We start from the raw sequence: 55270 nt of genomic DNA on the forward strand, positions 1-55270 counted from the left end.
GGTGATGAGTACGTCGATGATCCACCGTAGCTGTATCCACCTCCGCTACTTGATCTGTGACTGGAGTGCGATCGGTGGCTCGAATGAGATCGATGTGACCGGTGGCCCGCAAGAGTAAAGACATGCTTGAGTTTCAGTCGTTCGAGAATTGTTGGAACGGAGTTCTTTTTCTCGACAAATTCACCAATTGGCATCGCTGTCGTTTTGGAAGGCAGAAAACCGGCCGCCAAAAGCGACGGGATCAAGAATATCCGCGATTTCATAATGGCCCCAGTGCAGCAAACCCCTGCCGATGATCATACCACTGAAAAAACCCACCACAAGTTCCGCGAGCATTACAACTATCGCAAAAATCAAGATACTTCCGTTTCCAATCGGAAATAGTCGACGGTGCATACCCACGGTAGCCATGAGGAACCGAGCAGGCTGGGAAGTTATAGAGCCAAGCCTGTATCCCTCTTGCCGCAGCAATATCGATCGCTCTGGCAAGGGGATCGAAATCAGTCGAAGTGTCTTTGAATGACGTCGTCCAATTCATCCGACCGTATCCGATCCGTTCAAGCTGCATCACAGCCCAGAAGGATACGGCACTCAATCTCGTCGAAACAAAATCGGCAAGAGCTGGCAGGTCATCCCAATTCTGCTGCAGAACAACTGTGCGAAGTTCTACTGAAGCACCTGCGCGAAGCAGAGTAGCGAGCCCACGTTCGAGAGATCTGAACGCTCCCTCTTTCCCAACGATTCGATCATGAACGTCGGCTGTGGCTGAATAGATCGGGACACCCCATAGAACGCGATCCCATCCGAGGTCGGAAAGCGTTTCGATATCTCCGCCATCGAGATGCTGAGCGTTGGTCAGAACGTGGAAGCGAATATCCGGCCGGGCTTTCGTGACGTGAGAAAGCATTCCAAACAGTCGGTGCTTATGCAAAAGAGGCTCGCCACCGGAAATGCCGATCGTAGCGCCTATCGGGGCAAGCAAAGCCGCGAGTGCAAAATGTTCAAACATGTCATGGTGATGCTTCTTGGGCGGCTGCGAACACATGACGCACAGCTGGTCACATTGCTCAGTGACAAGAAACGTGTTGTGCTCTGACTTAGCTCTTATCAGACGATGAGCGCTTCCTTGTCCTGGCAAAAGGAGAAGCACATCTCCGGCCATGGCTTCGCCGACGCCTGCGTAAACACCCAACGAGAACCCGTTGAAATCGTACTCCCGTCGCTCTCTCGTTACCTCAACTAAAAAAGCATCGTGCTGACCGTTAGCGTCGGAAGGATCATCGTTCAGCCTGACGACCAGGGGAACGTCGATTGGTAAGGGATCGACTTTGAGGCGCAACTCAATCATCGGTGAGACTTCGCAAGCGAGCGATCGAAGCGAGCAGATCCGGACCATATGGCAAGGGACTTTTGAACCATCGGATCGTCTGAATAGATCAGGGAAAAAATCTTATCGAACAGGTAGGTATGGCGTTGGCAAAAATCCGTGAGATGTTTCGGCAGATCGATCTGTCCGTATCGTGACAGGTCGTCTACCAGGTCAACACCACAAAAGGCCTGATAGGGACAGTGTACGCAATCCGGGTGGAAGTTGTTAATCGCCTCGCTGTTTAAAACCTCAATCTTATCTCGGTTCATGCCGTTGAAGACATCGCCCATGGATAGGTCCAGCTGCCCCACGCGGGTCACCATGCGCGCTTCATCAGTGGGATAAAATTTCCCGTCGTAGTCTATGACGACATAGCTTTGACCGATGATATTGGGGTTACGAAGATCTGCGTGGTGGTTATGGCCGGACCGCAGAACCCGTCTGAGACAGTGCGTGAAATAATACTCTTCAACGGGTTGGTCAGCATCCCAGTTGAAAGCAACCAATTCATCGATGAAGTCCGAGTGGTATTGATTCCACGCCGCTGCGCTGCTGCGAGCGTCAAACTTTTTGCGGGCAAAGCCCTGGTAGTTCACAGGGCGCAGATAGATGGAGCGGAACCCATAATGAATGAAAGACTCGATTAAGGCGCTCGGTGGCGGCGCTTTGCGTGGGTCAATGGTGGGGAGAGCTGAAACTTTCTCGGCACCCAGCTTTTCGATTGCGGTTTCGAGATTGGTGAAAAACGCTGTCGTTTTCTCGTCACTCATAGTTCTTTGTGCCTGATGGATTGCTCTCGTCGCATCGAGTGACGTGCTGATAAACACGTCGGGCTCTTTCAACATCGCCCAAGCTTCATCTGAAACTTCTTGCAGGTTTGTACAGATGACAAACTCACAGTGATCGAATTTGCATCGACAGAATTCCATCACATCCTTGATGACGTCGAGGCGTAGGAGCGGCTCGCCTCCCTGAAACTCGATCTTGATGGTGGTGGTCGACAGGCGGTCAAGGAAGCTGACGACACCGGCCAGGGTTTCAGCATCCCAGTCAAAGCCTCGCGCATTCTCGTTGACGCGTGATACTTGACAATAACCGCAGGCCAGGTTGCATCTCAGCGTTGGCACCAGAATGACGTAGTCTATCTCAGCCGGAAGGTAGAGGCGGCTGGCAAAACGTTGTTCAAAGCCGAGATAAGTGAGATCTCCCACCTCGCTGAATGCACTACCATTCGCATTCAAGAAGTCGAGATCTGACGACAGAAGCTCGTCGCGAGCATAGCGGTGCAGAAATTCTTCGCCTGCTTTGAAATAGCCACCGGCGTCATCCGCGAAAAGGACCTTACCGTCGTCGACAAAGCGGAATTTAAGAGGTGCGACCAGCATTGCCTGTCACTCCCTCGATTAGCATCTTGCGCATCGACAATGTCTGTTCGAAAATCTTCTGACGATAGAGACAGAACTGAAATTCCCGCTTCACGCGTGGATCACCTGCATTCGTCCCAGTGAAGCGAACAATGTCTCCATCAACGGTTAGCTCGATCTCCGGATACAGATACTGAAACCGCACCGACGCCTCCGGGAGCCAACGTCTAAGCGGCTCGTCGATGATCAATTGCGAACTACCGGGTAGATTTTCCATTTCAAGACCATTCACTAGACGCCAATCAGAGAGGTAAATGCAGGCTATCAAAAGTTGACAGCTGCGATAGAGAAAAGACTACCGCAGGTTAATTGAGAGGGACGTCGAGCATCCCTGACTGTCGCCAATTTCGTGTGTGAGAAGCTCGATCCACTCTCCGTCGTTAAAGCTGAAAAACTGGATTGCGCACTTTCCCGAGGCAGCGTCTGACCATTGCGCGGTCATGAGGCGGCTGGATAGCTCGTACTTCAGATCGAGATCGAGGTTATTTCGTCCGCCCACTGGCAACTTGAAAACCTCACCGGTGCGCACATTTCCGACATAGGCGTTCGAACAGCGAGTGCCGCAATCAATTTGGACGACCGCATATTCACCGGCGAAAGCAGGGCCTTCAGCCATCTGCCTTGCAATCCTGTCTTGATAAGAGCGCACCGTCGAATTTTGGCCGCTCAAATCGGGGAGATTTCTCGGTCCGGAATAGATACGGGCCACAGGCAATTGCGTGGATTTTATCCTCGATAGCAATATTTGTCTTTTGGGTTTATCAGTGGAACTGCTCATCGGTGTCCACGCGATAGGGCTATATCCAACATCCGCAATCGATACCGTCCCGCGAAGGCTCTTGAAATAAACCGTGTCGGATATTGCCATCGAATGAAGCTTGGCGACCGTCGCCATATGAGCATATGCATCCGCGCCATGTCGGCGTTTCAGGTCAAGAAGCTCCGCTCGCCCGATCTTTGTCACGAAAGTCGCTATCGTCTTCGAACCTGAAATCTCATAAAAGTTTGAGATTGTGACGCCACCATCAGGAGTGCTCAGGACAGATGAGCCGCCTGCAGGCAACAGACCAAGATTGCCGAAGCTCTTCTTGATATCTGCGAGAGTTGTTTGGCCGAACCTGAAGTCGGAAAAGTAGGCGAGCTGGCGCAAGCCTTTTCCATCCCATTTGGCCTCCAAGCGAACCAATTTCCCGGTCGACTGCTCGGAGGTCGCGGAGACTTCGACCCCATTTGCAGCCATGAATTTCCCGTCGACATAACCGCCAAAACTGTTCTGCCAGGCAACGCCATCCAGCTTGCCACGGTCCTCTCCGATCGAGTGCCCAGCGACGACTTGAGCTGCCGCCTCAGAGGGAGGATGCAAGACGACCATGCCAAGGGCAACGGACAGGCCGGACCATCGGAAGAAAGATCGCAGCTTTGGTGAAAACATTTCGTGCCGGCCCCCGCCCGCGTTCTATTAGAGCCATTGCACGTTATCAGGTTCGGCAAACTACGAAATCAATAATTGAACACAGTGAAGAAGTTTTCGCGCTTAGCGCGACTTATGCAAGCTCAGCCGAAATGCTCGCTGTCACCTTGCTTTGTCTATCTAGCAAGTCCGGCACTCGCCTACGGCAAACAAAGCTTGTGTGTTGGCGGTTGCGCGTCTGTGCCTGTCGAACGATGGTAGTTTAGGTAACCACCATCTACTCAAAGGGAAATGATGAGCGCGCGATTAACTACTGCGACTAGAATATCAGCGTCAGCGAAGGCGCTTCTTCACAAAATAAACAGCTTTTCTGACCGGGATATGATGGATCAGATAGATCTGACGGCCCATGTGGGCGTTGAGCCGATGCTCTTGGCGCTCGCGATGGAATTAGCCCTCAAAGCCTGGATTGTTTTCGATCATGACGATGGATCCGTCATAAAGTCGCATAACCTAACAAATCTATTTGGCCGCCTGACACCTGAAAGTCAGCAGATACTCGACGCTCAATTCAAGGAAACAATGGCGCCTTATCATCCCAGCGGGCTGCATATCGACTACGGGATCGAAGATCTCTTGTATCAACATCAAGACGCATTTGTAGACTGGCGATATCTGCATGAGAGGAGGAAATCTCTGAATTTTGATCAGGGGGCTTTCGAGGCGACACTCGAAATGGTCCTTCGAGAATTCGACAAGAGATATCGTGTCGAGCCGTTATAGCTTACTGAGGACAATGGTGACGTTGTAGCTCCACTGATGCGGATCGAAAGCATAGTTAAGACAATGCATTGGAGTGCTCGATCTTCACCGGGGTTGGTCGTCCGTCGGTTCGATTCCTTTCAAGAGCTTAACGTCGAGAATTAGGAGGTCGTAGAGCGCTCCCCTTTTCGTGAACAAGAAGCTCTCCGTGCCTTCATCAAGCATCTTCTTTGTTCGCAGCATTGAAGACTTACTCTCCTTCAAAGCCATGTTCCAACGTAAGTCCAAGCATGGCTCAGGTCGCCTGCCATGTGTGTCAAACTCAGCCGCCGGCGTCAAATTTGTCGACTGCAGGCGGCAGTTCGTTCAGATGATAGTGGCCGAAGAGAACCGGTTACGCACGGCGCTGGAGAAGGCGACCCGCAAAGAATTCAGTGCCTGTTTGCTTCCCTTCGTCGAGAGGTGGACAGCATCGATGCGAAAATGGACGATTGCATCCGCAAATCCCCTGTGTGGCGTGTACACAAGGCACGATTTTCACATCGGTGACCGGGGTGAAATTCAAACGCTAACGCGCAGTCTGAACCGGGCGAGGATATTGCCTTCACACCACATCGGAAAATTGGTGCCCCACTTGTTATTGTGCAAATTGAAGCGGATGCCTTGGGCGAAGCTCGGTCGTTGCCGGCAGAACGTCATGAAATCCCAGCTTGCGGGTGCGACGAGTGGCGTGTCCAGGGGCTCGATCGTGTATTGCCGCCCGTCTGACAATACTGCGCGAGCAGTGGTGACCGCCTGGAGCTGAGCGCCGCCGCTCTCGGCGGTATTCTCCGCCTTATGCCAGAGGTCCATCTTCTTGAGGTTCCAGGCGATATCACCCTTCGGGGTAAACGACAGGAAACTTGCCTCGGGCATGCGGTTGGCAGGTTTCTCATGCAGGACGAATGTCAGCAGCAATCCGTCCTCGTCCTGTGCCAGCCGCAGTGAGACGGTCGGTGGCGCGCCATATTCGGCCGTTGCAAGCGTCGGCAGGGAGAGGAGCAGGCTATCGCCTTCTGCGGCCAGCAGCTTCGGCAGGAAGGTCTTTGACAGACCGGTGGCGGCGGCGGCAAGGCCGGGCTTGTCATGGTCGAGAACCGCCCATTCCTGCCTGTGCGTAAGATAGGTATCCATATGACGGGTCACATCTTTGGCGTCGTAGCTTTCATAACGATAGCTGATGAGCGACCCGTCGCCGCCTTCGATGCGATGGCCTGATGGTGCGATGATGGTGACGATATCCCCGGTCGTAGGATCGATCTCGGCCGACCACGCGCCGGCCTTCAGATTGCCTTCCATGGCGCGTGGCGAGGGCATTGCAGGCGGTGCCACGGCAGCAGTGGCTGCCTCCGCCTCGGCCTGGTCTTTTTCATTCAACGCCGACATTGCCTGATCGAGATAGTTTCGCTGCTCCTGCCATGAGGCTTCGGAATAGATAAAGCGGTGGTCGATCGCGCGTGCCGCCTCGAAATCCTTGCGCGACCAGGCTTTGTCGTCGCGCAGATAGGATTTGATGTCGACGCCGCAGGTATGCTCTGCCACCATGGCAAGACCGCGGCCGAAGGCGAGGCGCGAAGTGGTGAGGCCGTCGGCTGCGAAACGATCATAAACGCGTTGCAGGGCGAGGAACCGCGATATCTTCTGCGGATCGGTGGCGCTGCCATGAATCCAGCTGTCGGCCAGCTCGAGATCGATGACAGGGAAGCGTTCGCGCTCCTGCCACATCAGCGCGCCGTAATCCTCAAGGGTGGCTGCCTGGATAACCGCCTCGGGTTCGCGGTGGTGCATTTCACGATAGGTTTCAGCCGTCTGCGGCACGCTCTGCGGGCCGATATTGTCGCTGGTATGGGCAAAACCGAGACCATCCGCCATGCCCTCGGGGAAACAGGTTTCGCCATAGGAGCGCTGATACATGACGACGATTTCCTCGCCGCCCGGCGCGCGCCAGCGGAAGATGTCGGGAACTTCCGGCGGGGGGGAGGCTGTGTTGACGCCAAGATGCAGGAAGCGAATGCCGGCTTCGGCCAGCAGCGGCACCATGCCGAGCGTGTGGCCGGGAACGTCGGTCATCTTCGCTGCAATTGTTTTGGTTGCGAAGCGGCGATCCAGTTCCTGCGAATAGGAAAGCCCGGCGCGGAAGAGATGGGGCGACATCAGTTCCGTATGGGTGGTGAAGGGCAGGCCGTGCCAGCGGATCAGGCCGCGTTCGATCGCTTTTTCAAGCTTTGCGACATCCGAGGCGGGGCGGGTATTGAGATAGTCCCAGATCAGCCATGCACCCGTCGTCCAGATGAACTTTGGCGCCTCGGGATTTTCCGCATAAAAATGCGCCCCGGTTTCGATAGCCTGCGGGATGAAACGTTCGTGGTATTGCTTGCGGACCTTTTCCGCGTGGTCAGTGAAGCCAATGTCGAGATGGGTCTTGAAGACCAGATGCACGCGCTTTTTTGTCATATCTTTTCCGTTTAGCCCACGGTGCCGCGCACGACGAGACGCGTGCCGAGCGTTTCGACCATGGGGTCCGCGTCGGGGGTTTTGAGCCGCCTCAGGATGAGGCGGACGAGGGCGCGGACGCGATCTTCGAGATCGATCCGGACTGTGGTGAGGTTGTAGCTTTTCCAGTGGGCCTGCGGGATGTCGTCGAAGCCGACGACCTTCACGTCGCCAGGAACTGAAAGGCCGAGATCGTGGCGAAGCGCATCGATCGCGCCGAAGGCACCAACGTCATTGGCGGCAAAGATGGCATCCGCACCGTCACCGACGCGGAAGAGGTCGAGCGTCGCGCGGTAGGCGGTATCATAGGTATAGTCACCGGCAACGACGATCGGTGGCTCCATGCCCCGTTCGGCGAGAATTTCGGTAATCATGCGCTCGCGCTCGTTGTTTGCGAGCGATTGTTGCTTTCCACCCAGATAGGCAACACGGCGTGCGCCATAACCCTGCAATAATGCAACCGCCTGCTCGATGCCTTCTCTCTGGCGCACCAGCAGGCGGTCGTAGATACTTGAGGCAGGTTTGCCGGAAAACTCTGTGGCATCGTCATAGATGACGTAGATCGGCACTGCGCGGTCGAGAAAGCCGGTCAGCACGTCAGGCGCAATATTTTCCGTGAACGCGATTACCGAATCCGGGTTGAAGCCGCGCATATAGGTCAGCAGGGTCTGGTCCATGCTGAAATCGGCCTTGGCCTTGAAAAGCAATGTGGCAAAACCCTCTGCCTGCAATGCCGTCGTCAGCGCGTCAATTTCCTGGCTTTCCCAAGGGCTGCACACATCAGGCACGATCATGCCAACAAGGTGCGAGCGGCGCGTGACCAGCGACCGTGCGGCCATGTCGGGTGTGTAATTCAATTCGCGCGCCACTTGCAGGATGCGGTCGCGCTTCTCCGGCTTCAGCGAGGCATTCGGATTGAATGCACGCGATACAGCGACCCGGGAAACATTGGCTTCGCGCGCCACGAGGTCGGCGGTCGCGCGGGCTGCTTTTTTGCTGTTCAGTTCATCCATAGGTCGAACTCGGCACTGAAGTGAAAACGTGTTCATTGATGAATTGCCTTTTTGGCGATGTCCGTCAAGCTTGATGTGGCAAAATTGCGATAAATATGGCCATATCCTTCGTTTTATGGTTCGTACTCGGGTCTGTAATTTTTTCTGGTAGAGGCCCTGTTGACAAAAATGAAAGCGTGTTCATTCTTGATGTCGGGATGAGGCGGGGACCGGAGGAGTTCTAGCTTGCCGGATCCTTGCAAAGCGCGCGCCGTCGCGCCGAACTATATTTGGGAGGACTTTCAATGCGCAGGAGCATCAAAACTCTGTTGTTGGGTGCAACAGCAGCAATCGCGCTGTCGGGCCCGGTCTTGGCCGCGACGGAACTCAACATTACCTGCCGCTGCGTGATCGGCGGTGTTAATTCCGGCATGGCGGAATGGATTCAGAAGGCCGTTATTCCCGCCTTCACGGAAAAAATGAAGGCCGATGGCAAGGATGTCACGGTCAAGCTGACCCAGTTTGGCGGCGAGGACGAGCAGCTGACGCAGCAGCTCGCGCTTGATTTCTCCACTGGTGCAGGCCCGGATATTTCCAGTTTCGACGGCTTCATGATCCCGAGCTTTGTGCAGGGAGGCCTTTTGAAGTCGCTCGAGGAGCTTGCCGGCCCCGCGGCGGCATCCTGGGAGGGCTGGAAGCATATATCGGAAGGTTCTCAGGCCTTGATGAGCTACCAGGGCAAACCCTATGGCATTGCGCTTGGCACCGATGCACGCATGATTTTCGTGCGCAAGGATGTATTCAATAAGGCTGGCATTGATGCCGACGGCTGGCAGCCGAAGTCCTGGGACGAACTCCTCGAAGCCGCCCGCAAGATCAAGGCTTCCGATCCTGAAAGCTTCCCGCTACAGCTGAATGCTGGCGTTTCCATGGGCGAAGCCACGACGATGCAAGGCTACTGGATGGCGCTGCTTGGAACCGGTGAGCAAGTCACGGATGAAAACGGCAAATACATCGTTTCCAGTCAGGGTATCCTCGATACGCTGAAGCTCTACAAGACAATCTATCTGGACGAGAAACTTGGGGACCAGCGGGCTCAGCTGCTGGCCGATGGCCGTAACCGCAGCTTTGCCAATTTCCGCAATGGCAAAACCGCCATGTTGGTCGAAGGCGATTGGTTCTATCGCTCCGTCACCAAGCCGGGCGCGGAATTTGAAGTCGCTGACCGTGACAATGTCATGACCTGGAAGAAGATGCCGTCCGAAAAGCCCGGCCGTGGCCTGCGTGGTCAGGATTTTGTCACCATGTCCGGCGGCACCGGTTTTGTCATCAACCCCAATACGGATACGCCGCAGGAAGCCTGGGAGCTGCTCTCTTTCATGAACAGCAAGGAACAGCTTGATGCCTTTCAGGCGATCCAGCCCGCGATCCGCATCCGGAATGACGTACCGATCCCGAATTCAACCTTCCTGACGGAAACCGCCAAGACATTGCTGCCGATCACCACCGCGCGCCCGAATGACGCGAACTACAACAAGGTTTCCGCTGAAATTCAGCGCATGACCGAACGCGTGGTTTCCGGCGAACTCTCGCCAGAGGATGCAATGGCTCAGTTCAAGACCGCAGTGATCGGTATCGTCGGTGCAGAAAATACGGTTAGCCGCCTCTGAGGCATAACAGACTGCGTCTGACCGATCACCGGTCAGACGCAATTTGCGACGGATCGGTGTGATCCGCCATGAGGTAAAAAAGCATGAAAAACTTCTCGCTGCTTTCCACGCGGGCAGGCGCTGTCTTTTTGGCTCCTGCCGCCGCGCTGGTCGGCATTTTCGTTATGGTCCCGTTTTTCTGGGTGATCTTCGTTTCCTTCACGAACCGAACGCTCATAGGGCGCACGGCAGTCGATCCGGATTTTGTCGGCCTGCAAAATTATTTTGCCCTCTTTAATCCTGATACGTTCTTCACCCGCGGCCAGTTCGGTTTTTCCTTCATCCTGACGCTGCAATTCGTGCTGCTTTCCGCGCTTGCAGGCCAGGCGCTGATCGGCCTGTTGCTCGCCTGGCTCAGCCAGGCAGTATCGCCGGCATTGAAGTCGTTCCTCCAGACGGCGGTGATTGCCGCGTGGATATTGCCGGAAGTGGTCATCGGTTTCGCGTGGTTCGCCTTTCTCGACTATGACAATGGCACGCTGAACATGATCATGCGCGGCCTCGGCCTGCCACCCGGCGACTGGCTTCTGCAGCAGCCTTTCTGGGTGATCGTGTTCTTCAACACCTGGCGTGGCGCAGCCTTCTCGATGATGCTGTTCAATTCTGCCTTTCAGTCCATCCCGCCGAGCTATTTCCAGGCAGCCGACGTGGCGGGTGCAACCTCCTGGCAGAAACTTCGCGACATCGCTCTGCCGCTCATCCGCGGCCATGTCGTCACCGACCTCATCCTCATCACAATGTGGACTTTCAACGTGTTTACGCCATTCCTGCTCACCAATGGCGGGCCGTCATACCGAACGGAACTGCTGTCGATCTATACCTATCGTATCGCATTCAAGGACTTTGAGTTCGGCAAGGGTGCGGCGGTCGGTGTCATCATCATGCTCGTCAACCTCGCCTTTGCGCTTGTCTATCTACGTATCGCGCGCAAGAAAACGGCGGAGGCTGAGTGATGCAGGTCTCTGGAAACGTCTTTAAACGCCGCATTCTTTTTTCCGTGGCAGCATCCCTGCTCGGCGTGGCCTTTGCCCTGCCGCTCGTCTGGTTCATCTTCGCACCGTTCAACGCCCGCGCCGAACTCGGACTTGCAATTCCCGAAGCGTTCACTCTTTCGAATTTCATGACGGTTTTCGAGAACACCTTTGCAATGCGAGCCCTTTTGAACAGCCTGATCCAGTCTTTCGGCGGGGTCATTCTGATCGGCGCGGCAGCAACGCTTGCTGCTTATGCGCTGTCTCGCTCGTCAATTCCCGGAAAAGGAGCAGTCACCTATACGCTTCTGCTGTTTTCTTCCGTCGTGTCGGGTTCGGCGGCGATGGTGCCGATCTTCCTGATCATTTCTGCGGCCGGTCTCATCAATACCCACATCGCCGTCATTCTCGTTTTTGCGGGTGGGCTGCTGCCGACGGCAATGTTCATTCTTCGTGATTTCATCGATGCCATCCCGCGTTCCTACGAGGAAAGCGCCATGGTGGCCGGTGCCTCACCGCTGCAGGCTTTCTTCGACGTGGCATTGCCGGTCATCCGGCCGGGCATCGTGGTCGTCGTGGTCTGGGCATTCGTCAATATCTGGGGTTCATTCCTCATCCCCTTCATCCTGCTGCGCAGTGATAGCCTGATGCCAGCCTCGGTCGCGATCTACTCCTTCTATTCGGAGGCGGGCACACCGATCGTCACGCTGCTTGCTGCCTATTCGCTCATCTATTCGCTCCCCGTCATCGTGCTTTACCTCTTCGTGAACTGGAAGTTTGGTTTCCGGTTCTTTGGTGGCATCAAGTCGTAATCGGAAATCAGTTTCATGGCCTCTGTCGAATTCCAGAATGTCTCCAAGAGCTTCGGTCACTTTCATGCGGTGCCCGACATCAGCTTTCAAATTTCGGACGGCGAGTTCGTCTGCCTGCTCGGCCCCTCCGGCTGCGGCAAGACGACGAGCCTGCGCATGATCGCCGGCCTCGAAACGCCGACCTCGGGCAAGGTGCTGATCGGCGGCAAGGACGTCACCTTTCTGCACCCCAAGGACCGGCAGATATCAATGGTCTTTCAGGACTATGCGCTTTATCCGCACATGAACCTTGCCGACAACATCGCCTATCCGCTCAAAGTGCGCGGCGAGAGCGAGGAAAAGCGCCACGCGCGCGCCAAGCAAGTGGCTGACGTGCTTAAGATCGGTGATCTGATGAAGCGCCTGCCGAGCCAGATTTCCGGCGGACAGCAGCAGCGTACATCGCTGGCACGTGCGCTTGTTTATCCCAGCCAAGTCTATCTTTTTGACGAGCCGCTTTCCAACCTCGATGCCAAGCTACGTCTTGAAGCGCGCGGTTTTCTCAACCACCTTCAGCGCGACATGGGCATGACGGCGGTCTATGTCACCCACGACCAGGCGGAGGCCATGGCGCTTGCAACCCGCATCGCAGTCATGGACAAGGGCCGCATCGTTCAGTTCGCACCGCCCATCGAGATTTACCGGCGTCCGGCCACGACCTTCGTTGCCAATTTCGTGGGCAACCCGCCAATGAACCTCGTGTCGGCCGATGCCATGGTTGCCGATGACAAGCTGCAATTGCGTGCCGATGGCCTGACACTGCCGGGCCTGCCTGTCTCCGACGCCATTGCGGCGGCCGCGGGTAGCGGCCGGATGACGCTTGGCGTCCGGCCCGAACATTTGCGGATCGCCCAGGCCGGTGATGAAAACACCATCACGGGCAAGCTTTTCGCCAATGAAAACATGGGCCCGGAAAGCCTTGTCACGATGGAGCGCGAGGATGCTGGCCGGGTAACCGCCCGCATTTTCACGGACGATGAGATACGGGTGAACGACGTCGTGACGCTCGCCTTCGATATCCGCCATGTGACCTTGTTCGATGATGCCGGCGCTCGTATTCCGGCTGTCGATGAGTAAGAGGCCATCCCTCAATGACTGAGATCAAGTTTCACGTTGCTCGCACCGACCAATCGGCCGATCCATATTTCTATGTCCCCTTCGAAGTGTCGCAGGATGTAACGCGTATCGATGTGACGATGGTCTATCCAAAGGCCGAGGACTGCGTCATCGATCTCGGCGTGCTGGACTCCCGGGCGACTGACTATCCATCGTCTGCAGGTTTCCGTGGCTGGAGCGGCAGCGCACGCGATGGCTTCTTTGTCGCGACGGACGATGCAACGCCCGGTTACATCCACGGCGAAATACCAGCCGGCACATGGAAAATCATGCTTGGCCTTTATAAACTGCCTGAAAACGGCGCGGATGTCGTCGTGACTATCCGGTGCGACAGCGCGCCTCGCCAACTGGAGCCGCAGCCGGAACGGCGCTTCCCTCGGCGGGAAGGGGCGGGTTGGTATCGGGGTGACCTGCATTGCCATACATTCCATTCCGATGCGCTGGGCTCTCCGGAGCTGCTCCATCAGGCTGCCTTGCAGGCCGGTCTTGATTTTCTAGCTATTGCTGATCACAACACAATCACGCAACGCCGTTATTTCCATCCGCAATCCTCGCCGGACCTTGTCTTCATCCGGGCGATGGAGATAACGACCGCAAACGGCCACGCCAATGTCTATGGTGTCGATGAATGGATCGATTTTCGTATGACGAAACCGGAGCATGCCCATACTCTTTCCCGGCTTGTGCATGAGCGCGGCGGGCTTTTGTCCATCAATCACGATAAACCGACAATCCAATGGGACTACGATCTGCCCCAGATCGATTGCATGGAAGTCTGGCAATCTCACTGGATGGCCTGGAACTGGGTTTCGCTAGATCGCTATCAGCAGCGCCTTGCTTCAGGATTGAAAATTTCCGCCATTGGAGGCAGCGATTTTCATCAGCCAGTGCGGCTCATGCCCGAGGGTCCATTGGTGCTTGCCCGCCCGACGACGGTGTTCTGGCTGGAGGAACTGTCGGAAGATGCAATCCTCGCTGCGATCAAGGCGGGTTGCGGTTATGTGACGGAGAGCCCGACCGGACCACATCTTGTGCTGACGGTGAACGGCGAGCCCATGGGTTCGACGGTTACCGGACGTGTCACGGCTGAAGCCGATGTGAAGGGCGCCGCGGGCGATCTGCTTGTCTGGATCGACGCAAGTGGCACCCTATCCACACAGACGATCGAGACGAATGCATGGACAGGTACTTTTAATGGCGAGGCAAAGACCTTCCTCCGCGCGGAGATTGTTGCGGAGGAGAGCTGCGACAAACTGGTTGCCGACTTCTTCAAGGCGCAGGGAGGCCGCTCGCTTCCCTGGCAGCTGAAGGGCGTCGACGTGCAATGCCAGCGGATCCGCCGTGCGGTCAGCAATCCGGTGTACATACTTTCCTAGGATCGGGCACCACAACCGACATCCTCCGCGAATATCCGCAACGAAGACTGAATGCGCTGCTGGAATGCTTTCGGCCCGAGTATTCGATGTGAACGATTGAGCAATCAATCAATTATTAACAGTTCATGGCACGCCCGCTCCGCTGCTGATGCCGAACATCATCTATGCGCTCGGTATCTATCATGCCTGCTCTGCGCTCGGCTTGATCGGCACGGAGGCGTGGCCTCGTGATCCGACCCGATCAGTTCGAGCAGGTAGCGATTGATGAATCTGTGGAGGTCGTTAGCCAGCCGGCTCGCAGCCTCCTCGCCGAGGCACGAGAGAGTTTCGACATGATTGCGCGTGCGAAATTCGACCGTGTGCCAAAGCAGGGCCTTTTTGATCCCGATGGCGGTAATATCGAGACATCGCAGTTCGGCCCGCGTTCCGGTGTGGAGCTCGACGGAGCCCGCGGTCGCCGTGGGTAGCCGGAGCTTCCACCTGCCGGAAGGAAGTAGACGAGCGAAAAGGCCGGGCCGATAGGTGGCGTAGCGATTGAAAATCACGGGTCGGCCATCGCGTGAATTGTCATCTCAATTGGCTTCGCGCGATCATGAACGCTTTTCTCAGCCAACGGCATTGGCCTTGTCTTGGATTTTCGCGCATCGAGCGAGGAGTTCTTCGAAGGTCTCGGCCTTATCGAGAAGAAGACCGTCTTCCAGCATGCGGGCGTAGTCCTGTTCGAGAGCCGCCCTTCCTTCGCCGGAAGGCGTCAGCTGCAGTCCTCCGCCCACGGCCGCTTCATAGTCGATCGGCGTTCTGTCAGCCGCTTTTTCGGCAAAAAACATCGATTTATGTTGTACCACCGACTTGGCCAGGTCGCGATCAGCGATTGCGCTGTCGGCGATGCCTATATCGTCAAGACGAACGATATCATGCCAGTGGCGTGAAAAGCGCTCTCCGCGGAGCCGTTCCTGCAGGCAGAAGACGTGGATTGCCGTCGCCTTTTCCCAGAATGTGCGTTCGGCATGCATGACCCGCGGTTTCGCGGTGGGAAACTTGATGCCATCCACAAGGCCCGCAGCGTCGCATGAAATGTCGCGAACGCTTGCCGGTTCTCCGGTCGACCGAGCCCCGAACTCCAACATGACGCTCGGCGCGACATAGCTGGATCCTCCGACAACTGCTTCGTAGTCGATGAAGAGCTTGTCGGCTTCGATGCGGACGGTGGCTGGAAGCGACTGGGCGTCGATCGCATCGACAATCAGCGGGCTCACGGTCTCCGATACCCAGGCCGGCAAACGCTTGCGGACCTCGCTCGAGCAGCGCTTTTCCTCGCTTCTGGTTTCCGGCAACGCCTGCTCGTTCTCGCCGACGAGATCGTGAGCAAGTTCGCGGATATCGTAGGTTAGGTCGACATCTTCCGAAAATCTGCGGATAGCGTTGTAGGCTTTAGAGAGGGACGTGCCGCCTTTGAAGACGAGATGGTCACCGAGCGCCGTTCCCTAAAGGGTCTGCAGTGCCCAGACGACCCATGTGTCCTTTTCCAGAAGATGAATCGGCCGCCCGGCTTTCTCCGCGGCGATTGCAAGAACGTCCCTTCGATCGTCCCGAGACAGCTGCAAAAACTGTTCAGCCATAAGCGGCCTTTCCAACACTGCGGGCAAGCCAGCTGGGAAACTGAGGGGCGGCTGCAACGAGTTCGCCGAACGCTTCGGCGGAAAGCTTCCGCTTGATGCTCGGAAGTGCCTCTTCTGCCTTTTCCGGACCAAGCCATGCTAGCGCGCGCACAGCCAAGCCGGCAGGCTTATTCGCCAAGGCGAGCTGCCAGCGCGGCACGTGCTTCAACTCGACCGTCTGGCTACCGACAGTCATGGTTCGGCTGCGGCCGGATGTGAAAAAGACGGACCGGATCGGTACCTGAGTGGACAGCCCCAACGCGTTTGCAGCCGCAGCACCATTCGAAACGATCACTTCGCCACGCTGTTGCGCAACGGCTTCAACGGCCTGCTCGACCGTCGGTGGCCGGCTTCCAAAGCGACTCTTGATTGCCTTGAGATAGATCCCCCGACCGGCTCGAACGAGCTCGCCGCGTTCATAAAGACGCGACAAAGCCTTGTCTACCGCCGCTCGGTTTCCCAAATGCAGAAAGGCCTTCGCGGATAGCGCCGTTCCCTCGGGCAGCTGTTTGGCATAGGCCATGATCTGTGTCGTCAGTCGTTGCATATTAGTTCTCCTGTCAGAAATACATGCACGTTTCTGACAGTTTGCAATGTGGTGGGCCCTGTCAAACCACGGTCGTTAACCCAAGGCCAGTTCTCCATCAGCTAAATTCGACCCGGCTGGCACGCACGCATTCCGGCTTATTCGTCGGGCTCATCTTCAAAATCCTCATGTGAGCGCAAGAACTACAAATCGTCGTTATTGCATGGCCGAAAAACGGGTCGTCAGTTCTGATCCTCGGCCAAAACCAGGCGGTTGTGCGATCCCGGCAGCCGTTGCATAACCGCCGTCAGGACTTCGCTACCTGCTGCAGTTTGTTTATGTGCTCGCGGCAGAGTGCCTCGATAAGGTCGTGAAGTTCTGCGGTTCGCTCCTGAAGCCAGGCGAGTGCCTCTTCGGAAATTTCGAAACGCTTCGAATAGCGCGCTTTGACGTAGGCCTCATTGAGAATGTTGTACCATGCGGTAAACCGCTGATGGTCCCTCGGCCATATGTCGACAAGGCGGCGATCCCGATCCTCCGAAAGCCCGCGCAGGAATTTAAGGTTGTGAGACGCAGGCGAATAGTTGGTCAGTGTCAGGAGATAGCAGTTGTAGGCAGTTTCCACCGCCTGGTGAAGCAAGAAAGCTGCGTGATTTGGTTGATCATCCGCTATCGCGTAACGTGCTAACTGAAGGAAGTAGTTGGCACTGCCGAATTGCTTTTCAAAATGCTCCTCGGCGACTCTCAGTGCATCGGCAGGGCTGAGCGGTTTCGCTTCAGCCAACGGCCGGTCATCGAATTCGTAGAGCACGACACCTTCACGGGCGAGATCGACGAAGAAGGCCTGGCCGTCATGCAAGAAGTTGCTGATCTCGCGGGCGCCGTGCATTATCAGACCAACGGGTGTTTCGATCTCCTTGTCCCACATCAGCCTGTCGGTCGCCTTGTCCCAGTATTTCGGGTCAGCCAATTCCTTGTTGCTGACGATGACAAGAATATCGAAATCCGATCGATAACCTTTCGATGTGTGCGGCTCGTCCACCCAGGTGCCACGAGCGTAAGAACCGAACAGGATGATTTTATAAATCCGCCCGTCTTTCTTGGCTTCGGACTTCGAGCGCTCCACAATGCCGGCGAACTCTTCATGGATGATCCGGACGACCCTTTCCAGTTCGCGCTGCTTCGTCTGCGGAAGATGTCCGATATCCGATTTCATGGCCTCACCATCGATTCTTCTGAACAGCTATCCTAACCGTGATCGGCTGGCTATTGCTACTCCACATTGTTGTAGGGGTTGAGGGGCTAGGACGCCATTTTTCGGTTTAGGATCGAGGTCTGTCGGAATAAGAATACATGAACTACCTCCTGGTGGTCCAAGTTTCGTCCGCATCCCACCCCGCCAGAACCGTCAATATTCCATGCCGAAACACAGACATGTCGATATTCGACCAATGACAGAGCAAGAAATGAGCGATTTCACACGCAGCGCAGCCATCCCCTCACGGACAATTCACCCCCCACAGTCCATTAGCGTCGAAGCGCAAGCGTCACTGTCGCGTCTGGTCGACAAGGACGGCAGTCCCATCAATGCGCAGTATGAAATGCCCTCTCCGGAGGACTTTTCCGGCTGGATGAATATAAAAGCCGCAGTAGATGCGCATTACGCCGCCGCGGCAAAAGATCTTGCCGGGAGTTTGCAGTCCACAGTCGAGACAATCGTAGTCGAACAAGCAACGATCCATGTCGCGACGCCGCACGGGCAATTTGATGCTCGTGGCGCACTGATCGACCTGCATGGTGGCGCATTGGTGTTTGGAGGCGGTGAGGCCTGCCGCGTCAGTGCGCGTCGCCAGGCGCACCAGCATGTCGTTCGATGCTATGGCGTCGATTACCGGATGCCGCCTGAGCATCCATATCCGGCCGCTCTTGATGACTGCTTGGCCACGTATCGCCATGTCTTGACTGGTCATTCCCCCGACAAGGTGGTCATCTTGGGTCGATCGGCAGGCGGCAATCTGGCGACCGCCATGCTGCTGCGGGCGAAAGATGAAGGCATGCCAATGCCCGGCAGATTAGTCTTGCTCTCGCCACAGGTTGACCTCACCGAATCGGGCGACAGTTTCCAAACAAACCAGATAATTGATCTCGTTCTGCCGCGCCCGCTCAGATCAAACAACCTGCTCTACGCTGGTGGTGCTGATCTTTCCAATCCCTATTTATCGCCGCTCTTCGGCGATTTGGCGGGCCTTCCGCCGACATTTTTGCAGACCGGCACGCGTGACCTGTTCCTATCGAACACGGTGAGGATGCATCGAGCCTTGCGAAAAGCTGGCGTGGAAACAGAATTGCACGTCTTTGAAGCCATGCCCCATGGTGGCTTCATGGGTGGGACACCGGAAGACCAGGAACTCGAAGCGGAGATCCACCGGTTCGTCATGGCAAACTGGAACTAAGGCCGGAAACCCACACAGGTTTGGCGCCGCCCCTCTGTTGTCCTGCTACATCCCTGGCCACATTCCTCCGTCAAGTCGGAGGTTTGCTCCTGTGATATAGCCGGCACGGGGGCTCGAGAGAAACGCAATCGCATCCGCAATCTCCTCGAGGGTTCCGACCCTTCCAAGGGGCACCTGAGCAAACATTGGCAGGATTTCTCTCTCTATGTCATTCCAGGGGGCGTCGATGGACATCCCCCTCTCAATGGCTTTCTTACGGAATGCGGTATCCAAACTGATGCTATGCACCGTTCCAGGCGAAACGGTGTTTGCGGTGATGCCGTATGCAGCAACGTCTTTTGCGAGCGACGCCGTCATCGCGATCATGGCTGCTTTGGCGGCAGAGTAGTCCGGTCGACTTGCAGGCGGCATCAGGGCCGCCAGGCTTGAGATGTTTATGATCCGACCCCACCGCGACGCTTTCATTGCGGGCAGAACGAGCGAGATGATCCTCACAGATGCGAGCACGTTCCTGTCATAGACAGCGGCCCACGTTTCAGAGCTTGTCGAGGTCCAATCCTCCGCCGGGGCAGATCCGCCGGCATTGTTGACCAGGATGTCGATCGAGCCTGCTGCAGCCTTTGAATCACGAACCAGACGATCAACCTGATCCGGCACTGTCAGATCGCCAAATACCGCGAAAGCATGACCTCCAGAGGATATGATATCATGGGCGACCTCCTCTGTTTTCATTCTGTCGCGACCGTGGACAAGAACGGTTGCCCCTTCCTTTGCGAGGCCTCTGGCCACGCCCTCGCCAATCCCCTTACTGCTTCCCGTGACCAGTGCAACCTTGTTTTGGAGTTGTAAGTCCATGATATTCCATCCGTGTTATCGTCTCCTGCAGATATGAGGTTCGTTGATGAAACAGGCAATTACGCACTTTAAAGTGCCTGTCGAGGACAGGGCGACATGCCTCGGAGCCGACGGATCTGTCTCTCATGTCAGTAGGGTGCTTCGGATGATCACAGGACGTTGGAAACTGCCGATCCTTTTCCGATTGTTCGCCGAACCATCATTGCGGGCATCGCAGTTCATGAGAGACATACCCGGGATATCCCAGAAGATGCTAACGCAACATCTCAGGGAACTGGAAAATGACGGCCTCATAAGCCGACACGACTTTCAAGAGCAGCCACCTCGAGTCGAATACTCGCTGAGTTCAGCAGGCCACGGGCTTATGCCGATTTTGATGGCGGTCAGGGAATTCTCTCGGGATTATCCCGTCGATCGGCGTCTATAACTAACTTGGGTGCCGAACGCTTGGCGCAACATTCCGAAAATATCGCTTGTATTATGGACTGAATGGTTCCATATTGACTCCATGGTCAAGCGCACTCAAATATCCGCGTCCGTTGGTCGCCCTCGAGAATTTGAACTCGATGAAGCAGTTCGAAAAGCAATGCAGGTATTTTGGGATCGTGGATATCACGATGCATCACTTCCCGACCTGCTTGAGGGCATGGAGCTTTCCAGGGGCAGCTTTTATAAGGCTTTCGTCGACAAGCGAGGCGTCTATCTGCGTGCCCTCGACGCATACATCGAGGACGCCGTTCGCTCGGTCGGTGAAACGCTGCATTCCAATCCGTCGCCCAAAGCCGCAATTCGAGACGCTTTTTCTCAACAAGTGGATCAAGCATCGGGAACGGAAGGTCTGCGTGGATGCTTTGTCGTCTTTGCAGCTGTCGAAATGCTGCCAGAGGATAAAGAGGTCGCACCACGTATTTCCCGGCTGTTCAGACGGTTGCAAGATCTTTATGCGGCGGCGATCATAAGGGCCCAGGCCTTGGGCGAAATCGATCCAGGGCTGGATGAACGAACGCTCGCCAGGTTCCTCGTGTGTCAGATTCAGGGCATGCGGGTCCTCGCCAAGGCAGGAGCGGATCGCGCTGAGACTAGGGCCATGGTCGAACTGGCACTGAAGGCACTTGGCTGAACCAAATTTGGAACCAAATAGTTCCAAATACTTAACATTGCAAACCGTCGATCGATTTTTTGGTCGATGTGGAGACACTTATGAGAGACACCAGCAATCCCGATGACAAACTCGATCCACGTCGATGGATGGCACTGGTTATCCTTTTGACCGGCGCCTTTTTGCCACCGCTCGACTTCTTCATCGTCAATGTGGCGCTGCCCTCGATCCGGGAGGATTTCAGGGCCTCTGCGTCAACGATGCAGCTGATTATCTCCGGTTACGCCACCACCTATGCTGTGATGCTGATCACTGGGGGCAGGCTTGGAGATCTCTATGGTCGACGAAATGTCTTTCTGGCTGGAATGGTCGGGTTTGCAGCCGCATCTGCCTTATGCGGGTTTGCCTGGTCTCCAGCCGCGTTGGTCGCCGGCCGTATCCTTCAGGGATTTGCAGCGGCAATCATGGCACCGCAAGCCTTGGCTTCCATCAATGCGATTTTCCCAGACCACGAAAAATCAAAAGCCCTCAGCTTTTATGCCCTGACATTCGGGGTGGCATCGATGGTTGGTCTGTTTCTCGGTGGTGCGTTGATTGCGCTTGATATCCTTGGACTTGGATGGAGAGCCATCTTCCTCATCAACCTGCCGGTTATCGCGGTCGCTGCGCCGTCGGCCTTCATCATGTTGCGGGAAACCCGATCTGAGCGCCCAAGCAAACTGGATCTTGGCGGAGCATTGTTGATCGCGATTGCGCTATCTGCGCTGATTGCGCCGCTGATCGAGGGGCGGGAGCAGGGGTGGCCGACCTGGCTAATCCTGATGCTTGCCATGTCCCTCCCGTTTTTCCTCCTGTTCTGGCGGCATGAGAAACACCTGGAGTCGACGGGGAGAGATCCGATTCTTGCACCTAGCCTGCTGCAAAACCGTGGACTAATGCGCGGGCTACTGGCTGCATTGTTCTTCTACTCGCTTGCGGCCTTCTGGCTGATATTCTCGGTCTATCAGCAGGGTGGCCTTGGTCTGACCCCTTTCGAGGCCGGGCTGGCGATCCTTCCTGCGGCCGTCGGCTTCGTCCTTGGTCCTTTTGCAAGTGAGCGCATCCTCCGCGTCTTCGGAAGATTTTCCGCAGGCGCCGGCATGGTGCTGCAAGCTGCAGGGTTGTTTGGAACGGCGGCCTTGATTTCGAATGGCCTTCCGCAATTCCTCTTTGCTGCGCTTTTTCTTATCGGTGCGGGGCAGGGGATCGCCCTTCCAAACCTGGTGAAGAGCATCGTGCAAAGGGTGGACCGGACGCAGTCAGGATTGGCCTCTGGTCTGGTCAATTCGATGTTTCAGATTGGCGGTGCGTTGGCAGCCGCAATCGTTGGCGGATTGTTCTTCTCGATCCTGGGGTCGGCCACAGACGTTCAATCCATTGGCCGAGCATACAGCGTTGCAGCCGTTGCAATTGCCATTTGTCTTCTCGTCGCGGGATGGCTTTCCGTCAGCCTGACATCGACACAACCGTTGCGTCGATGAGCGGCCCCATAGCAGCGCATCATCAGCCGATCGCGCGGAAACGGCGTGAAACTCCCGAGCAAAACAGAGACATTCAGAGGTACTCTCCATGAACAACATCTCCACACTACCTCTTTCCGGCAAGCGCGCTCTGGTCACCGGTGCGGCACGCGGTATCGGTGCGGCAATTGCGCTAAAACTGGCCGAGGATGGTGCCGACGTTGCGATCACCTATGAGAAGTCGGTCGAGAAAGCGGAAGCTCTCGTTGCCAAGATCCGCGCCATGGGTCGAAATGCGATCGCCATCCATGCCGATGCCGCGAACATAGCAGCCGCGATGGCTACTGTCGAACAAACTGTCGCTGAGCTCGGCGGCCTTGATATTCTGGTCAATAATGCCGGTGTCCTTTTCGCAAGTGATTTCTCCACGCAGCCACTTGAGGAGATTGATCTTCAGCTGAACGTCAATGTTCGCGGCGTCTTTCTGATCACCCAGGCAGCGCTGAAATACATCCCCAACGGAGGTCGCATCATCAGTACCGGCAGCAATGCGGGTCTGGCTGTCCCGTTCGCGGGGATCGCGGTCTACGCCGCGACCAAGTCTGCGCTGGAAAGCTTCACGCGCGGTCTCGCACGTGAGCTGGGCTCTCGGGAAATTACCGTCAATCTGGTTCGACCAGGTCCGATTGATACTGACATGAACCCTGCCGATGGCGCGCTTGCAGCCGCCATTCTGCCAAACCTGTCGATTGCTCGATATGGTAAAACCAGAGAAGTCGCTGAGGCGGTCGCCTTTCTTGCGGGCCCCGGTGCAGCGTACATCACCGGCTCAGGCATTCTCGTCGATGGTGGCATCAGTGCCTGAGCATTGATACGAGGCGGTGCCTCGCCGCTCTGTCCTGCAGGTGATAACGGGGAATTTGGGCGCGCATGGGCTGCGGAGTTCCCTCCGCTGCACTGTGCGCGTAAATTTGGCGAAGCGGGCGGCGGCCATCATCCAGGAATTTCTCCACTCCGTTGGTGGTGGTTTTCCTGAGTTGCAATCGTACCAAGGTAGCAAATATGGGTGGCCTGGTTTCTGCGCAAGCGCCCGTTGCGCGGTAACAGACCTAACGTATGAACATGGAGAAACTTTTGAAGACCATCGGCATACTTGGCGGAATGTCCGCGACGTCAACCCAGATTTATTACCGAGAACTCTGCAGGCTTACCCGCGAGAGCCTGGGAGGACTTCATTCTCCCGAGCTTCTCATACGGTCTGTCGACTTCGACGAAATCGAGAAGTTGCAGGCATCCTCTGACTGGGACGCCGCGGGCCGAATCCTCAATGAACACGCTATCGCGCTGCAGCGCGGAGGTGCCGACCTCCTCATCCTGGCGACAAACACCATGCACAAGGTGGCGGACAAGATCGTGGGCGGGGTGTCGATCCCGTTTGTGCACATCGCGGACGCAACTGCAACCGCTATCGTCGACCGCGGTTTCCGGAGACCGGGTTTGATGGCAACGGCCTTCACCATGGAGCAGACCTTCTACACCGACCGCCTCATCGCTCAGGGGCTGTCGCCAACGATCCCTGAAGCTGATGATCGAGCTGAAACCCATCGTATTATCTATGGAGAGCTGTGCCGCGACATCGTTCGCGAGGAGAGCCGCTTGACCTATGAACGGATTGCGCAGCGTCTGGTCGACAAAGGCTGCGACTGTCTTATCCTCGGCTGTACCGAGGTGGGTATGCTGTTGAACGAGGATAACGTAGACGTTCCCGTCTTCGACACGACCCTCATTCATTGCAAAGCCGCCCTTCAAGCTGCTTTACAATGACATGTTGTGTTCTGACGGTCGATCGATTGTGAGAACGATGAGGGGCAATGGTCAAACCTGTTCGCCCAGGTGATGCCGGACCCACTTCGCTTCTTCCGATGCGGTACGCCCGAAATGCCGTTTGAAATCACGGCTGAATTGCGCCGGGCTGACATAGCCCACTGACGCCGCCACCTCTGCAATTGTTCCAGTCTGGCGGGCGATCATCAGTCTCGCTTCATGGAGCCGCATCGCCTTCACATATTGCATGGGACTTGAGCCTGTCAGCTCCTTGAAATGGACATGGTAGGAAGGAACGCTCATGCCCACCCCTCTGGCCAGGTCCGCGACGGTGATTTCAGAGCCGTAGTTTTTGCGCAGCCATGCCAGGCTCTCGACCAGTTTTCCCGACGTCCCTTTCCGCTGCAGGGCGGCGATCACTGCGCCGCCTTGCGGCCCTGACATGACCCGGTAATGCAACTCACGCAGGATGGAGCCGCCAAGGACGGCGACCTCAACCGGACTGCCAAGCACCGTCAGCAAGCGCAGCAGGACGTCTTCGATACTGCTATCCATCCTGCTCGAGAAGAGCCCTTTTGGCTTGACGCTTGCAGGACCGGCGAGATTTTCGAGCTGCGTGGCGATCTCGGCCGCCATCTGCATATCGAACTCTAAATAGACCGCGAGCAGTGGCCGCCGTGCACTGGCTGTAGATGTCATCCGGAAGGGGACGGGCACCGAAACGGCAAGATAGTGGTCTTCGTCGTAGAGGTAGATTTCCCCGTCCAGAATGCCGTGTTTGCTCCCCTGCAATACGAACACGGCACCCGGCTTATAAAGAACCGGAATGTCATTCAGCACTGCTTCCGTGCGTAGGATACGAATACAACCGAGCCCGGTCTGGTTGTAGCCAAGACGAGGAGCGAGTTGTCCGGCCAAGGCGGCACACTGGTCATGTGTAGAGGGCGGCATTTTACAGTTCATAGGAATTGGCAAAACTCTAAGAGGATTCGCAATCGAACCCGCGTTGTCTCCAGATTATCTGTCACATCAACGGGTAATCAAGGAGTTTCAGAAATGTCGAGCAAAACGTTTTTCATAACAGGGGCGAACTCGGGCTTTGGATTGGCGATCGCCACTGCCGCAATCGAAGCCGGTCACACCGTCATCGGGACCGTCCGCTCCGAAGCCTCGCGCGAAGCGCTGGCAAAGACCCTCCCGGAACTGCGCCCGGTCCTCTGCGACGTCACCGAATTCGTTCGCATCCCTGACGTCGTTCAGCAAGCGGAGGGCGAACACGGTCCGGTCGATGTGCTGATCAACAACGCGGGATACGGGCACGAGGGTGTGCTTGAGGAATCGCCGATCGAGGAGATGCGCCGCCAGTTCGACGTGAACGTGTTTGGCGCCGTTGCAGTCGCCAAGGCGTTTCTCCCAAGGTTCCGTGAGCGCCGAAGCGGCTTTATCGTCAACGTCACGTCGATGGGCGGCATGATCACCATGCCCGGCATCGCCTATTACTGCGGCAGCAAGTTCGCGTTGCAGGGTATTTCAGAGGTCATGCGGTCGGAAATGGCGCCGTTCGGTGTGCACGTAACAACCCTTTGCCCCGGCTCGTTTCGGACGGACTGGGCAGGCCGTTCCATGGTCCGTACAGAGCGTTCCATTGCTGACTATGATACCCTGTTTGATCCGATCCGCGAGGCGCGTCAGGCAGTGAGCGGCAAGCAGCTCGGAAATCCGCAAAAGCTCGCCGACGCGGTGCTGACCCTCATCGAATCTGACAATCCCCCGCCGCAACTTCTCCTTGGCAGCGATGCGCTTAAACATGTAACGGCGCGGATCGAACGCCTGACCCAGGAAATCGGAGCTTGGAAGGGCGTGACTGTCTCCACGGACGGCTAACGCAAACCCAAAATTTGCTGTTGACGATCTGCCTACTAGAAGGTAGACAGGCTGCATGAGCAATCTTTCGACCACCTCGGACGACATTCTGGCGTCCACCCGACACCTTCTGATAAGCGGCGGCTACAATGGCTTCAGCTACGCCGATATCTCGGAGATTGTCGGTATCCGCAAAGCAAGCATTCATCATCATTTTCCCAGCAAGGTCGATCTGGTGCGTGAGCTGGTCAAGCGTTATCGGGAGGATGGCCAGGCAAGCGTGGCAGTCCTTGAGCAGAAGGTTCCGAATGCTCTGGACATCCTCAAGGCTTATGCAAACCACTGGGCTGCATGCATTGAGGATGCCAGCAGACCCTACTGTGTCTGTGCTATGCTTGCCAGTGAACTGCCATCCCTCCCCACGGAAGTCGCAACCGAGGTGACGAACTTTTTTCGCTTCATCTCCTCGTGGCTGGCATCGGTCATGGAGCGAGGTTCCAAGCAGGGCGAACTGACCCTTACCAGTCTGCCGCATGTCGAAGCCGAAACATTTCTGGCAACCGTCTACGGGGCAATGCTTTCGGCGAGAGCCAATGGGAAGCCGGAAGTGTTCTCAATGATACTCGAACCTGCCCTCAATCGTCTCACGCCGACGGTTTCTCACTAATCCTGCGTGGCAAGGCTACTCGGGTCAATCGCGTCCATCGAAACTACCAACTAGTAGGAAGATAAAAATGAGAAATACTTTCCCAGCCTTGGCCCTCGGGCTGACCAGCATCCTTTCTGTAACTGTCCTTTCGGCACCCGCGTCTGCCGAAGATAAGAAAGCCGCGCCGATCCATGTCCGCGGCAGCATCGTCGACTACCAGGCGTCAACGCTCAAGGTGAAGACCCGCGAAGGCGAGACCGTCGACGTCGCCCTTGCCAACGACTGGAAAGTCGCCAGCGTTGCCAACGCAAAGGTCACCGACATCAAGCCGGGCGATTTTGTGGGTATCGCATCATTGCCAAAGGCCGACGGCGGCGATGGTGCGCTTGAGGTCCTCATTTTTCCGCCGGCAATGAAAGGCACAGGCGAGGGGAGCTACGGTTGGGATCTGAAGCCCGACAGCAGCATGACCAATGCGACGGTCGCGGATGCCGTTAAAGGCGTCGATGGCCGGACTGTCACCGTGACCTATCATGGCAAGGAAAAGAAGATCGCCATTCCGGATGGGACACCGGTCGTGACCATCGCCGCGGCCACCAAGGATGATCTCGTTCCTGGCGCCGTTGTCTTCATCACCGCCGAAAAGACTGCAACAGGCCCCATCGCCCATCAGGTGGTCGTCGGCAAGAATGGCGTGGTTCCACCCATGTGAAGACCAAGCCGTCACTGGCCGGAGCAGCCGCCTTACTGCTTCGGCCCGTGACTACAGATCGACGCTGCTTGGTGTGCAGCCGCTAATGCACAGATGAAAGACGCTGAGATGAGCGCAGACGCTTCCAATGACAATGTTCAATACCCTCGGACGATCTTTATCCGCCGCCACTCCGTTGTGACTCGGCTTACGCACTGGCTGAACGTGCTTTGCCTGGGCTTCCTTCTTTTGAGCGGGCTTCAGATCTTCAATGCCCACCCGGAGCTTTATTGGGGTCATTATGGCGCGAACGGCGATCCCGCCATCCTGACAATCGGCTCAGATGATGGCGGTGGTCAGCCGCGCGGTTTCGTTCGTATTGCCGGGCTGGAGATCCCCACGACGGGCGTGCTTGGCGTTTCTCAGGCTGACGGCGAACAAGTCTCACGCGCTTTTCCCTCCTGGGCAACCATCCCTTCATTCCAGGATCTTGCGGCCGGACGTCGCTGGCATTTCTTCTTCGCCTGGCTGTTTGTGATCAACGGCATTGTCTATCTCTGCTTCAGCGTGCTGAGCGGACATTTCCGCAAAGATCTCGCGCCAAAGCCCCATGAGATCTCGCCGCGCCACCTCGGCCGCGAAATCCTCGACCACGCTCGGCTCCGCTTTCCGGAAGGGGAGGAGGCCAAACACTACAACGCGCTTCAAAAGCTCACCTATCTGGCGGTCATTGTCGTTCTGCTGCCGCTGATGGTGCTGACAGGTTTGACAATGTCGCCGGGCGTCGATGCCGCTCTGCCGTCCCTTGTCGATATTTTCGGCGGACGCCAGTCCGCGCGCACGATCCATTTCATCACAGCGTCGGCGCTTGTCATCTTCGTCATCGTGCACGTGGCAATGGTGGTCCTTTCCGGGACTTGGAACAACATCCGCTCGATGATCACCGGACGCTATGCGATCCAGGAGAAAGGCCAGAAATCATGAGCAAGCTTTTCACCCGACGCCGCTTTCTCATCGGCGGCACGCTCGGGGCCAGCGCCCTTACTCTCTCGGGTTGCGACCTCTTGGACCAGAACGCAGACGTCGCAAACGTCCTTCGCTCAGCTGAGCATCTGACCATGAAAGCCCAGAGACTGCTTCAGGGGCGCGATTCACTGGCGCGCGAGTTTGACGAAAAGGACATTTCCCCCTCCTTCCGTGTCAATGGAACGAGTGCTCCCGACAGCGATGAATATGCGGAACTGTTGGAAGGTCACTTCACAAACTGGCGACTGAAGATCGACGGTCTTGTTGATCGGCCTCGAGAGATTTCGCTCATAGATCTGAAGGCGCTTCCTTCCCGCACCCAGATCACCCGCCATGACTGCGTCGAAGGCTGGAGCGCCATCGCCAAGTGGAGAGGCGTTCCGCTCGCCCATCTGTTGCGCCTTACCGGCGTCAAGCCGACGGCGCGATATGTCGTCCTGCATTGTGCCGACGAGCTCGAAAAGACGCTCGACGGAAGCGGCCGCTATTACGAGAGCATCGATCTCATCGACGCGGTTCATCCGCAAACCATCCTCGCCTACGAGATGAACGGCGAGGACCTTAGCGTCGGTCACGGGGCGCCCTTGCGTCTCAGGGTCGAGCGGCAACTGGGGTACAAACAGGCCAAGTACATCATGCGCATCGAACTGGTCGACAGCTTCGCCGGCCTGTGGGGCGGGAACGGCGGCTATTGGGAAGATCGCGGCTACGAATGGTACGCCGGCATCTAAGGCCAACAAATGGCGAACCACAGGAAAACAATCCATGAGCCGACGCAAAGTCCAGAAAGTGATGCCGATTTCAGCAATTGCACCTTCACGACAGGTCGAAATCAACCAAACCAGTTCGATCCTTTCGGACCCTGACAGCCGATGGGCGGCGAGGCGCCAAGAGGCGATCAGCGATGCCTTCGAGAAAAGTATGCGCATCAAGGGTTCCCACGGCGGCGGGGCAAAGGTTTCCTCTCAACGCGGCTCGCATGACCTCGATAGTTCCGAGAGGTCAGCCGGGAAACTCTCCGGCGAAGGCCATCGGATCGGCCGTACTGAATGGGACGAGAACACCCTCTTCGGCAAGCATGTCGTCTTCATCTGACGACGCTAGCGCGAACCATCAATCAACCAGTTCACAAAGTGAAAGAAAACAATGTCGAACAACCAGACCTCCCGTGCCCCGCGCGGCAACGACCAGTGGCTCAAGCAATATTACTTTACCAGAGCGGCCTTCTCAGTGCTGTGGGTCGCGGCTGCGTTGACTGCCGGACGGCATTCCTTTGCGGTGGCTGCCGCACTGCTGACCATCTATCCCGCTTGGGATGCAATCGCGAACGTTATCGATGCCGCAAGGAGCGGTGGTCTTGCCGCCAACCGGAGCCAAGCGATCAACGTCGCAGCGAGCTCGGTTATGACGATAGCCGTGATCCTGGCGTTGACAATGAACATGAACTGGGTTCTCGGCGCTTTCGGTCTATGGGCGATTTTTTCGGGGCTGTTGCAGCTTGGAACTGCCGTGCGGCGTTGGAGAACGAGTGGAGGTCAGTGGGCGATGATTTTGAGCGGTGGCCAATCCTCTTTGGTCGGCGCACTCTTCATCTTTCAAGCGCAAATGCCGCAGGAACCTTCTATCTCAACGGTTGCGGGCTACGCTGCCGTCGGGGCATTCTACTTTCTGGTTTCGGCAATTTGGCTGTCGATCGCCCTGTCGCGCCGCAGTACGCAACCCATCTCGTAAGCGCTACCTCGCGCCAATGAAACCGCTTGGAAGATATTCAAATGATGACAGATGATGCGGCAGGGCAACTTGCTTCCTATCGGAGGACCATCGACAACCTGGATTCAGCTCTCCTCTATATCCTGGCCGAACGCTTTCGCTGTACCGAGCAAGTCGGCCACTTGAAAGCTAAGCAGGAGTTGCCGGCAATCGACAATGAGCGAGAGCGACGCCAATTGGATCGACTGATGAGCATCGCTAATGATGTTGGCCTCAGTGGGCACTTTGTCGAAGGGCTGATGACAATGATCGTGGGTGCTGTGGTGGAGCGGCATAGGGAGATTGCGGCCAAGAAGTAAGTTGTCTGTCGCGCCTGTGCTACCGCAACCGTGGATCGGCGGGGAAAATCGATCTTCTTCGGGCGGCTTACCATGCAGCGGTATTTGTGAGGTGGTCCGAGACGGTCGCGATAAACGCCCGAAGACGCTGAAGACGTCGCAGGTCCCGGTGATATCCCATCCAGATGTCTCGCGCCGGCGGGGGCTTAGGTAGTTCCAGTCTGCGGATACCCGGGATCTGATTGCCCACGACGCGGGGCAGGACGGCGATCCCAACGCCCTGCTTGCACATTCGTGCCTGGACGTTTCGGTTGTTTGATCGCAGCACGGGTCTCGCGTTCGGGAAACTCTCGGTGAGCCAGGCTATGTCGGGGAATTGCCCTGTCGAAGTATCGTGGGTGATCAGCCGGAAACCTGTCCCGTCGCCATATTTAGGGTCAGGCGACTCCTCGGCGATGTAGACGTCGTATTCGAGCCTGAAGAGCCGCCGTTGAATGACATCTGCAGTGTCGAACGGAACGATGCGAAAGGCGACGTCGGCCTCTCTTTGGGCGAGGTTGAACAGGCGAGTGCCGGTCAGGATTTCGACGTCTACATTGGGGTAGGCTTTCGAGAAATCTGCCAAAATGGGAGGCAGCACATAAGCCCCGAACCAGTCTGCTGATGAGATGCGCAGATTGCCTTTGAGATTTTGCTCCTGCCCGGCGAGCCGGCGCTCCATGGCAAGCGCGCCTTCTTCCATCTGCTCGGCCAGGGCGATGATCCCATGGCCCTCCTCGGTCAGCACGAGACCGTCCGCGGTCCGCTGGAAGAGCGTGTGGCCGATCGCCTCCTCAAGGGCACGCAGCCGTCTGCCGACGGTGGGATGGCTTGTATGAAGAGCACGTGCAGCGCTGCCGAGCGTTCCGGATCGCGCAATCGCAAGGAAGATTTTTACGTCACTCCATTCCACGGCCAAGCCCTTACAAAAATGAACATTGAAAATACAAAACTGTCACTTCAAGTACAAATCTAAACATATAGATTCAAGTCATATTTCGAAAACAAGCGGAGAAACGTCATGAGAACTTGGTTCATCACAGGCTGCTCGAGCGGCTTTGGACAACGGCTCGCGATCGCTGCAGCACAGCGGGGCGATCAGGTTATCGCTACTGCCCGAAACGTCAACTCGATCGAAGAAATGGCTCGGCCATTCGACGGCCGAATGATCACCTTGCCGCTCGACGTGACAGATGCGACGGCGGCCAATACCGCGGTCGCAAAGGCCGTCGAGACATTTGGGGGTTTTGACGTGCTGGTGAACAATGCCGGCTACGGACTGTTTGGGGCGCTCGAGGAGGGCACGCCCGAAGAATATCGACCGATGTTCGAGGTGAACGTTTTCGGTCTTATCGAAACCACCAGGGCAGCCTTGCCTGCACTGCGACGTTCGGGCGGAGTGATCGTCAACATGTCTTCTGGCGCAGGGATCGCGGGCAGTGGCGGCGCAGCATATTACAATGCAGCCAAGTTTGCGGTTGAAGGGGTTTCCGAAGCACTCTCCGGCGAGCTGAAGCCGTTCGGCATCCGAGTGCTGATCGTCGAGCCTGGGCCATTTCGGACCGACTTCCTTGGACGTTCGATCACGATGGCGGCCAAAGAGATGCCGGAATACGCCGCAAGTTCGCGCAGGCATTATCGCGAAACCAATAACGGCAACCAGGCAGGCGATCCCGACAAGGCGGTTGCAGCGATCCTGAAGGCGGTCGATGCGGATGAGGCTCCGCTTCATCTGCCGCTCGGCCCGGTAGCGCATTCGATCGCTGAGCGGAAGTTGGCTTCGTTTCGCCGTGATGTCGAAACCTGGCGCGACATCTCGATCGCGACCGATTTCGATCAGCCCTGAGCTGATCGTTCTTTAACATCAACATCGACGGGAAAGAGTTATGATCCCAACATTGGAAGGGTTTGCCCAGCAGCTGGTGCCGGTCAATGGCATCAAGATCAATGCCGTAACGGGAGGCTCCGGCCCGCCGATCCTCCTGCTTCACGGTTGGCCGGAAACCTGGTGGGAATGGCACCACGTCATGCCGCTGCTGGTCGAACATTTTAGCGTGGTGGCGATAGATCTGCGCGGTGCGGGTTTTTCCGACTGCCCGCTTGACGGCTATGACAAGGCGACGATGGCGCGCGACGCGCACGAAGTAATGCTCGCCCTTGGGCATAATCGCTATGCCGTGTGTGGCCATGACATTGGCGGAATGGTCGCATTGCCGCAGGCCGCTATCTATCGAGATTCGGTTACTCACCTTGCTGTCCTCGATGTTCCGCTTCCTGGCTGGAGCCAGTGGGAGGCGACGACGGCAAAGATCTGGCACTTCGCGTTCCATGCTCATCGAGATCTGCCGGAACGCCTGATTTATGGCCGCGAATATGATTATGTTTCGGCCTTCATGGCGGAGCGGTTTTACGATCACAGCACCTTCAATCCAGAAGACATCGAGATCTACGCGAAAGCAATGGCCCTCCCTGGCCGCACGCGCGGTGGCATGGAATGGTACCGCACACTGACCGCCGACCATGCGGCCGCGCTGGAATACAAGAAGCGACCGCTCCGGATTCCGGTTTTAGGTCTCGGCGGGGAGCAGCGTTTCGGTGCTCATATGGTCCCGATGCTCAATGAGTTCGCCACAGATGTTACGGGCGGCTCGATTGCCCGCTGTAGTCACTATGTGGCGGACGAGCGCCCGGGTGAAGTGGCCGCTGCTCTCATCGATTTCCTCAAGGCCAAGTGAACTCTGCGATCCGGGCACATTGAGCCCGATCGCGTTCATCGATTCAACGAGAAAGGAAAACTGTCATGACTGCACCTCAAATTCGCGGCGTCAATCACATCGGCATCACAGTGCCCGATATCGAGGCAGCAAAATCGTTCCTGGTGGAAGCTTTTGGCGGCCAGGTGATCTACCAATCGTTCGGGCCGCAGGATCCGGCCAGGCAGGGACCCGAGTTCGAGCGGGCCACTGGTGCTTACCCCGGAACGGTCGTGCGTGCGCAGGCGATGGTCAAGATCGGTACCGGGCCTGACATCGAGCTCTTCGAAATGCACGGTCCCAAGCAAGCGCAACCGGTTACACCGAGCGACTTCGGCATTACGCATTTTGGTGTCTATACCGACGACATCGACGCATCGGTAGAGCGCTTTGAGAAGGCCGGCGGAACCCCCCTTACGGCGCCACGCGCTATTCCGTACGCAACCGAAAAAGGGGACGGAAACAAGGTCTGCTATTGCCGCACGCCGTGGGGCACGATGATTGAGTTTATCACAACGCCCGATCGCATGGCCTATCATGACCAAACGGATCTGCGCAGGTGGCAGGACGAGAAATGAGCGTGAGCTTCGATACCACGTTATCCCGCCGCAGCCTCCTGTCGCTTTCGGCGATGGCTGCGGCCTCCGCTCTGGCGGGGTGCGCCTCCACCGCTGGCACCGGTTGGATGGTGGGGCGACAGTCGACGCCGCTCCCGGATCCGATCGGCCCTGTCCACATCGCAGCTGTACCGACAGATGCCGAATTGGCTGTCATGTACGGTCCTATCGAGGATGGCGGCTTTCTGATCCCGGCGGTTCCCTACAAACAGATTGATTCGCGCTACTATCGCCAGCAGGTCCTCGACCCAACTGGCGAGGCGCCCGGCACCATCGTCGTCGACACCCCCTCCCGCTTCCTCTATCTCGTCCAGCCGGGTGGGACCGCGATGCGCTATGGTGTTGGCATCGGCCGCGAGGGCTTTGCCTGGCAGGGCAACGGCGTCATTAAGTGGCGTCAGAAATGGCCCCGCTGGAAGCCGCCGAACGAGATGGTCGCGCGTCAGCCGGAACTGGCGAAGTATTCGATCGAGAATGGTGGCATGGAGCCGGGCCTGAAAAATCCGCTCGGTGCGCGAGCGCTCTACATCTTCGCCGGCGGCCGGGACACGCTCTATCGTCTGCACGGCAATCCGCAATGGCGCTCGATTGGCAAGGCCGTTTCGTCAGGCTGTGTGCGCCTGCTCAACCAGGACATTATCGACCTCTATGAGCGTGTGCCGATCAAGGCGCCAATTGTCGTCAAGCAGTAAGCGCAAGCTATCACCACCGTCTCTCCCTGGATAGAGGAGAGACATGTCCTTCAGGCGATTTCAAAGCCTCAGTTAATCCACGCACAAAACTCAAGGAACTACCGACCATGTCGAACTTCAGTAAAGTGGCCGTTTGCCTCGTTGCCGCGCTTTTGTCTTCCGTAGCCGTAACAGCCCCAGCCTTAGCGGACGCGCGCAACATCGTCCTTGTCCATGGCGCGCTCGTGGATGGTTCGGGCTGGCGCGGCGTTTATGACATCCTGACCCGCGACGGCTACAATGTCAGCATTGTCCAGCAGCCACTGACAAGCCTCGACCAGGACATTGCAGCCACGATGCGCGTGGTCGATCAGCAGGACGGAGATGTCGTTCTCGTCGGTCACAGCTACGGAGGCACGATCATCACGGCAGCAGGTGATGATCCTAAGGTCAAGGCACTTGTTTATGTCGCAGCGCTCCAACCTGAAAAAGGTGAAAGCACAGCACAATTGCTCCAGTCTATGCCGTCACCCACCAAGGATATTAAGCCGTCGAAGGATGGGTTCCTTCTTATAGACCGGTCAAAGTTCGCTGCGGATTTCGGGGCAGATCTGCCCAAGGATCAAGCCGAGTTCATGGCCCGGTCGCAAATGCCTGTCGCCGTCGTCGCCACCGATACACCGGTTGCGGCCGCAGCTTGGCACGAGAAGCCCAGCTACGCAATTGTAGCGAAGGACGATATGACGATAAACCCCGACCTGGAGCGCTGGATGTACAAGCGTGCCGGTTCAACGGTGACAGAGGTAGAGGGCAGCCACGCTATCTACATCTCTCAGGCGGCTGCAGTCGCAAAGGTTATCGAGGAAGCAGCCAAAGCTGCCAAATAGCGGCGGCATGCATTATGCAAAAGGCGCGTGTCTCGATCAACTTGCTAGCTGCGTCACGTCCGGGACGTGATGCAGCATTTTTGAGACACGTACCGGCGCCCGGGAAAGAGCCGTGCCGGCGGGCGAAGTCAAGGACTGTCCGACATCGCTGGCGTTTGTACTTTTTCATCCAACGGTGCTTAAAACTTCGCGACGCTTGTATCAGTGCCGCTAGCAACCAGCAAAGATTGCGAGGACCACTATGGATCGAGAGATCATTATACCCGACGAGATGCAGGAGATCGTCAGCCGAGCCGGCTATGCTCCCGCGGTTAAAGTCGGAGACACAATCTACGTCGTCGGCCAAGTTGGGCGGACCAAGGATCTCAATATTATTCGCGATCCTTCAGAGCAATTCAGAGCTATGTGGGACAATTTACGAATTGTCCTCGAAGCCGCTCAATGCACGTTCGATGACATCGTGGAAATGACAAGCTATCACGTCGAAATGTCCAAGCACATGGACGTGTTCCGGACTGTCAAAAACGAGGTGTTTCCGAAGGGAACCTATGCGTGGACCCGGATAGGTGTCTCTGAGCTCGCGCACCAGGGGCTCCTCGCTGAGGTGAAATGTGTTGCCGTAAAGCGATGATGGAACCTATTTGTCGCGAACGAACCCCTCCACGCTGAGCATATAAGCACAAGCAAAGACTGGTCGATACTCGAATGCGAGCGATTATGTCCGGGACCTGATCCGCAGAGACCAAGCGCGTACGGACAAGATTGCCGAGATGCAGCGATTTGTCGACGACGGGATCAGAAGCGGAGTTGGTAGCCGTTCAACGGAAGAGTTGTTTGCTTTAGCCACTTCTCGAGCTGACATCAGCCGCGGACGCGCTTAATGCCATTTAGCCTATCTGTCCAAGCGGAAGAGGATATTATTTCCATTGCAGAAGAAGGCATCCGCATCTTCGGAGCACTGGTCGCCAGACAATATCACGATGAGCTTTTTGCCTTGCTCGAACTCATCGCCACCAACCCAAGAATGGCACGCGAAAGCCATGAGATTTCTCCTCCTGTCAGGATCCATCCTTTCAAGGCTCACCTTGTCGTGTACCGCGTCATTGAAGACGGGAGCGTATTCGTCATCCGCATACGTCACGGCCATGAAGATTGGGCGGGAGATTCTTTCTAACCAACCACTTCGCCGAATTTATAACATATTGGTCGTAAGTGCGAATCTCATCAAGGCGACAGCATTACAAGCTGCGAAGGCTTAGGCAGCTATGCGCGCCCCATTTCGGTCGTTCCTGCCAATAGCCCTGGCTCCAACCAGCGCACGTTGCTCGGCTAGATCGAGAGGTATCCTGAGCGTAGCCCGAGATTAAGGCCCCCCCATTTCAGAGCGTTGCAGCCTCCCAGTCTGGAGCAAAAGGTGGATCAACGTAGCGTACGTCCTTCGGCAGAGCCGCGATAGCCGCGCGGTCCTCCTCGTCGAGGTGAATGTTGAGCGCATCGAGATTGGCTCGCTGGCTGGAGGAGCGAGCGGCTTTGGGGATAGCGATGACGTTTTCCTGATCCAGAAGCCAGGCTATGGCGATCTGGGCTGCGGTGGCGCTGTGCTTCTCACCGATCCTAGCGAGAACGGGATCCTTTGCCGCCCGGCCTTGCGCAAGCGGCGCATAGGCGGTCATCGGAATACCCCTGCGGCGAAGGTAATCCAGCATCGGCGTCTGCGACAGGAACGGATGATATTCCACTTGATGAACGGCGATGGGGGCGCCGATTTCCTCGATCGCATAACGGATCATGGGCAGGTTGAAGTTGCAGACGCCGATGGCGCGCGCCAGTCCTTCCTCCTTCAGTTTGGTGATCGCGTTGAGCGTTGCGCTCATGTTCATCTTCGCTGATGGCCAATGCACGAGGAAGAGATCGATATGGTCGAGGCGAAGCTTGCCGAGGCTCGTGTCGAAGGACCGTCGCAGGGCATCGGGGGAGAGCTTGTCGTGCCAGACCTTGGTGGTGACGAAGAGGTCAGCGCGGTTTATGCCGGAGGCCGTGAGCGCCGCGCCGACGGAGGCTTCATTGTCGTACATGGCGGCGGTATCGATGTGGCGAAAGCCGAGTTCAAGCGCACTTTCGATCACCGGTCGGGCGGCATCGCCCGGCATCCTGAAAGTCCCCAGTCCTAACCGGGGGATAGCGACACCGTGAGTCTCAATCGTTTCCATGAACAAACCTTTCGAGTTGCGAGGGACGCGACGGCAGAGGCAGAAGCCGTCCACCGCCCGTTCTCCCGGCGCGTTCACGCGGTCTCGCTCGCCGCTGCTTGCCGGACCAGCGCTTCGATCACCTGCGCAAGCGACGTCTTGCCCCTGACACGGTTTCCGCCGGCGGCTTTGAAGTCGATCCAGCCTTCGTTGAAACCGTCGAGCATACGCATGCGCGGCTGCGGGTGACGCGTACCCTGGGCACGGAATAGGCCGTCCCAGCGTTCCCGCGGGACGATCTCCACCCGTACCGGATGCCCGAGCACTATCGCGAAGGCATTGGCGAGATCGTTGGGGGAGACCCTTGCCGGGCCTTCCAGTTCCACCACCCGCTTGCCGATCCATTGCTCGCGGATAAGATCTGCAGCAAGCCGGCCGATATCCTGCGTCGACACCATGGCGAAGGTCTTGTCGGCAGGCTGGAGGAAGCTGTGGAGCACGCCTTCGTCGCGCGCCGCGACCACGTCCCAGACCGCATTTTCCATGAACCAGCCAGGCCGCAGGAAGGTGACGTGAAGATCGAGGTCGCCGAGGGCTTTTTCCAGCATCGTCCGCTGGCTCAACAGATTGTCGACTTCCGCGTCGGCGCCGATGGTCGAGAGGCAGACGACCCTTTCCGGGCGGGCAGCAAGGAGAGCGGTCGTCAGCGCCTCATTCTGCTTTGCCGCATCCGGATAGCCGGGCGCCGGATCGAAGTCCGGCGGTAGGATGAAGACGCCCTTGGCGCCCTTGAACGCATTGGCGAGCTTTGTTGCGTCGCCCATGTCGGCAAAGGCGATTTCGCAACCGCGCTTGCACCAGATTTCCGCCTTGGCGGGATCGCGCAGCACCGCGCGGACCGGTTCTCCGGCTTCGATCAGGGCGCTCGCCAGCGCGCCGCCGACCTTGCCGGTAATTCCTGTAATCGCATACATGATATGTCTCCTGGTTTTGAGGTTGGGAATGGATCAGGCGAGGCCGTCGTAGAGACCGCGCTCGAATGTGCCGTAGAGCTGCACGACCTTTTCGTCGTAGAATGGGAGAAGCTGGGTGAAGATGGCGCCGGTCACCTGCCGGGCCGGGTCGAGCCAGAAATAGCAGTTGAGCAGGCCAGCCCAGGAAATGCTGCCGACCGACCGACCGTTCGGACCGGGCAGCGTATTGATGTCGAACGAGTATCCCCATTTGTGGGGTTCACCGGGAAACTGGTCGAAGCTCTGCGAATAGGCGGGTTGGGCCGTCGTCATGGCGCGCACGTCGAGGTCGCCGATTTGGTTTCGCATCATCGACGCGACCGTTTCCGGCTTCAGCACGCGCACGCCCTTATGGGAGCCGCCGTTCAACAGCATCCGCAGGAAGGCCATGTAGTCGCGTGGCGTGCTGAAGGCGCCGCCGCCGCCCATGAAGAATTCCGGCCGTTGTGGCATCTCGAAGGGCGCGGGCGTCAGTCCGCCGTCCGCGTTCCTGTTGTGGAAGGTGGCGACCCTGGCCTTCTGCTTGCTGCCGATCAGGAAGCCTGAATCGGTCATGCCGAGCGGATCGAAGATGTTTTCGCGGAAATAGACCTCCAGCGACTGGTCGCTGACCGCCTCCACCAGCTTTCCGATCCAATCCATGCTGATGCCGTATTGCCAGCGATCGCCAGGATCGAACTCAAGCGGTGCCAGGAAAGCACCGTTTTTGCAGGTCGCTATGTCCGGCATTCCTGTAACCTGCTGATAGCGGGTCAGCGCATCGCTCCAGATCGAATAGGTATAGCCGGAGGTGTGGGTGAGCAGGTGCCGCACCTTGATGGCCCGCTTGGCCGGGCGTAGGCGCGGCTGGCCATCGCCGTCGAAACCCTCCAACACCATGGGATTGGCGAGTTCCGGCAAATGTTTCGCCGCATCGTCCTCGGGATCAATCTTACCCTGCTCGATGATTTGCATGCAGGCCGTGGCGGTGAAGGCCTTCGTCATCGACAACAGCCAGAACACCGTATCGGCGCGCATTGTCGCTCCGGTCACTGTATTGGCCTTTCCGAAGGTCCCTTCGTAGATCATGCCGTCCGGTCCCGCGGCTGAGGCAACGATCCCTGCCACTGTTCCGTCCCGAACGGCCTGCTCCATCGCCATGTCGATCGTTTTGAAATTTCCGGACCGCGCTTGCGGTTTGGCTGCCAGCGCATGAGCCGGCGTATTTGCAGCGGCGGTGCCGGCTGCCAGAAAGAGGCCGCCGCGCGCCAACAGGTTTCTGCGTGAGATCGCATTCATGCATGAAGTCCTTCTCTGCAAGGCCGGAGATTTCCACGGTTCCGGCATGCCGCTGGCGCCGCCCGGGCGCTAGGTAACTATTTACGGGATGAAGAAAGATGATTCACGCGCATTAAAATCAAGGATAAGATGACTTCTAATCATCATGAGAAGACGGTCGGCGAAGACCGACCTTGCGGCGGAGAGGTGCATGAGTTTCGACACGCGGCTGCTGACCGGGGTCGGTGTTTTCGGGGCGGTGATGGAGGCGGGCAATTTCGTGCGGGCCGCGGATGTTCTCGGCCTCACGCCATCGGGGGTCAGTCGTGCGGTAGCGCGACTCGAGCAACGCGTCGGCGTCAGGTTGTTCGACCGCAGCCCGCGTAAGGTTACGCTGACGGAAGAGGGCGCCCGCTTCCATGCCAGGATAATGCCGTTGCTGGCCGGGCTGGAGGAGGCGGCCTCCGAAGCAGCCGGTTCGGCGGCGTTCGTCGGCGGGCGGATCAGGGTTTCGATCGATCCCTGGTTCGCGCGCATGGTGCTGGCGCCGAGGATCGGTGAGTTTCTAGCGCTCTATCCCGCCCTGACTCTCGATCTGACGACCAGCAACTACCGCGAAGAGATGATGAGCGGCGCTGATGTCGCCGTGCGTTTTGGCCCGCCGGACGAATCCTCGCTGATCGCGCGCAAACTGCTGGACGTACCGGTGCTGACCTGTGCCGCCCCAGGCTATCTCGAACGTCACGGAGTTCCAGTCACGCCCCACGACCTGATGCGCCACGATTGTATTCTCTTTCGCGACCCGCAGACCGGGCGACCGTTCACCTGGGAATTCCAGGGGGATAACGGCGCCATCGAGATCAAGGTGGCCGGGCGATTGGTCATGGACGATCCCTCCGCTGCGGTCGCGGCCTGTCTCGCAGGGCAAGGCATATTCCAGAGTTTTGCCATCGGCCTCGACGAGTGGCTTGAGAGCGGGGCGCTCACGACGATCCTGACGGAATGGTCGGGCGAGCGGTTTCCACTTTACGCCTATCATCCGTCACGCCACATGCCGCCGGCCAAGGTGCGGGCTTTTCTGGATTTTGTTCAACGAATCGCGGTGACATAGCGCGCGGTGCATTCTTGCCACGCGTCGCATGATTGGTGTTGCGTACCGGCCGTAAGAGCCGAAGGGGAGTAGATCAGTCCCCGATGACGGGTCAAATCCGCGCACCAGTTGGCATCGTGCCGCAATGCTGCTCCCAACGAACAGTGCTTACGGTTCGATTCCGTTCAAGGCATCGGAACCGGAAATGGCCACTACGCGGAAATAATTTCCGTTTCCGGCGGGTGCACGGGTTCACATCCTGTCGCACGACAGTTTACCGGACGACCATCTTTTTTACTCAACAGCGACGTCGGTCGACACCGAGACGGTGCGCTATTCGGAGAGAGTGGCAGGGCTTCTGTCGGTCGCAGTCCTCGTGTCCACGATACTGCTCTCGACCGACGTGCTTGTGAGGGCCGCCGTGCGCTCAAGCAAGCGGTGACATGCGGAAGCACCAAGTGAAAAGATCGCCATAGATCGACGTCAGCCAGGCATCACTATCTTGATGGGACGCGTCCCGATGGGTTCGCCCGTGGTTCTATCGATCATCACCGGCTCGATTTCCGTGCCCAAGCCTTCATCGAAGAAGCGGGTGAACTCGCCACCGCCGCGATGCTTTCCGCCCCACGCCGCGAGCGCGAAAAGGACCGGGAGAAAGTCCCGCCCTGCATCGGTGAGGACATACTCGTCGCGAGGTGGGCGTTCCGAGTAGCGGCGCTTTTCGAGAAGTCCTTCTTCCGTCATGGCAGCCAAACGTGTCGCCAGCGGTGTCGGCGCAATTCCGAGGTTTTTGCGAAACTCGTCGAACCGCGTGGACCCGGCGTGGGCGTCGCGCATGATCAGCATGCTCCATGCATCGCCTACGAGAGCAAGGCTCCGGGCAATGAGGCATGGCTGGTCCGAAAGATTTTTCATGTGGATCTCATTTTGGTAGTGACTTACTCTTAAAATGATAGTAACCCTTTATCCTTCGACATTCCAGCGTAAATTTCTGTTGGCCGTCGAAAACAGCCGGTGCCCAATCCCCATCAGGAAGACGACGATGAAGTTCTATCTCTGCAAATACATACCCCCGCGCCCGGATTTCCTCGCCACGATGACGACCGGCGAAAAGACCTGGATGGGCCAGCACGGCACTTATCTCGACAGGCTTCTCGGGGAAGGTAAAATCGTGGCGCACGGGCCTGTCATGGACCCCGCTGGCGGTTACGGCGTCTCGCTTTATCAGATTGAAGACGACGAAAATATCGAGGCGCTGACCTCGCTTGACCCGATCGTGCAAAACGGCGCTGGCCACTACGAGCATTATCCCATGCTTCACATCAAGCATCGCGGCTGAGTCCGCAAACCCAATGTCTCCTCATGCCACCAATTATCGGCCGTCACGCGACCGACGGAAGGAACCTCTATGACCATCGCACTCATTACCGGAGCGTCCAGCGGTATCGGCGCCGTCTACGCACGACGGCTAGCCGCTCGGGGACACGACCTCGTTCTCGTCGCCCGGGCGACCGATCGCCTCGAAACGCTGGCCGCCGAACTTCGCCAGGCATATGGCATCGCCGTCGAGAACATCACGGCCGACCTTACAGACCCGACGCAACTCGGCACGGTCGCCGAACGCCTGAAGGCAGAGCCGTCTATCGACATTCTCGTCAACAACGCCGGGGCAGGATTGCTCGGCGGATTCACGTCGGCCGATCCTGCGGCGATGGAAACACTGCTTCGTCTCAACGTCGTCGCTCCGACGCTACTGGCTTCCGCGGTAATCGCGGGGATGGTGGAGCGGGGCAGCGGGTCGATCGTCAACATCGCCTCGGTGCTGGCGCTTTTACCCGAATATTCCCACGGCATCTATGCCGCCACCAAGTCCTATGTGCTGACCATGTCGCAGAGCCTAGCCGCAGAAGTCTCTTCCAAGGGCGTATACGTCCAGGCTGTCCTGCCCGCCGCGACACGTACGGAAATCTTCGAGCGGGCAGGAGGTGACATCAACCGTGTCCAGAACCTGATGGAAGTGGAAGACCTCGTCGACGCGGCGCTTATCGGGTTTGACCGGAAGGAGCTGGTGACGATCCCGCCCGTGCCCGACGTCGCCGCATGGGATGCCTTCGAGCAGGCGCGTGGCGTCTTGGCCGCAGGCTTTAGCAACTCCGAACCCGCCGCGCGATACCGCTCCAACTCATGACACTTCAACCTCGCGGGGACCACTTGCAACTCCCGCGCCATCAACACCGCCCTGTATCGGGCGAACGAAAGGAATTGAAATGAACACGAACAATCGTAGCGTCGCCGTCGTCACTGGCGCGGCATCCGGGATCGGTCTTGCCACGGCAAAGGCTCTGGTGTCGGCCGGCTACCAGGTCTTTGGAACCAGTCGGAAGGCGAGGACGGGGACGGTCGCGGGGATCACGATGCTTGAATGCGACGTGACCGACAGCGCTTCGGTGGCTGCAATGGTCGCCGAAGTCGTCAGCCGCACGGGTCGTATCGACATCTTCGTTAACAACGCGGGCGGGGCCCTCATCGGTGGCGCCGAGGAATCATCCGTTGAACAGGCGCAGGCTATCTTCGATCTCAACGTCTTCGGGATCGTCCGGACGACTAACGAGGTCCTACCGATCATGCGCAGGCAGCGTAGCGGGCGCATCATAAACATCAGTTCGGTGGTTGGCTTCATTCCCAGTCCGTTCAGCGCGCTTTACGCCGCCACGAAACATGCCGTCGAGGGTTACTCGGAGTCTCTCGATCACGAAGTCAGATCGCTCGGTATCAGGGTCCTCCTGGTCGAGCCTGCCTTTACGAACACGGCGCTTGATCACAACGCGAAACAGCCCGACCGCATGACGAGCGTCTACGATGCGGGCCGCAAGATGACGGAAGCCGTGTGGAACAGTGCCATCAAGGCAGGCGATGCGCCGGAGCTTGTCGCGGAAGCCGTCGTGAAGGCGGCGACAGTAAAGTCGCCGAAGTTGCGCTACCCCGCCACCAAGGCGGCGCGGCAACTGCATTTCCTGCGACGCTTCGTACCCGCAAGCGCGTTCGACAAGAGCCTGCGCAAGCAGATGAAGCTGCCTGCCTGACGACGGTGGCACTCGGGAAGACGCCTCCTGACGATGGAAACGTCTTCAACTCAGCGACGATAGTGGATATCCGAGGGCGTTGTGGGCAGCGAGATCTGTCGGTTGATCCATGGCTATCGGCGGAACTGGGCCGGGTTGCTATGAGCGAAGCCGCATAAGCAGAAGTTGATGGAGCGTTTTCGCCGGGGTAGTCGGTCCCGCCTTCCGCGATGCGGCGCTTCTCTAATCGGCGGGTTGAGGTCAAGCGCTTTCGCGTTTACTTAAAGCGAAACGAGTTCGAGCAAAGTCCAATTTCGCCCATAGCGGACAATGAGTGCACCTAACATTTTCACTCCGAAGGTCGCGAATTCAAGTGGCGGCCCCTTCGTTGAGCCGCCCCTTGTTGGGCTAACGCCTCCACGACCCCTCTGGGAGTTCCTTATCCCGTTCCTCCGCAGCGAGTGCCGCAATGACACCGTCCTTATCGAGCGGGATGCAGTAAGCGGGCTTGGCCCGCTCAAAACGCCAGCTATCAGCGAGGGGGCCGACGTCTACAGTATCGAACCCGAACTCCGCTTGTAGGGTGGTCACAATCACCTTGTTGGCGGCATCGTCACCCCCAATCGGCAAGGCACACTTAGCTCTGTTTGGAAGTGCAACAGGATCGAGGAGGTCGTTCTCCAGAATGGCCTTGAACGCCTTGATGATCGTCGACCCTTGGAATTGGTTTGCGATCGGTTGCGACGTTTTCGTCTCGCGCCGGTCGAGCGCATCGATACATCCATCCCTATCCCGGTAGTAGTTGTTCGCATCGATGACAATCTTGCCATCAAGGAACTGCGGTGCAAGCTGCGAACGGCACTGTGAGAACCATCACATCGCTGGACGAGGGCACGTCGGATACAACAGCGGCCTGACAACCAATTTCGGCCGCTGCCTCGCGCAGGGGTTCTGGTCCGCGCGAATTGCTGAGCGTCGCGGTATGTCCGTTCGCGACTGCAAGCCGGGCCAGTGCCTTACTGATGTGCTCGGCCCCGATGAAGCCAATCCTCATGCCTTGTCTTCCTGCTCGGCAGGCATGTTGCCAGGCGGATAGGAGCGGACTTTTAAAGAAGGGTGTATTGCGGGGTGCTTCCAGTTTCGTTGCCCAGATTGTCTCAGTGGAGGAAATAAAATTGATCTGTAAGAAGATCTTTTAGCCTGATATGATCCCTATTGGCGGCATTTCGTTTGACATGAGCAGATGCTGTGAGATACGTAAACATATCATAATGGGGAAGATGAATCGTTAAGGTATCATATGAAGTCGGGTTCGGAGGCTCTTCAGGACATAGGGCGGCTGCTCAAGACGTCGCGCAAGACTTTGGGCCTCACCCAGGAGCAGGTTGCGGATATGGCGGGTATATCGCGACCGCGGTACCGCGAGATTGAGGCTGGAGCCAGCGCTGCCCGTACGACCACTCTGATCAACATTGGTCGTGCGCTTGGTCTGGAACTGATGCTCATCCCTCAAGCGATGGTCCCGGCGGTTGAAGCTTTACTGCAGCCAGGTGGCGCCGAAGATGACCTTGCTGCTTTCGTCGCCAGTCCTGATGGTGATGGCAATGTCTGATGCGCCTCTTGATCCAAGATCTATAACCTCAATGGACGTGCTGCTGAATGACCTGAAGGTCGGCATGATCGTGAGGACGCCGGGAGACTTCAACGCGTTCAGCTTTGAGGAGAGCTATCGACAGACGGGTGGTTTCCCAGTGCTCAGTTTGTCATTTCGCGCGGCACATGGGGGTTTGCGGAAGGACCCGAAGCCTGTCGCAAGGGCTTTGCCATCGTTCTTTGCGAACCTTCTTCCAGAGGATAAACTGCGCGAGGCGATGGAGAAGCACCATTCAGGCAGCGTGCGAGCAGGAAATGATTTCGACCTGCTTGCAACACTCGGATCCGATCTGCCGGGGGCTGTCCGAATTGTGCCGAGCGAAGGCAGCGTTGTTTGTAATGAGGGTTTGACACCCCCGAGACCGAAGGCCCGGTTTTCGCTCGCCGGCGTGCAAATGAAACTCTCCGTCATCAAAAACACAGGCAAGGGCGGCGGTCTGACGATCCCCTTAGGCGACGAGCAGGGTTCATATATCGCCAAGTTTCCATCGACATCATTTCCCGGTGTCTCGGAAAACGAATTTGCAAATCTCGCATTGGCCGAAGCGATTGGTATGGACGTGCCGGAACGCGAGCTCGTGGAACAATCGCAGTTCGAGGGTATTCCGGAGGAGTTTGAGACATTGTCCGACGGCAAAGTCCTCCTCGTCAAACGTTTCGATCGCGTTGCCGGTGGTGAACGCATCCATATCGAAGATTTCGCACAGGTATTCGGCGTCTATCCGTCTCGAAAATATGAGGGGGCCTCATATCATGATATCGCTGTGGCTATTGGGGTCGCCGTTTCTTCAGCGGCAGCCCTCGAGTTCGTCCGACGACTGGCTTTGGCAGTCCTGACAGGAAATGGCGACATGCACCTCAAGAATTGGTCGCTGATTTATTATGGGAAGGGCAACAAGCCGGCACTCGCCCCAGTCTATGATGTGCTCTCGACAGTCCCTTACATTCCGTCGGACGCCATGGCACTGTCGCTGGCCGGTGAAAGGCCGTTCAAGGCAATGAACGCCCAGCCATGGAAAGTCTTCGCGCATCGCGCGCGACTGCCTGAAGCTGCTGTGCTGAAGGCTGTTACGGAGACCGTCGAGCGCGTCAACCAGTCTTGGTGGTCTCTGCCTGAACGAGCTGTTCTACCCGATAGAGTATTGGAACGGATTGATGCCCACATCAAGCTGATGTCGCCGATCCTCGGCACGTGCGCGAATTAGCAATTGGTGTTTTTGCGTAACTCGTTAGCAGTTTCATAGCCCACCAAAATCGATAGGGTTGCTGGTTCGAATCCGTTCAAGAAGAAGGTTTGGTCGAGCTCTTTCTGGGAATGAGCGTTGGAGCGGAGATGCGGATTCGATCTTCGCTTGAAATTGTTCCGCTCGCCAGAAGATCCAGAGCATTCGAAGCAATCTGATCAAAAGGCACACGCAGCGTCGTTAGTGGTGTTGGAAGGTGGCTGACGATGGGAATGTCGTTGTATCCGACAACGGAAATATCGTCAGGCACAGACAGCCCCATACGCGACAGACCGGACAAGGCCCCGATTGCGGTGTTGTCGTTCACGGCGAAGATTGCCGTAGGACGATCATCTAGGCGCATAAGCTGCTGTGCTGCATCCGCGCCAGCATCGATACCGAACGTCGAGGGGATGATGTAATCCAGGCGGACAGCGATCCCTGCCTCTTCAAGAGCCTGGCGATAACCTTCGACACGTCCAAGTGAGCTGGAAGCATAGGACGGTCCGGCGATTACACCGATGCGTCGATGCCCCAGATCCAGCAGATGTCGTGTTGCGAGATATCCACCCAATCGATCGTCACCGACCGAGGAAAGGCTTCGACCATCACTGCGGAGAGCTAAAACAAAAGGTATCCCTCGAGCTGTGAGTACCTCTGGGAAATCGTCGTCCTCGCGGGCTGTCGACAAGATCAATCCGTCCACGCCTCTTTTGAGAAGAGACTCTGCCGCAAGCCTGTCAGCTTTAGGCTTGTCGTCGGTCGTAGCGACAATGGCGAAGCGTCCCGTTTTGCTGCACGCCTTGGCCAGTGCTTCATACAGCATCGCCATAACAGTATCCGTCAACCGAGGCACGATCACACCAACCGTCATGGTATTGCCGCGCCTGAGGCTCGCTGCCGAGACGTCGCGCATGTAGCCCATATCCTCTGCGACTTTGCGCACTCGCCGCGATGTGGCGTTGTCGGACTGAGGCAAACGTTCATCTAAAATGCGCGACACCGTCGACTTTGACACGCCCGCAGCAGACGCAACATCGTGGATAGTTATGCGCGTTTGGCGACCCGTCTCTTTGACCTCTGATTTCATTTCTGTTTTCCGCGCCACGGTACCCTCACATTCGCTAAGGGTGAACATGCATCAAAAAAACTATTGACTCCAGTAAAATCCAGCTCGATAGTGGGAACGTTCCCATTAACGATCCCACCACTGGTCGCGAGGCGGACAGTGGCTATCTGAGGAGGAGATATCCCATGCAAGCAATGGACATGAGAGGCCTGAGCCCGGCGCCGGTCACTGCATTTACTCGTGACGGCGAGGTCGATTACGCCGCTAATGCCCGCATTGCCAAATGGCTTGCCGGAATGGATGGCGTGAAGAGCCTGGTTATTCTCGGCCACGCCGGTGAAGGCACATTCCTAACGGAAGAAGAGCGTCTCAAGCTCATCCACACATATGTCGACGCTGTCGATGGTCGCATCCCGATCATTGCCGGCATCACCGGTGAAGGAACGAGGGTTGCCGCACAAGAGGCAAAGAAGTGCAAGGCTGCCGGCGCGACAGGCGCGCTCGTCTATCCAAACCATGGCTGGCTTCGCTTTGGTTTTCAAAAAGGCGCACCGCAAGATCGTTACAAGGCGATCTGGGAGGAATCCGGTCTGCAATGCATTCTGTTCCAATATCCTGATGTGACCAAAGCCTCCTATGATCTTGATACCCAGCTTGCGATCGCGACCCAGGAAGGGGTCGTCGCAACCAAGAACGGCGTGCGCAATATGAAGCGCTGGTACGTTGAAATCCCGGAACTGAAAAAGGCCAATCCGAAACTTCAGGTCTTGAGTTGCCATGACGAGTGGTTGTTGCCGACCATGTTCGATGTCGATGGTTTGCTCGTCGGCTACGGCAATATCGCACCGGAACTGCTGATCGACCTGATCAATGCTGGTAAGGCACAGAACTACCCAGAAGCCCGAAAGATATTCGAACGTTTGCTTCCCGTCACGCGCGCCGTGTATCACAGAGGCTCTCACATGGAGGGTACCGTTGCACTGAAACTTGGTCTCGTTCACCGTGGCGTGCTGGACCATGCAACCATCCGCGAGCCGCTCAAGAATCTTGGCGAAAAGGCTGAAGCTGAAATCTTCGCCGCCTTCGACGCTGCTGGTATCGGCCGTGTCGACCAACTGATGGCGGCAGAATAATAACAACAGCCCCTGCCTGAAAGGCGGGGGCTGTTGAAACAAGGGGAGGGGATATTGCTGCACATCGGGGGTGACGTGCCGCAATCGCACGTTCGTAACGACGTGCATGCCTCACCGATATGAGCGATGCCTTCCGACTATCGCCGCGGACGATTCCGGAAGCTGAGACGATCAATCCGTCAGGTTCGACGCCAGGCCGGGAGTGGGCTAGGCAAAGGGAGGAAATCATGAACATGGAACAAAGGTTGACGGCGTCTACGCCGCTCGTCGATCCGCAAGCTGAAATCAGTGCACGCCTTGAACGACTTCCGGTAACCCGCGAAGTTTTCTGGGCTCGTAACATCGTTGGTGCTGCAACATTTTTCGATGGTTATACGGTCATCGCAATCGCCTATGCCATGCCGGTTCTGGTCCGTGAATGGAATCTCACGCCCGGCCAGACCGGCATGATCCTGTCTATGGGTTATCTGGGACAACTCATCGGAGCGGTGTGCTTCGGCTGGTTGGCGGAAAAGATTGGACGTCTCAAGGTCCTGCTGTTTACGATCCTGCTTTTCGTCAGCATGGACATCGCTTGCCTCTTCGCAGCCGGCGCTGGAATGATGATGGCTTTTCGATTTGTTCAGGGAATTGGAACGGGTGGTGAAGTTCCTGTGGCCAGCGCCTACATCAATGAACTGATTGGCTCCAAAGGGCGCGGTCGTTTCTTTCTTCTGTACGAAGTGATGTTTTTACTCGGCCTCGTTGGTGCGGGATTGATCGGATACTTTATGGTGCCAGTTTATGGCTGGAAAGCCATGTTTGTGGTCGGCCTTGTTCCTGCGCTCCTGATGATCCCTCTGCGTTGGTTCCTGCACGAATCCCCCCGCTGGCTGGTTGCCAACGGGCGCTATGAGGAAGCCGACAGAATCGTGACCAAATTTGAAAACAGCGCACGCTCGTCTGGTCACGAGTTGCCTGAACCAAAGATCGTAGCGGCTCCCTTGCACCGCAAATCCGACTGGCGTGAACTGTTCCAGGGCATCTATCTCAAGCGCACGCTGTCTATCTGGGCTATGTGGTTCTGTGCCTATATGGTCGCCAATGGCACGATCACATGGCTCCCGACCCTGTATCGGCAAACCTTTAACCTGCCGCTCGAAACCAGTATATTTTACGGCTTCATGACGTCAGTCGGCGGTGTGATCGCAGCGATTATCTGCGCACTGCTCATCGATAAGGTTGGACGCAAGCGTTGGTATGTGGGAGCGCTGCTGCTCGCACCCATTCCGCTCGTCGTTCTCGCCTGGTTGGGGGCCACATCGGCAACGCAGGTTCTTATCCTTGCCGGACTGGCCTATGCCATCCTACAGACGGTGACGTTTTCGCTCTACCTCTATTCGGCAGAAATTTACCCGACCCGTCTGCGTGCCATTGGCACCGGGACAGGCAGCGCTTGGCTACGCCTTGGGTCGTCAGCGGGGCCGATTGCGGTTGGCTGGGTGATGTCATCGATGGGTATTCAGTATGTTTTCGGCGCATTCGCAGTCATATTAGTCGTTGGAGCTCTGGTAACGGCCGTGTTCGCAGTGGAAACCAAGGGTAGGGTTCTGGAGGAGTTGTCCCCATAAAAATTGACCCTGACCGCCTATCATGATTGACCCTGCATGAAAGTGCCGGGTCAATCATGCGTTTCCGACACTAAGTGATCAATGCAGGCTGATTCGCTTTGTTTTTCTTATCTGATATCTCATGGTCGTCAGTTCGGCTCCCATCAAGGCGGGTAAACTAATATGAACATCGCAGTGGAAAGGCCAGAAGTTCGCAAAGATTTGCCAGGAACCGAGTGTCATTGCCCGAGTTCTTTTTGGTGATTGGGTGGGTCATGTCTTGATGACGGGGCTATAGTACTCACGACAACATCGGCCAAAAGATCGGCCAAATGTGATGGTAAATCGACAAAAATCCCATATATATAAATGATATAAGGAAACTGGATATCGGCCAAAATGACTGTCTAAGAAGCATCTACCCGCATCGAACCGGCGCGTATCGAGCATCCCAGCGGCGAACTGCTGGACCTTTCGCTTGAGATTGTCGCCAGGGCCGAACGACTTGGCCGGGCCCTCCATCCTGAAACCGCAGCCCAACTGGCCCGCACCGTCAGGATCATGAACACCTACTATAGTAATCTGATCGAAGGCCACAACACCCGGCCACGTGAGATCGAGCAGGCCCTGCAGGGAATTAAGCCCGAGGACGATCGGCGCGACCTCAAGATCGAAGCCGTCGCCCACTATCGTGTTCAGCAGGAGATCGACGAGCGAGAGGCGGCAGGGATGTTGCCTGATCCTGCATCGATAGAATTCATCCGCTATCTTCACCGCGCCTTTTATGATGGCGCAACAGTAAAGATGCTGACGATTGTCGGTAACCACCACAGCTTTGTTATGACGCCCGGCGAATGGCGGCGAGGGGAGGAGCAGGACGTCGAGGTCGGCAGACATTTGCCTCCCGCGAGCGATCGCGTGCCCGATTTCATGGCCTACTTCCATCAGCGGTTCGCCTTCCAGCCGGCTCCAGGAGAAGCGATGATGGCAGTCGGGAGCAGCCGTAGCGCCCGCCTTTTTGCGATGGCGACCTCGCATCACCGTTTCAACTACATCCATCCGTTTCCAGACGGCAACGGCCGAGTTAGCCGTTTGATGAGTCATGCGATGGCACAAGCGGCCGGAGTGGGAGCTCATGGTCTCTGGTCAGTTTCCCGCGGCTTGGCTCGAGGCTTGGCGGGGGGGCCTGAAGGACGCGCCGAATATAAGCAGCATGTGGCTTGGGCAGACGAGCCACGTCAGGGCGACCGCGATGAACGGGGCAACCTGTCGCTCAAGGGACTGGAACTGTTCACCAGTTGGTTTCTGCGCGTGTGTCTCGATCAGCTCGAATACATGGACAGCCTGTTTGACCTCAAAACACTAGGGGGACGCCTCAAGCGTTATGTCCATCGTCAGGAAACTTTGCCTGACGAGTGCGCGCCCTTACTTCAGGAAGCCCTTGTGCGCGGAGAATTTGAGCGGGGAGAGGCTTCGTGTATCACTGGCCTGCCAGATCGATCGGCGCGGCGCGTTCTAAAGGCGCTGACGGATGAGGGCCTGCTTGCGTCAGTTACCGAAAAGGGGCCTGTGTCGCTGCGCTTTCCAGTCCAAGCGCTCGATACCCTTTTCCCTCGTCTCTATCCCGAGGACGTGTGACTATTTCGTGTACTGGCGGACCCCTCACCGCTGCCTGAGAAGCGTCCAGAGGAGGATTAATGATACGCCAAATAGCAGCTTAGCCGAATTAAGGGTGCAGCGTTCGGTTCCCATCAAGAGCTGTAATTGCGACCTCATCGTTAGTTTGACAAACTTTGCCATCAGCGAGTATGTTGAGGCATTAAGGAGACTCGAATGGCGACGATGAATGTATCCCTGCCAGACCCCATGAAAGATTGGGTTGAAGCACAGGCCAAGACTGGTCGATACTCGAATGCGAGCGATTATGTCCGGGACCTGATCCGCAGAGACCAAGCGCGTACGGACAAGATTGCCGAGATGCAGCGATTTGTCGACGACGGGATCAGAAGCGGAGTTGGTAGCCGTTCAACGGAAGAGTTGTTTGCTTTAGCCACTTCTCGAGCTGACATCAGCCGCGGACGCGCTTAATGCCATTTAGCCTATCTGTCCAAGCGGAAGAGGATATTATTTCCATTGCAGAAGAAGGCATCCGCATCTTCGGAGCACTAGTCGCCAGACAATATCACGATGAGCTTTTTGCCTTGCTCGAACTCATCGCCACCAACCCAAGAATGGCACGCGAAAGCCATGAGATTTCTCCTCCTGTCAGGATCCATCCTTTCAAGGCTCACCTTGTCGTGTACCGCGTCATTGAAGACGGGAGCGTATTCGTCATCCGCATACGTCACGGCCATGAAGATTGGGCGGGAGATTCTTTCTAACCAACCACTTCGCCGAATTTATAACATATTGGTCGTAAGTGCGAATCTCATCAAGAGCTAGACTAAGCAAGACGTTATCGCATGAGTTGCCGTAGCAGCATTTGAAGCCGACATTTCTATTCGACCGCGTCGCGTTGTTAAGCGGTTATAGAGCTGTCGTTCCCACGGTCGAAACGTACGCGCATCAACGCCAAAGGTCGACAGTCTTGGCCGTTCAGGAAGACTTCATACCCTGAAGGCAGCTTCTTGAAGTTGATCTCCATCCATTCTCCGGGCTCTACATTACCCAGATAAACTACATTCCGTGAGGCGATCATCCCGGTATGCGTCTCTCCTGCTTGGAACAATCCCCGGTCAGCTAAAGCGCTGTAGCTCGGGAAATAAAGAAGTCTGGCGGCATTGAAGTCTGTCGCCGGGCAAGGCAGGACCATCTGTGTCTGTGACATCCCGGAGAGTTTAAAATGGTTGTTGCGAATGTCTCGCGTGGCGGCCGAGGCCATCTCGGCAACGCGACGAACCGCGAGGGGCGCCTCGGGCGGCATCGCTAGCGCTCGCGGGCTCCGCCGGACGACAGATCGGTTGATCCCCGGTTCGGAACGTCCCACAAAGGTCGAGACCAAAATCATGCGGCCTACAGTATCGCCGCCAGCGGTGACGCGGATAAGTGACGCCAGACGCCCGTGGCCGACGCGGTAGAGATCCGCAGCCAGTGTCATCTCCCCGCCCAGATGGGGAAGATGAGGTCTTACGAGCTGCAAGCTGGTCGCACAAAAAGCCGCATAAAGTGGTGCGCCCTCTGAGCAAGTGAAAACAGCATCCCGCTGTCCCATGGCGCGCGCGATGAGCCGCCAGTGCAAATCACCGGCGCGTCGCTTGAGCCATTGCTCCGAAATGCCGCTGTAGCCCATTTCCGCCATTCCTAGCACGTGGCGTTCGATTAGCTCCGACCCCTCGTGCCTGGCGAGCTGAACAGTGCTCATGCAGCCAGCCTGTTCTTTTGGAGTGCTACTATTTGTTCGGCGAGATACCGGCTGTCCTCGTCGATGCCAAGAAATCGGCCGGAGCCCCATGTGTTCAGCCAGCCAAGACCAATAAAATACAGACCAGGTGCATCGGTTACACCGCGACGGAACACCGGCTTGCCTCGCTGATCCAGGCAGTCGACCTTCAGCCACGAATAATCCGGACGGAAACCGATCGCCCAGATGATCGATTTTATGCCCGCCTCCGCCAAATCAACTTCGGTGATTTCTTGAACGGGACGCCAGACCTTTTCAAATGGGGGCTCCTCTGGAGCATTAATTGCGTGCGTGGCGATCCAGGCATCGATCTGCTTGCGTATACCCAGGTAGCTCCGGTCAGCATCATCAAGGTTCTTCTCGAGGTCGGGCAGGAATGCCATCATCGTGCCCGAGGCACCCGCGACAGATCCGTACAGCCGCACCCCCTCCAGTGCATATTTGCGCAGATCGATCTCCTTGCCGCCGTCGCGCCCGGACATGTAATGGTTGGTCTGGGTCAAGGCTTTGATGGGATCGGGATGGGTATCGATCGTGACGGCATACGTTCCTGCATCGTAAAGCCAGTCGGTTGCGTCGCGCCCGCGGTATTTGCGCGGGCTGCGCGGAGCGGGCCCTACCGCCAGGTGCACTGGACGACCTTCCAGATGAAAGTCGTCCATGATCTGCACGCCAGATTGCCCTGTGCCGACAATCAAGGTTCCGCCATCTGGTAGTTGCGACGGACGCCGGTAATCGCGCGAGTGCATCTGTAGGATAGTGGCGTCCAGATCTGCTGCGTAGGACGGCACGATTGGATTGTCGTACCCACCTGTCGCAACCACAACCTGGTCCGCAGTCAAGTTGCCAGAGCTAGTCTCGATCCAGTATCCACCACTGTCGCGAGGCGAGACATGCGTGACGTCCACCCCTTCGCGGATC

Annotated in this window: 57 protein-coding genes and 4 pseudogenes (1 of these 61 cut by a window edge); 41 read left to right on the plus strand and 20 right to left on the minus strand. The window is 57.0% G+C overall.

Going from position 1 to position 55270, the window contains the following annotated elements; translation table 11 throughout:
• From GH784_RS27745 to GH784_RS17205, 4 genes and pseudogenes are all read right to left on the minus strand, one after another.
• Positions 1-263, minus strand: a pseudogene (locus GH784_RS27745) (His-Xaa-Ser repeat protein HxsA); the annotation flags it as partial.
• A complete protein-coding gene (hxsC, locus tag GH784_RS17195; RefSeq protein WP_141194396.1) occupies positions 260-1348 on the minus strand; it encodes a His-Xaa-Ser system radical SAM maturase HxsC in 1089 nt (362 codons plus the stop codon). The pseudogene GH784_RS27745 and the gene hxsC, both read right to left, overlap by 4 nt.
• Complete coding sequence (hxsB, locus tag GH784_RS17200) at positions 1345-2754, minus strand: His-Xaa-Ser system radical SAM maturase HxsB (RefSeq protein WP_153793596.1); 1410 nt, start codon at positions 2752-2754, stop codon at positions 1345-1347. Before hxsB ends, hxsC begins: the two co-directional genes overlap by 4 nt.
• 334 nt (positions 2755-3088) lie before the next feature.
• Positions 3089-4225 (minus strand): hypothetical protein, encoded by a 1137-nt coding sequence (locus tag GH784_RS17205; protein WP_153793597.1) that lies wholly within the window; start codon positions 4223-4225, stop codon positions 3089-3091.
• A gap of 360 nt (positions 4226-4585) precedes the next feature.
• Here GH784_RS17205 and GH784_RS17210 point away from each other — a divergent pair, with 360 nt between their 5' ends.
• Together GH784_RS17210 and GH784_RS27800 are read left to right on the plus strand one after the other, a co-directional pair.
• Positions 4586-4987: a hypothetical protein gene (locus GH784_RS17210; RefSeq protein ID WP_236775934.1), complete on the plus strand. Its 402-nt coding sequence runs from the start codon at positions 4586-4588 to the stop codon at positions 4985-4987.
• Between the two features lie 331 nt (positions 4988-5318).
• A pseudogene (locus tag GH784_RS27800) lies at positions 5319-5523 on the plus strand (IS110 family transposase); the annotation flags it as partial.
• Between the two features lie 4 nt (positions 5524-5527).
• Here the strand turns inward: GH784_RS27800 and GH784_RS17215 are convergent.
• Positions 5528-7459 (minus strand): DUF5054 domain-containing protein, encoded by a 1932-nt coding sequence (locus GH784_RS17215; protein ID WP_153793599.1) that lies wholly within the window; start codon positions 7457-7459, stop codon positions 5528-5530.
• An 11-nt stretch (positions 7460-7470) separates the two neighbouring features.
• Complete coding sequence (locus GH784_RS17220) at positions 7471-8511, minus strand: LacI family DNA-binding transcriptional regulator (RefSeq protein WP_153793600.1); 1041 nt, start codon at positions 8509-8511, stop codon at positions 7471-7473.
• Positions 8512-8795: 284 nt separating this feature from the next.
• On the opposite strand from GH784_RS17220, the gene GH784_RS17225 reads away from it, so the two are divergent.
• The 6 genes from GH784_RS17225 to GH784_RS17250 all read left to right on the plus strand — a co-directional run bounded on the left by GH784_RS17225 (position 8796) and on the right by GH784_RS17250 (position 14980).
• The gene (locus GH784_RS17225) at positions 8796-10160 is read left to right on the plus strand and encodes an extracellular solute-binding protein (protein WP_153793601.1); all 1365 of its coding nucleotides are present in this window, start codon (positions 8796-8798) and stop codon (positions 10158-10160) included.
• A gap of 83 nt (positions 10161-10243) precedes the next feature.
• Entirely contained in the window at positions 10244-11152 is a 909-nt protein-coding gene (locus GH784_RS17230; RefSeq protein ID WP_153793602.1) for a carbohydrate ABC transporter permease, read from the plus strand.
• Positions 11152-11982: a carbohydrate ABC transporter permease gene (locus tag GH784_RS17235; RefSeq protein ID WP_153793603.1), complete on the plus strand. Its 831-nt coding sequence runs from the start codon at positions 11152-11154 to the stop codon at positions 11980-11982. The genes GH784_RS17230 and GH784_RS17235 overlap by 1 nt, the downstream gene beginning before the upstream one ends.
• 15 nt (positions 11983-11997) lie before the next feature.
• Positions 11998-13098, plus strand: a complete 1101-nt coding sequence (locus GH784_RS17240; RefSeq protein ID WP_153793604.1) for an ABC transporter ATP-binding protein — start codon at positions 11998-12000, stop codon at positions 13096-13098.
• A gap of 14 nt (positions 13099-13112) precedes the next feature.
• Positions 13113-14513, plus strand: coding sequence for a CehA/McbA family metallohydrolase (locus tag GH784_RS17245; RefSeq protein WP_153793605.1), 1401 nt, complete (start codon positions 13113-13115; stop codon positions 14511-14513).
• A gap of 227 nt (positions 14514-14740) precedes the next feature.
• The gene (locus GH784_RS17250) at positions 14741-14980 is read left to right on the plus strand and encodes a hypothetical protein (RefSeq protein WP_153793606.1); all 240 of its coding nucleotides are present in this window, start codon (positions 14741-14743) and stop codon (positions 14978-14980) included.
• A 138-nt stretch (positions 14981-15118) separates the two neighbouring features.
• On the opposite strand, the pseudogene GH784_RS17255 reads toward GH784_RS17250, so the two are convergent.
• The 3 genes and pseudogenes from GH784_RS17255 to GH784_RS17265 form a co-directional block, all read right to left on the minus strand.
• Positions 15119-16132: pseudogene (locus tag GH784_RS17255) on the minus strand (nucleotidyl transferase AbiEii/AbiGii toxin family protein).
• Positions 16125-16718, minus strand: a complete 594-nt coding sequence (locus tag GH784_RS17260; RefSeq protein WP_153793607.1) for a DUF6088 family protein — start codon at positions 16716-16718, stop codon at positions 16125-16127. Before GH784_RS17260 ends, GH784_RS17255 begins: the two are co-directional and overlap by 8 nt.
• 286 nt (positions 16719-17004) lie before the next feature.
• Positions 17005-17913, minus strand: a complete 909-nt coding sequence (locus GH784_RS17265) for a nucleotidyltransferase and HEPN domain-containing protein (RefSeq protein WP_153793608.1) — start codon at positions 17911-17913, stop codon at positions 17005-17007.
• A 250-nt stretch (positions 17914-18163) separates the two neighbouring features.
• Between GH784_RS17265 and GH784_RS17270 the strand changes: the two genes are divergently transcribed.
• On the plus strand, positions 18164-19150 hold the full coding sequence (locus GH784_RS17270; RefSeq protein ID WP_112651021.1) for an alpha/beta hydrolase: 987 nt from the start codon (positions 18164-18166) through the stop codon (positions 19148-19150).
• A 45-nt stretch (positions 19151-19195) separates the two neighbouring features.
• Here GH784_RS17270 and GH784_RS17275 read toward each other — a convergent pair whose 3' ends face one another.
• Positions 19196-20005, minus strand: coding sequence for an SDR family NAD(P)-dependent oxidoreductase (locus GH784_RS17275; protein WP_153793609.1), 810 nt, complete (start codon positions 20003-20005; stop codon positions 19196-19198).
• A 46-nt stretch (positions 20006-20051) separates the two neighbouring features.
• Between GH784_RS17275 and GH784_RS17280 the strand changes: the two genes are divergently transcribed.
• The 5 genes from GH784_RS17280 to GH784_RS17300 all read left to right on the plus strand — a co-directional run bounded on the left by GH784_RS17280 (position 20052) and on the right by GH784_RS17300 (position 24427).
• Positions 20052-20432 (plus strand): winged helix-turn-helix transcriptional regulator, encoded by a 381-nt coding sequence (locus GH784_RS17280; protein WP_003519392.1) that lies wholly within the window; start codon positions 20052-20054, stop codon positions 20430-20432.
• Between the two features lie 81 nt (positions 20433-20513).
• A complete protein-coding gene (locus GH784_RS17285; RefSeq protein ID WP_236775935.1) occupies positions 20514-21125 on the plus strand; it encodes a TetR/AcrR family transcriptional regulator in 612 nt (203 codons plus the stop codon).
• Positions 21126-21205: 80 nt separating this feature from the next.
• Positions 21206-22624: an MFS transporter gene (locus GH784_RS17290; RefSeq protein WP_153793610.1), complete on the plus strand. Its 1419-nt coding sequence runs from the start codon at positions 21206-21208 to the stop codon at positions 22622-22624.
• 88 nt (positions 22625-22712) lie between these two features.
• The gene (locus GH784_RS17295; RefSeq protein WP_127966517.1) at positions 22713-23468 is read left to right on the plus strand and encodes an SDR family oxidoreductase; all 756 of its coding nucleotides are present in this window, start codon (positions 22713-22715) and stop codon (positions 23466-23468) included.
• 269 nt (positions 23469-23737) lie between these two features.
• The gene (locus tag GH784_RS17300; protein ID WP_153793611.1) at positions 23738-24427 is read left to right on the plus strand and encodes an aspartate/glutamate racemase family protein; all 690 of its coding nucleotides are present in this window, start codon (positions 23738-23740) and stop codon (positions 24425-24427) included.
• A gap of 51 nt (positions 24428-24478) precedes the next feature.
• Here GH784_RS17300 and GH784_RS17305 read toward each other — a convergent pair whose 3' ends face one another.
• Positions 24479-25390 carry an AraC family transcriptional regulator gene (locus GH784_RS17305; protein WP_153793612.1) on the minus strand — a complete coding sequence of 304 codons (912 nt, stop codon included), beginning with the start codon at positions 25388-25390 and terminating at the stop codon, positions 24479-24481.
• Between the two features lie 93 nt (positions 25391-25483).
• Between GH784_RS17305 and GH784_RS17310 the strand changes: the two genes are divergently transcribed.
• The 8 genes from GH784_RS17310 to GH784_RS17345 all read left to right on the plus strand — a co-directional run bounded on the left by GH784_RS17310 (position 25484) and on the right by GH784_RS17345 (position 30725).
• Positions 25484-26311, plus strand: a complete 828-nt coding sequence (locus GH784_RS17310) for an oxidoreductase (RefSeq protein WP_153793613.1) — start codon at positions 25484-25486, stop codon at positions 26309-26311.
• Between the two features lie 55 nt (positions 26312-26366).
• Positions 26367-26957 carry a TetR/AcrR family transcriptional regulator gene (locus tag GH784_RS17315; RefSeq protein WP_112154511.1) on the plus strand — a complete coding sequence of 197 codons (591 nt, stop codon included), beginning with the start codon at positions 26367-26369 and terminating at the stop codon, positions 26955-26957.
• Between the two features lie 67 nt (positions 26958-27024).
• Positions 27025-27651 (plus strand): hypothetical protein, encoded by a 627-nt coding sequence (locus GH784_RS17320; RefSeq protein WP_019565595.1) that lies wholly within the window; start codon positions 27025-27027, stop codon positions 27649-27651.
• Positions 27652-27759: 108 nt separating this feature from the next.
• Positions 27760-28614 (plus strand): cytochrome b/b6 domain-containing protein, encoded by an 855-nt coding sequence (locus GH784_RS17325; RefSeq protein WP_111791015.1) that lies wholly within the window; start codon positions 27760-27762, stop codon positions 28612-28614.
• Entirely contained in the window at positions 28611-29387 is a 777-nt protein-coding gene (locus tag GH784_RS17330) for a molybdopterin-binding protein (RefSeq protein WP_013637168.1), read from the plus strand. The genes GH784_RS17325 and GH784_RS17330 overlap by 4 nt, the downstream gene beginning before the upstream one ends.
• 34 nt (positions 29388-29421) lie before the next feature.
• Entirely contained in the window at positions 29422-29751 is a 330-nt protein-coding gene (locus GH784_RS17335; RefSeq protein WP_153793614.1) for a hypothetical protein, read from the plus strand.
• A gap of 51 nt (positions 29752-29802) precedes the next feature.
• Positions 29803-30387 carry a DUF308 domain-containing protein gene (locus GH784_RS17340; RefSeq protein ID WP_153793615.1) on the plus strand — a complete coding sequence of 195 codons (585 nt, stop codon included), beginning with the start codon at positions 29803-29805 and terminating at the stop codon, positions 30385-30387.
• Positions 30388-30428: 41 nt separating this feature from the next.
• Positions 30429-30725, plus strand: coding sequence for a chorismate mutase (locus GH784_RS17345; protein ID WP_153793655.1), 297 nt, complete (start codon positions 30429-30431; stop codon positions 30723-30725).
• A 67-nt stretch (positions 30726-30792) separates the two neighbouring features.
• On the opposite strand, the gene GH784_RS17350 is transcribed toward GH784_RS17345, so the two are convergent.
• Positions 30793-31656, minus strand: a complete 864-nt coding sequence (locus tag GH784_RS17350; protein WP_065689112.1) for a LysR family transcriptional regulator — start codon at positions 31654-31656, stop codon at positions 30793-30795.
• 108 nt (positions 31657-31764) lie between these two features.
• Between GH784_RS17350 and GH784_RS17355 the strand changes: the two genes are divergently transcribed.
• From GH784_RS17355 to GH784_RS17385, 8 genes and pseudogenes are all read left to right on the plus strand, one after another.
• Entirely contained in the window at positions 31765-32589 is an 825-nt protein-coding gene (locus tag GH784_RS17355) for an oxidoreductase (protein ID WP_153793617.1), read from the plus strand.
• Between the two features lie 40 nt (positions 32590-32629).
• The gene (locus GH784_RS17360; protein WP_153793618.1) at positions 32630-33478 is read left to right on the plus strand and encodes an alpha/beta fold hydrolase; all 849 of its coding nucleotides are present in this window, start codon (positions 32630-32632) and stop codon (positions 33476-33478) included.
• A 65-nt stretch (positions 33479-33543) separates the two neighbouring features.
• Positions 33544-34074, plus strand: a complete 531-nt coding sequence (locus GH784_RS17365) for a VOC family protein (RefSeq protein ID WP_080850527.1) — start codon at positions 33544-33546, stop codon at positions 34072-34074.
• Positions 34071-34805 carry a L,D-transpeptidase gene (locus tag GH784_RS17370; RefSeq protein WP_153793619.1) on the plus strand — a complete coding sequence of 245 codons (735 nt, stop codon included), beginning with the start codon at positions 34071-34073 and terminating at the stop codon, positions 34803-34805. The genes GH784_RS17365 and GH784_RS17370 overlap by 4 nt, the downstream gene beginning before the upstream one ends.
• Positions 34806-34912: 107 nt before the next feature.
• Positions 34913-35671: an alpha/beta fold hydrolase gene (locus GH784_RS17375; RefSeq protein ID WP_153793620.1), complete on the plus strand. Its 759-nt coding sequence runs from the start codon at positions 34913-34915 to the stop codon at positions 35669-35671.
• Positions 35672-35912: 241 nt separating this feature from the next.
• Positions 35913-36302 (plus strand): RidA family protein, encoded by a 390-nt coding sequence (locus tag GH784_RS17380; protein WP_013637179.1) that lies wholly within the window; start codon positions 35913-35915, stop codon positions 36300-36302.
• Between the two features lie 46 nt (positions 36303-36348).
• A pseudogene (locus GH784_RS27470) lies at positions 36349-36552 on the plus strand (ribbon-helix-helix domain-containing protein); the annotation flags it as partial.
• On the plus strand, positions 36552-36845 hold the full coding sequence (locus tag GH784_RS17385) for a type II toxin-antitoxin system RelE/ParE family toxin (RefSeq protein WP_153793621.1): 294 nt from the start codon (positions 36552-36554) through the stop codon (positions 36843-36845). The pseudogene GH784_RS27470 and the gene GH784_RS17385, both read left to right, overlap by 1 nt.
• 205 nt (positions 36846-37050) lie before the next feature.
• Here GH784_RS17385 and GH784_RS17390 read toward each other — a convergent pair whose 3' ends face one another.
• From GH784_RS17390 to GH784_RS17400, 3 genes are all read right to left on the minus strand, one after another.
• Positions 37051-37881, minus strand: a complete 831-nt coding sequence (locus GH784_RS17390; protein ID WP_127966512.1) for an aldo/keto reductase — start codon at positions 37879-37881, stop codon at positions 37051-37053.
• A gap of 74 nt (positions 37882-37955) precedes the next feature.
• The gene (locus tag GH784_RS17395) at positions 37956-38834 is read right to left on the minus strand and encodes an NmrA family NAD(P)-binding protein (protein WP_153793622.1); all 879 of its coding nucleotides are present in this window, start codon (positions 38832-38834) and stop codon (positions 37956-37958) included.
• A 33-nt stretch (positions 38835-38867) separates the two neighbouring features.
• Positions 38868-40151: a serine hydrolase domain-containing protein gene (locus tag GH784_RS17400; RefSeq protein WP_127966511.1), complete on the minus strand. Its 1284-nt coding sequence runs from the start codon at positions 40149-40151 to the stop codon at positions 38868-38870.
• A gap of 190 nt (positions 40152-40341) precedes the next feature.
• Between GH784_RS17400 and GH784_RS17405 the strand changes: the two genes are divergently transcribed.
• Positions 40342-41241 (plus strand): LysR family transcriptional regulator, encoded by a 900-nt coding sequence (locus tag GH784_RS17405; RefSeq protein WP_153793623.1) that lies wholly within the window; start codon positions 40342-40344, stop codon positions 41239-41241.
• 462 nt (positions 41242-41703) lie between these two features.
• Here GH784_RS17405 and GH784_RS17410 read toward each other — a convergent pair whose 3' ends face one another.
• A complete protein-coding gene (locus tag GH784_RS17410) occupies positions 41704-42135 on the minus strand; it encodes a winged helix-turn-helix transcriptional regulator (RefSeq protein ID WP_025591175.1) in 432 nt (143 codons plus the stop codon).
• A 127-nt stretch (positions 42136-42262) separates the two neighbouring features.
• On the opposite strand from GH784_RS17410, the gene GH784_RS17415 reads away from it, so the two are divergent.
• The 3 genes from GH784_RS17415 to GH784_RS17425 all read left to right on the plus strand — a co-directional run bounded on the left by GH784_RS17415 (position 42263) and on the right by GH784_RS17425 (position 44303).
• Positions 42263-42559: a YciI family protein gene (locus tag GH784_RS17415; protein ID WP_153793624.1), complete on the plus strand. Its 297-nt coding sequence runs from the start codon at positions 42263-42265 to the stop codon at positions 42557-42559.
• 69 nt (positions 42560-42628) lie between these two features.
• Positions 42629-43408, plus strand: coding sequence for an SDR family NAD(P)-dependent oxidoreductase (locus GH784_RS17420; RefSeq protein ID WP_153793625.1), 780 nt, complete (start codon positions 42629-42631; stop codon positions 43406-43408).
• A gap of 79 nt (positions 43409-43487) precedes the next feature.
• Positions 43488-44303: an oxidoreductase gene (locus tag GH784_RS17425; protein ID WP_153793626.1), complete on the plus strand. Its 816-nt coding sequence runs from the start codon at positions 43488-43490 to the stop codon at positions 44301-44303.
• Between the two features lie 808 nt (positions 44304-45111).
• Here the strand turns inward: GH784_RS17425 and GH784_RS27750 are convergent.
• Entirely contained in the window at positions 45112-45336 is a 225-nt protein-coding gene (locus tag GH784_RS27750; RefSeq protein WP_003519121.1) for an NAD(P)-binding domain-containing protein, read from the minus strand.
• Positions 45337-45582: 246 nt separating this feature from the next.
• Here GH784_RS27750 and GH784_RS17435 point away from each other — a divergent pair, with 246 nt between their 5' ends.
• Positions 45583-45894, plus strand: coding sequence for a helix-turn-helix domain-containing protein (locus GH784_RS17435; protein WP_003519119.1), 312 nt, complete (start codon positions 45583-45585; stop codon positions 45892-45894).
• Complete coding sequence (locus GH784_RS17440) at positions 45887-47140, plus strand: type II toxin-antitoxin system HipA family toxin (RefSeq protein WP_153793656.1); 1254 nt, start codon at positions 45887-45889, stop codon at positions 47138-47140. Before GH784_RS17435 ends, GH784_RS17440 begins: the two co-directional genes overlap by 8 nt.
• 76 nt (positions 47141-47216) lie before the next feature.
• Here GH784_RS17440 and GH784_RS17445 read toward each other — a convergent pair whose 3' ends face one another.
• A complete protein-coding gene (locus tag GH784_RS17445) occupies positions 47217-48248 on the minus strand; it encodes a LacI family DNA-binding transcriptional regulator (RefSeq protein ID WP_111799466.1) in 1032 nt (343 codons plus the stop codon).
• A 164-nt stretch (positions 48249-48412) separates the two neighbouring features.
• On the opposite strand from GH784_RS17445, the gene GH784_RS17450 reads away from it, so the two are divergent.
• From GH784_RS17450 to GH784_RS17470, 5 genes are all read left to right on the plus strand, one after another.
• Positions 48413-49360, plus strand: a complete 948-nt coding sequence (locus GH784_RS17450; RefSeq protein ID WP_003519114.1) for a dihydrodipicolinate synthase family protein — start codon at positions 48413-48415, stop codon at positions 49358-49360.
• Positions 49361-49587: 227 nt separating this feature from the next.
• On the plus strand, positions 49588-50970 hold the full coding sequence (locus tag GH784_RS17455) for an MFS transporter (protein WP_111799467.1): 1383 nt from the start codon (positions 49588-49590) through the stop codon (positions 50968-50970).
• 540 nt (positions 50971-51510) lie between these two features.
• Positions 51511-52587 (plus strand): Fic family protein, encoded by a 1077-nt coding sequence (locus GH784_RS17460; protein ID WP_236775936.1) that lies wholly within the window; start codon positions 51511-51513, stop codon positions 52585-52587.
• Between the two features lie 195 nt (positions 52588-52782).
• Positions 52783-53037 (plus strand): type II toxin-antitoxin system ParD family antitoxin, encoded by a 255-nt coding sequence (locus GH784_RS17465; RefSeq protein WP_013637268.1) that lies wholly within the window; start codon positions 52783-52785, stop codon positions 53035-53037.
• On the plus strand, positions 53037-53330 hold the full coding sequence (locus tag GH784_RS17470; protein ID WP_153793621.1) for a type II toxin-antitoxin system RelE/ParE family toxin: 294 nt from the start codon (positions 53037-53039) through the stop codon (positions 53328-53330). Before GH784_RS17465 ends, GH784_RS17470 begins: the two co-directional genes overlap by 1 nt.
• A 137-nt stretch (positions 53331-53467) precedes the next feature.
• Here the strand turns inward: GH784_RS17470 and GH784_RS17475 are convergent, their stop codons facing one another.
• A complete protein-coding gene (locus tag GH784_RS17475; protein ID WP_236768996.1) occupies positions 53468-54310 on the minus strand; it encodes a Pnap_2097 family protein in 843 nt (280 codons plus the stop codon).
• Positions 54307-55270 carry the 3' portion of an MSMEG_0569 family flavin-dependent oxidoreductase gene (locus GH784_RS17480; RefSeq protein WP_153793628.1) on the minus strand. The gene runs 293 nt beyond the window's last position, so 964 of the gene's 1257 nt are visible here — the last part of the coding sequence; the start codon falls outside the window, past its right edge — the gene reads right to left on this strand; its stop codon occupies positions 54307-54309. The genes GH784_RS17475 and GH784_RS17480 overlap by 4 nt, the downstream gene beginning before the upstream one ends.

Source organism: Agrobacterium tumefaciens, from assembly GCF_009649785.1.
Classification (GTDB): Bacteria; Pseudomonadota; Alphaproteobacteria; order Rhizobiales; family Rhizobiaceae; genus Agrobacterium; species Agrobacterium tumefaciens.

Coding starts and splice junctions, on each gene's coding strand:
- hxsC (WP_141194396.1), bottom strand. CDS start 1,348: ATGATTGAGTTGCGCCTCAAAGTCGATCCCTTACCAATCGACGTTCCC.
- hxsB (WP_153793596.1), bottom strand. CDS start 2,754: ATGCTGGTCGCACCTCTTAAATTCCGCTTTGTCGACGACGGTAAGGTC.
- GH784_RS17205 (WP_153793597.1), bottom strand. CDS start 4,225: ATGTTTTCACCAAAGCTGCGATCTTTCTTCCGATGGTCCGGCCTGTCC.
- GH784_RS17210 (WP_236775934.1), top strand. CDS start 4,586: ATGATGGATCAGATAGATCTGACGGCCCATGTGGGCGTTGAGCCGATG.
- GH784_RS17215 (WP_153793599.1), bottom strand. CDS start 7,459: ATGACAAAAAAGCGCGTGCATCTGGTCTTCAAGACCCATCTCGACATT.
- GH784_RS17220 (WP_153793600.1), bottom strand. CDS start 8,511: ATGGATGAACTGAACAGCAAAAAAGCAGCCCGCGCGACCGCCGACCTC.
- GH784_RS17225 (WP_153793601.1), top strand. CDS start 8,796: ATGCGCAGGAGCATCAAAACTCTGTTGTTGGGTGCAACAGCAGCAATC.
- GH784_RS17230 (WP_153793602.1), top strand. CDS start 10,244: ATGAAAAACTTCTCGCTGCTTTCCACGCGGGCAGGCGCTGTCTTTTTG.
- GH784_RS17235 (WP_153793603.1), top strand. CDS start 11,152: ATGCAGGTCTCTGGAAACGTCTTTAAACGCCGCATTCTTTTTTCCGTG.
- GH784_RS17240 (WP_153793604.1), top strand. CDS start 11,998: ATGGCCTCTGTCGAATTCCAGAATGTCTCCAAGAGCTTCGGTCACTTT.
- GH784_RS17245 (WP_153793605.1), top strand. CDS start 13,113: ATGACTGAGATCAAGTTTCACGTTGCTCGCACCGACCAATCGGCCGAT.
- GH784_RS17260 (WP_153793607.1), bottom strand. CDS start 16,718: ATGCAACGACTGACGACACAGATCATGGCCTATGCCAAACAGCTGCCC.
- GH784_RS17265 (WP_153793608.1), bottom strand. CDS start 17,913: ATGAAATCGGATATCGGACATCTTCCGCAGACGAAGCAGCGCGAACTG.
- GH784_RS17270 (WP_112651021.1), top strand. CDS start 18,164: ATGAGCGATTTCACACGCAGCGCAGCCATCCCCTCACGGACAATTCAC.
- GH784_RS17275 (WP_153793609.1), bottom strand. CDS start 20,005: ATGGACTTACAACTCCAAAACAAGGTTGCACTGGTCACGGGAAGCAGT.
- GH784_RS17280 (WP_003519392.1), top strand. CDS start 20,052: ATGAAACAGGCAATTACGCACTTTAAAGTGCCTGTCGAGGACAGGGCG.
- GH784_RS17285 (WP_236775935.1), top strand. CDS start 20,514: ATGGTCAAGCGCACTCAAATATCCGCGTCCGTTGGTCGCCCTCGAGAA.
- GH784_RS17290 (WP_153793610.1), top strand. CDS start 21,206: ATGAGAGACACCAGCAATCCCGATGACAAACTCGATCCACGTCGATGG.
- GH784_RS17295 (WP_127966517.1), top strand. CDS start 22,713: ATGAACAACATCTCCACACTACCTCTTTCCGGCAAGCGCGCTCTGGTC.
- GH784_RS17305 (WP_153793612.1), bottom strand. CDS start 25,390: ATGAACTGTAAAATGCCGCCCTCTACACATGACCAGTGTGCCGCCTTG.
- GH784_RS17310 (WP_153793613.1), top strand. CDS start 25,484: ATGTCGAGCAAAACGTTTTTCATAACAGGGGCGAACTCGGGCTTTGGA.
- GH784_RS17315 (WP_112154511.1), top strand. CDS start 26,367: ATGAGCAATCTTTCGACCACCTCGGACGACATTCTGGCGTCCACCCGA.
- GH784_RS17320 (WP_019565595.1), top strand. CDS start 27,025: ATGAGAAATACTTTCCCAGCCTTGGCCCTCGGGCTGACCAGCATCCTT.
- GH784_RS17325 (WP_111791015.1), top strand. CDS start 27,760: ATGAGCGCAGACGCTTCCAATGACAATGTTCAATACCCTCGGACGATC.
- GH784_RS17330 (WP_013637168.1), top strand. CDS start 28,611: ATGAGCAAGCTTTTCACCCGACGCCGCTTTCTCATCGGCGGCACGCTC.
- GH784_RS17335 (WP_153793614.1), top strand. CDS start 29,422: ATGAGCCGACGCAAAGTCCAGAAAGTGATGCCGATTTCAGCAATTGCA.
- GH784_RS17340 (WP_153793615.1), top strand. CDS start 29,803: ATGTCGAACAACCAGACCTCCCGTGCCCCGCGCGGCAACGACCAGTGG.
- GH784_RS17345 (WP_153793655.1), top strand. CDS start 30,429: ATGATGACAGATGATGCGGCAGGGCAACTTGCTTCCTATCGGAGGACC.
- GH784_RS17355 (WP_153793617.1), top strand. CDS start 31,765: ATGAGAACTTGGTTCATCACAGGCTGCTCGAGCGGCTTTGGACAACGG.
- GH784_RS17360 (WP_153793618.1), top strand. CDS start 32,630: ATGATCCCAACATTGGAAGGGTTTGCCCAGCAGCTGGTGCCGGTCAAT.
- GH784_RS17365 (WP_080850527.1), top strand. CDS start 33,544: ATGACTGCACCTCAAATTCGCGGCGTCAATCACATCGGCATCACAGTG.
- GH784_RS17370 (WP_153793619.1), top strand. CDS start 34,071: ATGAGCGTGAGCTTCGATACCACGTTATCCCGCCGCAGCCTCCTGTCG.
- GH784_RS17375 (WP_153793620.1), top strand. CDS start 34,913: ATGTCGAACTTCAGTAAAGTGGCCGTTTGCCTCGTTGCCGCGCTTTTG.
- GH784_RS17380 (WP_013637179.1), top strand. CDS start 35,913: ATGGATCGAGAGATCATTATACCCGACGAGATGCAGGAGATCGTCAGC.
- GH784_RS17385 (WP_153793621.1), top strand. CDS start 36,552: ATGCCATTTAGCCTATCTGTCCAAGCGGAAGAGGATATTATTTCCATT.
- GH784_RS17390 (WP_127966512.1), bottom strand. CDS start 37,881: ATGGAAACGATTGAGACTCACGGTGTCGCTATCCCCCGGTTAGGACTG.
- GH784_RS17395 (WP_153793622.1), bottom strand. CDS start 38,834: ATGTATGCGATTACAGGAATTACCGGCAAGGTCGGCGGCGCGCTGGCG.
- GH784_RS17400 (WP_127966511.1), bottom strand. CDS start 40,151: ATGAATGCGATCTCACGCAGAAACCTGTTGGCGCGCGGCGGCCTCTTT.
- GH784_RS17405 (WP_153793623.1), top strand. CDS start 40,342: ATGAGTTTCGACACGCGGCTGCTGACCGGGGTCGGTGTTTTCGGGGCG.
- GH784_RS17410 (WP_025591175.1), bottom strand. CDS start 42,135: ATGAAAAATCTTTCGGACCAGCCATGCCTCATTGCCCGGAGCCTTGCT.
- GH784_RS17415 (WP_153793624.1), top strand. CDS start 42,263: ATGAAGTTCTATCTCTGCAAATACATACCCCCGCGCCCGGATTTCCTC.
- GH784_RS17420 (WP_153793625.1), top strand. CDS start 42,629: ATGACCATCGCACTCATTACCGGAGCGTCCAGCGGTATCGGCGCCGTC.
- GH784_RS17425 (WP_153793626.1), top strand. CDS start 43,488: ATGAACACGAACAATCGTAGCGTCGCCGTCGTCACTGGCGCGGCATCC.
- GH784_RS27750 (WP_003519121.1), bottom strand. CDS start 45,336: ATGAGGATTGGCTTCATCGGGGCCGAGCACATCAGTAAGGCACTGGCC.
- GH784_RS17435 (WP_003519119.1), top strand. CDS start 45,583: ATGAAGTCGGGTTCGGAGGCTCTTCAGGACATAGGGCGGCTGCTCAAG.
- GH784_RS17440 (WP_153793656.1), top strand. CDS start 45,887: ATGTCTGATGCGCCTCTTGATCCAAGATCTATAACCTCAATGGACGTG.
- GH784_RS17445 (WP_111799466.1), bottom strand. CDS start 48,248: ATGAAATCAGAGGTCAAAGAGACGGGTCGCCAAACGCGCATAACTATC.
- GH784_RS17450 (WP_003519114.1), top strand. CDS start 48,413: ATGCAAGCAATGGACATGAGAGGCCTGAGCCCGGCGCCGGTCACTGCA.
- GH784_RS17455 (WP_111799467.1), top strand. CDS start 49,588: ATGAACATGGAACAAAGGTTGACGGCGTCTACGCCGCTCGTCGATCCG.
- GH784_RS17460 (WP_236775936.1), top strand. CDS start 51,511: ATGAACACCTACTATAGTAATCTGATCGAAGGCCACAACACCCGGCCA.
- GH784_RS17465 (WP_013637268.1), top strand. CDS start 52,783: ATGGCGACGATGAATGTATCCCTGCCAGACCCCATGAAAGATTGGGTT.
- GH784_RS17470 (WP_153793621.1), top strand. CDS start 53,037: ATGCCATTTAGCCTATCTGTCCAAGCGGAAGAGGATATTATTTCCATT.
- GH784_RS17475 (WP_236768996.1), bottom strand. CDS start 54,310: ATGAGCACTGTTCAGCTCGCCAGGCACGAGGGGTCGGAGCTAATCGAA.